We start from the raw sequence: 57,671 nt of genomic DNA, 5'->3' as shown, positions 1-57,671 counted from the left end.
ACAAAGGTCGCGCCCTGCAAACGCTCCAGCGGACTTGGAAAACTAAGGAGAGAAAAGACGCAAAATGCCAATGTATTCAGCGCAATAGACCATAAGACTGAATGTACCAGTGGATCGATGTCCTCGATCCAGAACAAGGCCTCGGGGCGCAGCATCGCAATCCCGAACGGACCGTGCAGAAAGACCGCTGCCGACAAGACCCCGCCCTCCCCGAAGCTCGGCAAAAGCGACGTCCAAAGCCACAGCGCAAGGCCGGTCGCAAGACCCGCCGCAGCCCCGATCCGTGTTGCACCCCGCCAGAAGATCCCGCCGATCAGCGCCGGCAGGATTTGGCTGAGACCGACAAAAGCCACCAGCCCGATCGACGCCAAAGCGGTGCCGCCCCCGGACAGGCGGAAATAGAGAAACCCAAGCACCAGAACACCGACAATCGACGCGCGGCGCGCCAGGATCACCACATGCCGCACATCGCCCGACACCGTCGCGCCGACCGACTGCGTGCTCAACCAGATCGGCATGACGATATGGTTCGAAACCATCGTCGCCAGCGCAATCGAGGCCACGATCACCATCGAAGTCGCCGACGAGAACCCCCCCAGAAAAGCCAGCGTTGCCAAAGCGTTCTGATCGAAAGTCAATGGCAAGGTCAGCACGAACAAATCCGGGTTCGATCCCTCCGGCATGACCGACAGGCCGACCACGGCAATCGGAATCACGAACAGGCTGATCAGGAACAAATACATCGGAAACGCCCATGCCGCGGTCGACAGATGCCGCTCGTCCTCATTTTCGATCACAATCACCTGAAACATGCGTGGCAAACAGATGAACGCGGCGGCGGACAGGAAAATCATCGTCATCCAGCGGTCGGGTTGCAGCGCCCAGACATCTATCGAAGACGCCTCGATCCGCGCCATCATGTCGCTTGGGCCCGAGCCGATCCAGAATACCGCAAAGATGCCGACCGCAAGCAAGGCGACCAGCTTCACCACAGCTTCGACCGCGATCGCCATGACGATGCCGTGGTGGCGCTCTTCCACGTCCAGATTGCGTGTGCCGAACAGGATCGTGAAAACCGCCAGCCCGATCGCCACCCACAACGCCACGACAGCCAGATCCTCGGGCGCATTTGCAGGACCGTCCATGAACACTGCAAAACTCAGCGTAACCGATTGTAATTGCAGCGCAATATATGGCGTTGTCCCGGCCACCGCCAAAAGAGTCACCAGAACGCCAAGCGTGTTCGACTTGCCATAGCGCGACGACACCATGTCCGCGATCGACGTGATCCGCTGAGTCTTTCCGATTCGCACCAGCCGTCTCAGGATCACCCACCAGCCGACCATGACCAACGTCGGGCCCAGATAAATCGTCGCGAACTCAAGCCCGGAACGCGCCGCATTTCCAACCGCGCCGTAAAACGTCCAGGCGGTGCAATAGATCGACAGCGAAAGTGTATAAACCCAGGGCGAACGCAGCCATCCGCCCCGACCCCGCTCGGCCCTTTTGTCTGCCCAGAAGGCCACCGCAAACAACAGCGCCACATAGAAAATCGAGATCAAGGCAAGAGCATTAAACGACAGCATGGACTAGCGCGCGCCTCCGTCCTTTGTCTCCGTACTTTCGGTGCTGTCGTTCGTCTCAATCAACGGATCGTAATCAGTCAGCCGCCGCGCAATGATCTTCGTGCCCGCGATCAACAGCGCCCAAACACAAAATATGTAAAGAATTCCACCCGACGTTGTCGCCTGATCCGCCCACAGCAACGGCAAAAGCAGCGCGATCAACCCGACCACGGGCATCAAACGCGCAGCATCGCTCCACCGGCGCCGCCGATAACTCTGCCGCGCAAGAAAAATCGGCTCGGGAGGCCGGCTCACTGGCCAACCAGGGCGCGGACTGTCTCCAGCACTTCACCGTTCGAAAAAGGTTTTGTCATGAAGCGGCTCGCGCCCAGCTTCTCCGCCAGTTCGCGGTCCTTCTTCTGACCCCGCGCGGTCAGCATCAGAACCGGCAGTTCCTTGAATTCGGCATCCGCACGCAGATCGTTCAGAATGTCGTATCCGGACCGGTTCGGCAGCATCACATCAAGCACAATCAAATCAGGACGACGCGCGCGCACCGCATCTACCGCCGTCAGGCCATCCGAATGCGTATCCACGCGCCATCCATCGCGCGACAGGATGAACCTGATCGCCTCGATGATGTTCGGTTCGTCCTCAATAAGCAGGACAGTCCCTCCCATGACTGACCCCTCCCTAAAGTCAGACACTATCGTCTTGAATTGACTATCCCCCATGCCGCGGGAACTGTCAAAATATTGATTGTCCCCAATTACATCGCGCCAAGGCCCGATCCGCCTGAGGAGGCGACATCCGACTGCATCAGGATCGACGGCTCGCGCCGTGCCGGACACCCCTTGATCGCGCAGACCCGGCAGGATGTGCCGACCTGATACGGTGGGCTTTCCGCCCCTACCTGCGCCAGCACCGGCATCAGCAACATGGTGCTTTCGACCACCGGAGGCTTGTCGAACCCGGCCACATACTCCGACGTCGCAAGCGACCAAGTCTTGAACCGCACATCATCCTGGCCCACCAGCGACAGCTCTGAACTGACCGGCGTCAAAGGACGGTGCAGCGCCTGAAACAACGGCCACACGGCACAGGACGCGCCAAAACGGGGCGGGTCGAAACCACGCACTGGCTTTCGGAACGTCAGCGTCCCCGAGCCGTCGCAAATTACCAGTCCCGGCGGCAACCCGCCCTTGAAGAACCGTCCCGGCAAGGTCGCCATCCGGCGCATCGCGCGCGGCAGATCGATGGAAAATCGCGCCGCAAGCCGCATCGGATCGCGCTCACCCGCCAGAACCGCCGCCTCCAGATCCGCCCCCGGCAAGGCCATGACATCCGCTCTATACCGCTCAAGAAACCGCGCCGCCAGACTGCGGGCAGCCGATGACGTCAACGCGGTCCCGACCTCGGCGATCACCACGTCGACCTCCATGTCGCGGCCTTCCTCATAAGCTTCGATCCGCCAATCGTGATCGCTCAACCACGCCTCCATTTCGTCTTGGGGCAGAGACAAGGTTCGGTCCGCGTCCCCGCCTGCGTCCAGATAGCCAACCAAGGCCTCGGTACTCTCGGCCAGACGCTGGCTGTCCTCATAAAGGTTGCGATGGAACCGTGCCTGCCACTCGGCCTCGATATCTTCGCCGGTGGCCAGAATGCCGCTGGTCGAGCGGATCGCCGTGACCGTGGACAACACGTTGTGCAGAGAGGCCGACAAGAACGGATCATGTGTCAGCCGGTCGTTCAGCGTTTCGACCAACCGCTCCAGCTCGGACACCCGCGCCTGTTGCTCGACCACCAGTTGCGCCCAGCCCGGAAACCGCCCAGCGAAATCCTCGCTGCGCTCGATCTCGCGCCCCGAGGCGGCAAAGCTGCCCGCCGCCACTTCAAGGGCCCCGGTTATCGCGGCGCCCGCACCTTCGCTCAGGGTTGCTGTGTCCACTTCCAGCGCGGCAGCCACACTGTTCAGCAACGCGCCGCCGATCTTGCGGCGGTTATGCTCGATCAGATTGAGGTAACTCGGCGAGATGTCGCATTGCCGTGCAAGCTCGGCCTGCTTGATCCCCCGATCGATCCGGTAGCGCCGGATACGTGAGCCAGTCAAAGCGGGTCGCGCCATATCAAAAAACCTCGATTCTTCAACGTCATTCTGTGGGTGCGCGATAAATTGTTTACAAATTGCTGCACCTGCATGTGGATTATTTTACAAAATAAACGTTTCTATGTCGAGACTTACTATCTTTTTTGCATGGCGTGACAGATAAGTAGGGCACCTTGTCAAAGGTTCGGCTGCGCGAGGAGGCGCAAGTGGGCAACCACGATAGCCGGAAAACATAGGGAGAGTTTTATGACAAAATCCAACTTCACACGTCGTGGTGTGCTGAAGGCCGGTGCAGCAGCCGGCGCGGCGCTCGCGACACCGACAATCTTCACAGGCGCCGTATGGGCCGGCGCACACACCGGTTTCACGAACGCACCACAGGGCGACACTGTCACGCTGGGCTTCAACGTCCCGCAGTCCGGCCCCTACGCCGACGAAGGCGCAGACCAGTTGCGTGCATACCAGCTTGCCGTCGAGCACCTGAACGGTGAAGGCGATGGCGGCATGATCAACACCTTCACATCCAAGACGCTGGACGGAACCGGCATCATGGGCAAGAAGGTGCAGTTCGTAACCGGCGACACGCAGACTAAATCGGATGCCGCACGTGCTTCGGCCCGTTCGATGATCGAAAAAGACGGCGCTATCATGATCACGGGTGGTTCTTCTTCCGGTGTGGCTGTGGCCGTTCAGGCTCTGTGCCAGGAAGCTGGCGTCATCTTCATGGCTGGCCTCACACACTCCAACGACACAACGGGTAAGGACCGCAAAGCCAACGGCTTCCGCCACTTCTTCAACTCGTACATGTCGGGTGCCGCGCTGGCACCAGTGCTGGCCAAAGCTTACGGCACCGACCGTAAGGCCTATCACCTGACAGCCGACTACAACTGGGGCTACACGACCGAACAGGCCGTGCGCGAATCCACCGAGGCCATGGGCTGGGAAACCGTTAATTCGGTCCTCACGCCACTGACCCAGACGGACTTCTCGTCCTACATCGCTCCGGTTCTGAACTCGGGCGCAGACGTGCTGGTTCTGAACCACTACGGCGGAAACATGGTCAACTCGCTGACCAACGCGGTCCAGTTCGGCCTGCGTGCGGCAGAAGCCAACGGCAAGAACTTCGAGATCGTCGTTCCGCTCTACTCCGAGCTTATGGCGCGCGGCGCCGGTGCCAACATCAAAGGCATCCTCGGCTCGCAGAACTGGGACTGGAAACTCGAGAACCAGGCCGGCGCCAAGTACTACGGCACCAACGCCTTCGTACAATCCTTCGGCACCAAGTTCGGCTTCCCGCCAAGCCAGGCGGCTCACACCGTCTACGTGCAGACGCTGCTTTATGCGGATGCCGTCAACCGCGCCGGGTCGTTCAACCCCTGCGCTGTGGCTGAAGCCCTCGCCGGCTTCGAGTTCGACGGCATGGGCAACGGCCCAACGTTGTATCGTGCCGATGACCACCAGTGCTTCAAGGACGTTGTCGTTGTGCGCGGCAAGGAGAACCCAGAGAACGAATTCGACCTCGTCGAAATCGTCGAAGTCACTCCGGTCGAGCAGGTCACTTATGCGCCCGATCACCCGCAGATGGGTGGCGCAGAAGCAAGCCTCGGCGCCTGCAACCCCGGCGCGTAACGCCGTTTCCGGGCGGGGCACATGCCTCGCCCGGACCATTCCAGGCCTTGAAAGGCCAGTCCGCAACCATTTGAGGTGGGAAAAATGGAAGCCATTATCCTTCAAATCCTGAACGGCCTCGACAAGGGCAGCGCCTATGCGCTGATCGCCCTTGGTCTGACCCTGATCTTCGGCACGCTGGGTGTCGTGAATTTCGCGCATGGTGCGCTGTTCATGATCGGTGCCTTCTGCGCCGTGACGCTTCAGCGCCTCCTGGGCCTCAGCCATCAGATCGTCGATGAGACGCGCAAGGACTTCCTCGGCAACCCGCTGAAGATCGACGTCCCCTACATGCATGAATGGTTCGGCCCCGAAATCGGCCAGTCGATCATAGAATGGTCCGTGCCGCTGGCGATCCTGTTCTCGATTCCGATCATGGCCTTCATCGGCATCGCCATGGAGCGCGGCCTTGTAAAGCACTTCTACAAGCGCCCCCACGCCGACCAGATCCTGGTGACCTTCGGCCTTGCCATCGTGCTTCAGGAAATCATCAAGTATTTCTATGGCGCCAACCCGATCCCGACACCGGCCCCACCAGCCTTTACCGGCTCGTTCGACTTCGGCGCATTGGTTGGCTTTGACGCGAATACCATCATCTACCCCTACTGGCGTCTGATATACTTCAGCTTCTCGATGATCGTCATCGCCGGCGTCTTCGCCTTCCTGCAGTTCACCACCTTCGGTATGGTCGTGCGCGCAGGCATGGCAGACCGCGAAACGGTCGGCCTTCTGGGAATCAACATCGACAAGCGCTTTACCATCATGTTCGCCATTGCGGCCTGCGTGGCGGGACTGGCAGGCGTGATGTACGCACCAATCAACAGTCCGAACTATCACATGGGAATGGACTTCCTCGTCCTCAGCTTCGTGGTGGTCGTCGTCGGAGGCATGGGCTCGCTCCCCGGAGCGGTTCTGGCAGGCTTCCTACTCGGCATCGTCGAAAGCTTTGCCTCAATGACGCAAATTCTCGATATCTTCCCGGGCATCAATCAGATCATCATCTACCTGATCGCCATTATCATTCTGCTCACACGTCCCCGTGGCCTCATGGGCCGCAAAGGCGTGATGGAGGAATAAGCCATGACTGAACAAGCAACCAATACCCCCATCGCCAAGCCAAAGGCACCGCCGTCAATTGTCGCAAGCACCGGCTTTCTCGGCCTGAACCGGAAAGATGCGACACTGCTCGCGCTGGTGGTCGTGCTGACGATGCTTGCACCGTTCATCTTGAACCCCTTCCCCGAAGGTTCTGGGATGGCTCAGTTCAACGCAGGCTACCCGGACCTGATGCAACGCTTCGTGATCTTCGGCATCTTCGCAATTGGCTTCAACATCCTCTTTGGCCTCACAGGCTACCTGTCATTCGGCCACGCGGCGTTCCTCGGAGTGGGCTCCTATGCCGCGATCTGGATGATGAAACTGGTCACGCTGAACATCATTCCGGCGATCATCCTGTCGATCATCTTCGCAGGCCTCTTTGCGCTTCTTGTCGGCTTCATCTGTTTGCGCCGCTCAGGCATCTACTTCTCGATCCTGACCCTGGCGTTCGCCCAGATGTCATACGCACTCGCCTATTCGGTGCTGACACCGATCACAGGCGGCGAGACGGGCCTCCAGATCAAGGCCACCGACCGTCCGATCCTGTCGGGCCTCGAACCCGGTGAGATCGGTCGTGCGAACTTCTTCGGCATCGATATGCGGACATCTTACGAATTGTCGCTTGGCGACTGGCTGTTCACATTCAACGCGGGCTACTACATCGCAGCTGTCGTGATGCTGCTCAGCTTCTACCTCTCGATCCGCATCTTCCGCTCGCCTTTCGGCATGATGCTGCGCGCTGTGAAATCGAACCAGCAACGGATGAGCTACACCGGCCTGAACTCTAAGCCCTACACGCTTGCCGCCTTCGTCATCTCGGGCATGTATGCCGGTCTCGCCGGTGGCCTGATGGTCGCGATGGACACCCAAGTCGGCCCCGAGCGCATGTTCTGGACCGCATCAGGCGAAGTCGTCCTAATGGCGATCCTTGGCGGCGTCGGGACCCTCATCGGACCGGTTCTGGGCGCGGGTATGATCAAATACATGGAAAACATCATTTCCAAGATCAACGAAACCATCCTGCACCAGTGGTTCGCCTTCCTGCCCGACGGGCTTGAGGACTTCGTTGTCTCGATGATCTATCCGTTCATCGGCAAAGGCTGGCACCTGACCCTCGGCATCGTGTTCATGCTGGTCGTCATCTTCCTCCCCGGCGGTCTCGTCGAAGGCGGACAGAAGATCGCCGGACTGTTCCGACGCAAGGCCAAGACTGACGACACCCCATCCAAGACACCTGCGGAATAGGAGACACCACAATGGGAATTCTTGAAGTCAAAGGTGTAAACAAGCGCTTCGGCGGCTTGCAGGCCTTGGGTGACGTGAACCTCTCGGTTCAGGAAAACACCGTCCACGCCATCATCGGCCCCAACGGGGCCGGTAAATCCACCCTTCTGAACTGCCTCGTCGGCAAACTGATCCCGGATACCGGCTCGGTCATGTTCGACGGACAGTCGGTGTTGGGGCGCAAACCGCACCAGATCAACCAAATGGGTATCTCGCGCGTATTTCAGACGCCCGAAATCTTCAGTGACCTCACCGTCCTTGAAAACATCATGATCCCGTGTTTCGCCAAACGCGACGGCGCGTTCCGGATGCATGCGCTTGAAAGCTTCGCCCACGAGAAAGAACTGCTGGAAAAAGCCGAAGCGATGCTTGCCGACGTGAACATGCTCGACAAACGCCACATGCACTCGGCGTCCATGTCGCGCGGAGACAAACGCCGCCTCGAAATGGCGATGTGTCTCGTGCAGGAGCCAAAGCTTCTGCTTCTGGACGAACCCACCGCAGGCATGGCGCGCGCCGACACCAACAATACCATCGATCTCCTGAAAGAGATCAAGGAAAAGCGCGACATCACCATGTGCATCATTGAGCACGACATGCACGTCGTGTTCAGCCTCGCCGAACGGATCACCGTTCTCGCACAAGGCAGACCGCTGGTGGAAGACGTGCCGGAAAACATCAAAGGCAACCCGAAGGTACAAGAAGCGTACCTCGGCGAAGCCGCGGCTTAAGGGGGCAAACAGATGCTCGACGAAAAACCTTTCGATAAGAACGCCAACAACGCAGCCACCTCCCCGGCCTATCTTTCGGTGTGGAACATCGAAGCCTACTATGGCGAAAGCTACATCGTGCAGGACGTCAGCTTTAACGTCCACGAAGGTGAAATCCTTGCCCTTCTGGGCCGCAACGGCGCGGGCAAGACCACGACCCTGCGCACCATCGCCCGCATGGACAGCCCCGAGTTGCGCTTCGGCGAAGTCTGGCTCGACCACCAGCCGCTCCACACGATGGCCAGCCATGCCGCGGCGCAAAACGGGATCGCACTGGTCCCCGAAGACCGCCGCATCATCCCCGGCCTCACCGTGGAAGAGAACCTGAAGCTCGCCCAGATCGCCCCGCCCATCGGCTGGTCGCTTGAACGCATCTATTCGCTGTTCCCGCGCCTTGGCGAACGCAAGAACCAGGACGGCGTCACGCTTTCGGGTGGTGAACAGCAAATGCTCGCCATCGCCCGTGCATTGGCCCGTGACATCAAGGTCCTGCTGTTGGACGAACCATACGAAGGCCTCGCCCCCGTGATCGTTCAGGAAATCGCCAAGACGCTGAACATCATCCGTGACCAGGGCATCACGACCATCATCGTCGAGCAAAACGCCGTCGCAGCCCTCAAGCTCGCGGACCGCGCCGTGATCCTCGACACCGGTCGCGTGGTCTATGACGACAGCGCCCAGAAAGTGCTGGACGACGAAAAACTCCGCGCCGAATATCTCGCGATCTGAAAATCCGGCGCCGGGCCCACGCCCGGCGCCACACATCTGAAGACCAAGACCTGGAGAGTCCCATGCTGGAAACCAAAAACGGCATGTACCTGCCGACCGACGACTTCGCATCCAAATCCCACGCCGACCAGGCCACCTATCAGGCAATGTACGACAGCTCTGTTGAAGACCCAGAAGGCTTCTGGGGCGAACATGGCCGACGCATCGACTGGATCAAGCCCTACACCAAGGTCAAGAACACCTCATTCGCACCGGGCAATATCGACATCCGCTGGTACGAGGACGGCACCCTCAACGTCGCAGCCAACTGCATCGACCGCCACCTCGAAACACGAGGCGATCAAACCGCGATCATCTGGGAACCCGATAGTCCCGAAGACGACGCCCTGCATATCACCTACAAGGAACTCCACGCGAACGTCTGCAAATTCGCCAATGTTCTGAAAGACATGGGCGTCAAAAAGGGCGACCGCGTCGTGCTTTACATGCCGATGATCCCCGAAGCCGCCTACGCCATGCTTGCCTCGGCCCGCATCGGCGCGATCCACTCGATCGTCTTCGCTGGCTTTTCCGCCGACGCCTTGGGCGCCCGCGTCGCAGGTTCGAACGCCAAGGTTGTCATCACCTCCGACGGTGCCCCGCGCGGTGGCCGCGTGACGAACCTCAAGGACAACGTCAACCAGGCCCTGAACAACGTGGCCGATGACGTGAAATGTCTCGTCGTGCGCCGCACCGGCCAGCAAGTCGCCTGGCGCCACGACCTCGACGTTTGGCTGCACGAAGCCGCACAAAACGTCTCCGACGATTGTCCCCCCGAAGAAATGAACGCCGAAGACCCGCTGTTCATCCTCTACACCTCCGGTTCGACCGGTCAGCCCAAAGGCGTCGTCCACACCACAGGCGGCTACATCGTCTACGCCTCGATGACGCACCAATACACGTTCGATTACCACGACGGCGATGTCTTCTGGTGTACCGCAGACGTCGGCTGGGTGACGGGCCACAGCTATATCGTCTACGGCCCGCTGGCGAACGGAGCCACCACGCTGATGTTCGAGGGCGTGCCCACCTACCCCGACGCCGGACGCTTCTGGGCGGTCTGCGAAAAGCACAAGGTGAACCAATTCTACACCGCCCCCACCGCCATCCGTGCGCTGATGGGCAAAGGCCCCGAGTTCGTCGAAAAATACGACCTCTCTGACCTCAAGGTGCTGGGCACCGTGGGCGAGCCGATCAACCCCGAAGCCTGGAACTGGTATCACAACGTCGTCGGCAAGGGGAACGTCCCCATCGTCGATACATGGTGGCAGACTGAAACTGGCGGCCACTTGATGACCCCGCTTCCGGGAGCGACACCCACCAAACCCGGCTCTTGCACCCTGCCCTTTTTCGGCGTTCAGCCGGTCATACTCGAACCAACAACCGGCGAAGAAATCCACACCACCGCCGCCGAAGGCGTGCTTTGCATCAAAGACAGCTGGCCCGCTCAGATGCGCACAGTCTGGGAAGACCACGAGCGCTTCGAGAAAACCTACTTCGCCGACTACAAGAACTATTACTTCACCGGCGACGGCGCACGTCGCGACGAAGACGGCTACTACTGGATCACCGGCCGCGTCGACGACGTGATCAACGTCTCGGGTCATCGCATGGGCACAGCCGAGGTCGAAAGCTCTCTCGTCGCCCACCCCAAAGTGGCCGAAAGCGCCGTTGTCGGCTATCCGCACGCCATCAAGGGTCAGGGCATCTACGCCTACGTCACCCTGATGAACGGCGTCGAGCCCTCCGAAGAGCTGAGGAAAGAACTCGAAACATGGGTCCGCAAAGACATCGGCCCCATCGCCAAACCCGACCTCATCCAATGGGCGCCGGGCCTGCCAAAGACGCGCTCGGGCAAGATCATGCGCCGCATCCTGCGCAAGATCGCAGAAGACGACTTCGGCGCTCTGGGCGACACTTCGACACTGGCCGAACCCGAGGTCGTCGAGGACCTGATCGCAAACCGCATGAACCGGCACTAGCTCCGGCGCATCAAACCACCCGGAAACCCGCCCAAGTGGCGGGTTTTCCATTTTGGCACGATCGTGGATCTGCAGTGCAAAAGGTCCCCAGGCCCGGCCCACGGATGCGACGAAAAGGACGACAGATGATTAAATACGCCCCCGGCGACGACGTTGGCCCCCTCGAGCACTGGCCTTTCGACAACCCGGCCAGCGACTACAAAATCACCAAAGGCAGCCCGCAAACCTTTGGTCGCATCGACAAGGGCGGCAATGGCCACACCAGCCGCTTCGGCATCTGGCGCTGCACGGAAGGCGCGTTTGAATGCACCGAACAGGGCCATGAACTGATGACGGTCCTGTCGGGAAAATGTCGGATCACCTGGCTGGAAAGCGGCGAGATGCGTGACCTTGCGCCCGGTGATACGCTCTTTGTGGAGGATGGCAGGCGCGTGCAATGGGACGTCAGCGAGGACCTGACCAAAGTCTTCTTCGGCCACAAACCGGACGGCTACTGAGTGCTGCTATCGGTGACGTGCCCCTAACGCCGGCGCACCTTCACGGCCCGCCGCCCGGCCCCATCGGCCAGCGTGTCCTCCAGCAAACTCATGAACCGCCCAAACGACACTTGCCCCGTTCGCGGCGGCGCAGACGAGGGCCTAGACGGCCCGTGCTTGCGCAGGCCATCAAGACGCCCCCTCAGGCGTCGCCCGAAAAAAGACGGTGAGCGACGGGCCATCTCTAAAGAGCCCGGCGCCACCAACGCTTCCAAATCGTCAGCGCATGCCGACGATGGGACGGCCCCTTAAGGGCCATTTTCAATACTTCTGTCATAATACTGCTCGTCTGCCTCGACGCAGGTTTGTCCCACGTTCTGATGACGAAACTATGAATGAACCTGTTTCCTGCCAAGAAACAATTTATTGGCCAGCAGAAAACAGCCAAACAACGCGTCCTGCCAGCAACAGGCCACCGATCAACCCTGTTTCGGCAAAAACGCCTCCACCGCCGCAGTGGCCACCACCAGAACACGCCCCGTGTCCGGGTTCACCACGTTCAAACCTCCTTCCACAGCCCGCACCTCAGCCCGCCCGCGCGGCAGTTTCTCAGCCAAGACCGCACAATCCACCGCCTCGGGCCGCGCCACACCAACCGTCACCTGCACCCGCATCGCCTCATGAGAAATCCCCGTCACTTCAAACATCGGAATCGCCGAATGCCGGATCGCATCCTCGATCGCGCGGGCTGCCGCCTTGGTGTAGTCCTCACCATACTGGTCGTTGCCCATACCCATCTCGATGATAAACCGCTGCTCGCTCATGCTGTGCCCTCCAGATCCAAAGCCACCGAAATTGCCACATTCGCAATCACTGTAGGCCTGCCTCCGTCCCCGCGCGGCACATCCAGTCCGCCTTTGCGCACCACAACCTCAACCTGCCCATACGGGAAAATCTCAGAAACCCGCGCCGCGTCGACCTGCTCCGGCGCCTGCACACCGACCTCGACAAGGATCTGCATCTCGCCCTTCTCGCGGCCAAAAAGCTCCGCCAGATTGATCGAATTGTGCCAAAGCGCATCCTTCACGGCGCGCACCGCCGCTTCCGTGTAATCCTGCCGGCGCAGCGAAGAGCCCATTCCGAATTCCGTCAACAACCGCGCCATACGACTCTCCCAAACAACCCATTCTTTGGGTCCAAAAAATCCCCGCCGGAGGCAAGAAAAAACGGCGCGAGAGTTTCCCCACGCGCCGTCCCGTCTTAACCGGACATCCGACTCAGTTCAAAGCGGCATCCGTGATCTCACTGGTCCAGGCTCCTTCCGGCACCGCTGTGATCACCGGATCAGATCCACCCGCCAGCAACGTCGCAACCGTGCGATCGAAATCCGCCGGATCAAGCGAGCCATCGGACCCCGCCGTCAGCTTGGCAATCTCGCCCATCATGCGCACCTGATGCGCTTCGGTCTGCGCGCCGGTCTCGTCATTCTCCAGAACGATCATCGCCGCTTCCATGGGGTTCTCTTCGGCCCACTTCCAACCCTTCATCGAAGCCCGCACAAAGCGCACCATCTTGTCCTTGAACGCCGGATCAGCCAGGTTTTCCTCCAGCACGTAAATGCCGTCCTCCAACGTCGCCACACCCATGTCTTCATACTTGAAGGTCACCAGTTCGTCCTCGGACACGCCTGCGTCCAACACCTGACCAAACTCATTGTAGGTCATCGTCGAAATGCAATCGGCCTGACGCTGCAACAACGGATCAACGTTGAAGCCCTGCTTCAACACCGTCACACCATCGTCGCCACCGTCCGTTGAAATGCCCTCCTGAGACATCCAGGACAGGAACGGATATTCATTGCCGAAGAACCAGACACCAATCGTCTTGCCCTTGAAATCCTGCGGGCCCGTGATCCCGGTGTCCTTCCAGCACGTCAGCATCAGACCCGACGACTTGAAAGGCTGCGCGATATTCACCACCGGCAAACCCTTTTCGCGCGCCGCCAAGGCCGACGGCATCCAGTTCAACATGGCATCGGCACCGCCGCCCGCCAGAACCTGTGGCGGCGCAATGTCCGGTCCACCCGGAAGCACCGTCACATCGAGGTCTTCCTCTTCATAATAGCCATTCTCAAGTGCCACATAATAACCCGCGAACTGGGCCTGCGTGACCCACTGCAACTGCAGACGTACTTCGTCCGCCGCTGAAGCAGCCCCCGCGCTCAATCCGAAAGCCGCCACGGCTCCCGCCAAAAACTTGTTCATTTCAGTACTCCCCATTTTGGTTAACGCTTTTTGCCGTCGTTTCGTTTCATCGCCGTTGCGACGGATGCCAGAAGGTAAGCCACCTCTCCAACACCGTCAAAACCCCATAAAGCAGCGAGCCTGCAACAGCGGCCACCACAATCACAGACCAGACCATATCAAGCGCCAATTGTCCAAGCGAGGCGTTGATCCGAAATCCCAATCCAACCGTCGGAGAGCCAAAGAATTCGGCCACGATCGCGCCGATCAGAGCAAGTGTTGCCGAAACTTTAAGCCCATTGAAAACAAACGGCAAAGCCGCCGGCAGGCGCAGCGTTCTCAAGGTCTGCCAATAGCTCGCCGAATAGGTTCGCATCAGATCGCGCTGCATGGCGCTTGTGTCCGCCAGTCCCGCCACGATGTTGACCAGCATCGGGAAAAACACCATCACCACGACGACGGCGGCCTTCGACTGCCAGTCAAACCCGAACCACATCACAAGGATCGGCGCGGTGCCCACAATCGGCAAAGCGGCCATGAAATTGCCGACCGGCAACAGCCCGCGGCGCAGGAAATCATAGCGATCCACCAGGATCGCCACCCCCAAGGCCAAAAGACATCCGATCACATAGCCAGACATCGCGCCCTTCAGGATTGTCTGCACGAAATCCGCCCATAGCGTCGGCAAATTGCCGGTGAAAGTGCCCGCAATCTGGCTCGGCGGCGGCAGGATCACCGACGGCACATCAAGAGCCCGCACGATCACTTCCCATCCAACCAGCACGACCGCCCCAAGCGCGAAAGGGGCAACCAAACGCGCCACCCCCGGTGCCTCTGCCCACCCCGCCAAAGCGTCCACAAACTGCCAGCCGATATAGGCGAACAGAACGACCCAAAGGATCGCCATGCCCCCATCCGCCTCGGCCCGTGCCAGTGCAATCAGCGCGATCAAGACAAACAATGGTAAGAAAACCATCGCCGAAATCGTTGTGCCCATTGCCTCGCGGAACCGTCTCACAGAAAGCCCCCCGAGCCAAAAAAACTCTCGTTCTTGACAGACCCAGTGCAAAACGCTTCCCGCCACCGCTTCAGGCAAATCCCAAAATCGAGCCCAATGCACCCCACATTAAAGCTAACGCGCGCGCCCTTCACCCTTTCAAAAATACCATCGTCGATTGCCTTCAATCGACGGCCGGCACGAAAACCTGCGGTAGTGTCCACAAAATCCAACAACACGCGGTGCACCAGGAAGCGCCTTATGCCCAAGCATTCCTCCTTCACGGCTGCGCCCCCATGGCCTTCAACGTCCGCCGTTCGATCCAGCCAATGAACCAGACCAGCCCCGCTGCCATAACAGCTGCCACGATCAGCGCGGCCCAGATCTGCTCCGTCTGCCCGTAATAGCTGCCCCCCAGCATCCGCGCGCCCAAGCCCCCGCGCTGCACCGGCAATTCCCCAACGATCGCGCCGACCAGCGACGCCGCAATCGCGATCTTCAGTGAGGCAAACAAATACGGCACCGACGCAGGCAGTCGCAGTTTCCAGAACGACTGCGCTTTCCCCGCACTATACGTCCGCAACAAATCAAGCTGCATCGCGTCTGGCGACCTCAACCCTTTCACCATGCCGACGGCCACCGGAAAAAACGACAGATAGGCCGATATCGCCGCCTTCGCGACCAGCCCGGATAGCCCCACCGAATACAGAACCACAATGATCATTGGCGCCAGCGCCACAATCGGGATGGTCTGACTGATGATCGCCCAAGGCATTACGCTCAGGTCCATCGCCCGATTATAGACGATGCCAACAGCCAGCAGAACGCCCAACATCGACCCGATCACAAAACCCAACACTGTCGCACCCAGCGTCACACCGCCATGATAGACCAGCGACCTGTTCGAAAACGACCCGGACCGCACGATCCCACGCCGCCCGGTGGTCTCCTCTACCCAAGTCGAAGCCCACAATTCCTGCGCCACCTGATGAGGCGCCGGAAGTCGCGCGCGATCCATCGACCAGGACGAACCCAACAAATGCGGATTGGTGAAAACCAAACTCCAACGACCCGCGTCCCGTCGCTCGGCAGCAGACGGCGGCACAACGACAGCGCCCTCGCGCTCGGCCTGGGTCAGCACCTCTTTCACGTTCATCGGCACGACCGCCACGTACCAGACCGCCAACAGCGTCGCTACAACCGCCAGCACCGGCAAGACAGCGCGCCCAAACCTGTTCCCGGACCGCGCACTCATAAAGATATTTCCCTAACACTTCGCAAACGGCCAGAACGGGCGCACCGACGTAAAACCGACGTCATACCGACGTTATACCGACGTGCTTTCAAACCGCGTCTCCGTGTCCGGCCCGAAGCCCGTCCCGGACCCTGTGTGCAATCTCGATAAACTCCGGCGTGTCGCGAATATCCAAGGGTCGCTCGCGCGGCAAAGGGCTGTCAATTACGTCGGTGATCCGCCCCGGTCGCGGGCTCATGACCACGATTTTCGTAGATAAATAAACGGCTTCCGGGATCGAGTGAGTCACAAAGGCAATCGTCTTTTCGGTCCGCGCCCAAAGCGCAAGCAACTCCTCGTTCAACCGGTCCCGCACGATTTCATCCAGCGCCCCGAACGGCTCATCCATCAACAACAAATCCGCATCAAACGCCAAAGCCCGCGCAATCGAGGCCCGCTGCTGCATCCCCCCCGATAACTGCCAGGGGTACTTCTTCTCAAACCCAGCTAATTCAACAAGTTCCAGAACGTTCTTCACGCGGTCATACATATCCGCGCGCCCATATCCCATGATCTCCAGGGGCAGCCGGATATTGCCGCCAATCGTGCGCCAGGGATAAAGCCCAGCCGCCTGAAAAACATAGCCATAAGCCCTTGCTTTTCTTGCTTCATCCGCGCTCATCCCGTTCACCGAAAGCGTCCCCGATGTCGGATGCTCCAAAGCTGCAATCGCACGCAAAAACGTCGTCTTCCCGCACCCCGACGGGCCGATAAACGAGACGAAATCTCCTTTATCCACGGTCAGATTGACGTCTTTCAGAGCATGCACCGGCCCGTCGCCCGTCTGAAACGTCAGCGACAAATCCGAAGCCTGAATTACCGGGTCTGCCATACTTTAATCCATCGCCCTGACCATGCCGCCCTCATCGATATATGTCGTCACACCGATCGGCCATTCCCCATTGAAATACTTGATGAATCTCAGCACTTCATCCTTGGACAGCGCAGGCGCCTTTTCCAGAACAAAAGTCCGAATTCCGGAATTGTCCGCCTGCGCGAAAAGCCGTCGCAGATCGTCAATTTCATCACCTGTTAACGCCGAGATGATATCAACGTATTTCCAGTCGCTTTCGATAAATCTGTCCCACTCTGCATCCGCCGCCGCCTGATGCCTCAAATGCACCGGCACCAACGTCCAACTTCGGCTCCAGCTAAGAAGAACCGTAGCGCCCGCAAAGAAGAACACGCCCCAGTCAAAACCTCCCCCAAGACGCGCCGCCCAAATCACCAAAAGACAGGCAATGCCGCCTGAAATCCCCGTTGCGGTCGTAAAGCGCTTCCAGAACGTGTCCTCGGAAACCGCGCCCATCAAACCCCCGTCGCCGGAATGCCCGTGCGCTCAACAGGACGCGGCGAGGTCAGTTCTTTCCACGAAGACAACGCCTTATTCACAGGATTGTTCGCCTCGCGACGCACAAACTTGCCATGTCCTTCTTCGGTCCGGATCTCGCCGTCATGCACTGCTACATGGCCCCGCGTCAGCGTAAACCGCGGCAACCCCTTCACGTGCTTGCCCTCAAACACATTGTAATCAATCGCAGATTGCTGGCGCGCGGCCGTGATCGTTTTTTCCTTCTCAGGATCCCACACCACGATATCAGCATCCGCTCCGACCAGGATCGCCCCTTTCTTCGGGTAACAGTTCAATATCTTCGCGATATTCGTGCTGGTCACAGCCACAAATTCATTCGGCGTTAACCGCCCCGTGTTAACTCCGTGGGTCCAAAGCATTGGCATCCGATCCTCCAAACCACCTGTGCCGTTTGGTATTTTGGTGAAATCGCCCACACCAAACCGTTTCTGATCGGTCGTAAACGCACAATGGTCCGTCGCCACCACGGACAATGACCCTGACTGCAGGCCAGCCCACAGGCTGTCCTGATGCTGCTTGTTTCTGAACGGCGGTGACATCACCCGGCGCGCCGCGTGGTCCCAGTCCTGGTTGAAATACTCGCTTTCATCCAAGGTTAGATGCTGGATCAAAGGCTCGCCCCAAACCCGCTTGCCATTCTGCTTGGCCCGGCGGATCGCCTCATGCGCCTCTTCACAGGACGTATGCACAACATACAGAGGCACACCCGCCATATCCGCAATCATGATCGCACGGTTCGTCGCCTCGCCTTCCACCTGGCTGGGCCGCGAATAGGCATGCGCCTCCGGCCCGACATTCCCCTGAGCCAGCAATTTCGCGGACAATTCCGCCACCACATCGCCGTTCTCGGCATGCACCATAGCGATGCCTCCAAGCTCCGCAAGCCTTTGAAATGACGCATACATTTCATCGTCATTCACCATCAATGCGCCCTTATAGGCCATGAAATGCTTGAACGTCGTGATGCCCTCTTTCTCGATGACGGACGCCATCTCGTTGAACACCTGCTCGCCCCACCAGGTCACCGCCATGTGATACGAATAATCGCAGTTCGCGCGCGTCGACTTGTTGTGCCACATGCCCAAGGCATCATGCAGCCCCTGACCCGGAGCCGGCAGCGCAAAGTCCACAACCATGGTCGTACCACCCGACAGGGCCGCCCGAGTCCCGCTCTCGAAATCGTCCGTCGAATATGTCCCCATGAACGGCATTTCCAGATGCGTATGCGGATCGATCCCGCCCGGCATCACATAACACCCCGTCGCATCCAGCTCGGTGTCCCCGGACAGCCCCTGACCGATCTCCACAATCACGCCGCCGTCCACCAAAACATCCGCGCGATAGCTCAAATCCGCAGTCACAACAGTGCCGTTCTTAATCACCGTGCTCATAGAGCATCTCCCTCATCTCATTATTGGCCCATAAATATCCCGGGGGTTCCGGGGGCAGAGCCCCCGTCTTCAATCCTTATAATCCGGCTCTTCGCGGTCCAGTATCCGCTTCATCTCGGCGAAATGAGCAAACTCCGCGTCCCGGTACGTCTCCCACTCCGACGCCGTCTCTTCCGCCAGATTATCGCCCATCACGCTCAACTCGCGGCCCGTCGAATACGCCAGAACCATCGTACGCGCCGCCCGTTCCAGATGATACATCGCATCCCAGGCCTCCGCGACCGTGGCGCCCAACGTCGTTACCCCGTGGTTGCCCATCATCACGGCGTTCTTGTCGCCAATGGCTTGCGAGATCCGCTCGCCCTCTTCCTCGGCGGTCGCGATCCCGCCAAAGTGCAAATCATAGGCCAACCGCTTGTAAAACCTCGCAGTTACCTGATCGACCGGCAGGATCGTCGGGTCTTTCAGCGCACAAAGCGCCGTCGCATGCGCGGGATGCAGATGCAGCGCTACCCGCGCTTGCGACAGGTTGCGATGCAACGCCGAATGGATCGACCAGGCACTTGGATCGGGCGCATCCTCGCGCTCCATCGTCGCTGGATCATCCGCATCACACAGCACCAAATCCGACGCCCTCACCCGGCTCCAATGCATCCAGCGCGGGTTCACCAGAAACTTGCGGCCATCCGCAGAAACCGCCGCCGAAAAGTGGTTCGCCACCCCCTCGTGCCAATCGCTCCGGCACGCCAGCCGAAGGGCCGCCGCCAGATCGATACGGACCTGAGCTTCATCGATATCGCTATGTGCATTCATGCTACAATCTCCGCTGTTTCCAAGACCGCATGGAACAACACATCCGTCCCCGCCGTCGCCCATTCCTTCGAGATTTCCTCGGCCTCGTTGTGCGAAAGCCCATCCACACAAGGGCACATCACCATCGCCGTGGGTGCGACATCGTTTACCCAACACGCATCATGCCCCGCGCCGGAAACAATATCCATATGAGAATACCCAAGCCGTTCCGCCGCATTCCGCACAGCCGCAACACAGCCAACATCGAAGGCCGGCGGGTCAAACTGCCCGACAATCTCGCATGAGAATTCCACCCCGATCTCCTCGCACAGATTCGGCGCACGTTCGTTGAACTCGGCCACCATGCCGTTCAGCTTGTCCAGAATATGCGTGCGCATATCGACCGTGAAGACGACCTTGCCGGGAATGATATTCCGGCTGTTCGGATAGACATCGATATGCCCGATCGCCCCCACCGCGTTCGGCTGGTTCTTCATCGCGATCTCATGCACCAACTCGGTCACAAGCGCCAAACCGCGCCCAGCGTTCTTCCTCATGTGCATCGGTGTCGAGCCCGTATGGCTTTCCTTCCCCGTCACTGTGCACTCGATCCAGCGCAATCCCTGACCATGCGTGACCACACCGATATCCACGCCCTCGGCTTCCAGAATAGGCCCCTGCTCAATGTGCAGCTCGAAGAAAGCATGCATCTCCCGCGCGCCAACCTTCTCGTCACCCTTCCAGCCGATCCGCTCCAATTCCGCCCCGAACTTCTTGCCCGACGCATCCGTGCGATCATAGGCCCAGTCCAGCTCATGCCGCCCCGCAAACACGCCCGAGGCCAGCATCGCAGGCGCAAACCGCGTGCCTTCCTCATTGGTCCAGTTCGTCACGACAATCGGGTGTTTTGTCCGGATATTCAGATCGTTAAGCGTCCGCACGATCTCCAGACCACCCAATACTCCCAACACACCGTCATATTTTCCACCTGTCGGCTGCGTGTCCAGATGCGACCCCACATAGACCGGCAAGGCGTCGGAGTCCGTTCCCTCGCGCCGCATGAACATCGTGCCCATCTCGTCGACACCCATCGTCAGGCCCGCGTCTTCGCACCACTTCTGGAACAACGCGCGCCCCTCGGCGTCCTCGTCCGTGACGGTCTGACGATTGTTGCCGCCCGCAATACCGGGGCCGATCCTGGCCATCTCCATCAGGCTGTCCCAAAGCCGATCCCCATTGACCTTCATGTTTGCAGCTGGTGCGGCCATCCCGTGTCTCCCCGTCTTTTTTGCGGCGTTTGTTGACCAAACGGTCAAGTTCATCGCACCACAGCAATCGACAACGGTCAATGAAAACATCGGCCAAAGGCAGGCTTCAGGGTCCGCTCAAAACGCTTTGCCCGAACATCGCCCGAAAAACATTTGACCGCTTGGTCAATTAGGCCCTAAACCGAACCCCTCGCTGCAAATTGGAGCCGTTCCTGTTGACCGAAGCCCGCCCGCAAACCCGGATTCAAAAGAAAAACCGGGAGACAATTCTCGACGCGGCACTGGATGTGTTTTCCTCAGAGGGCTTTCGCGGCGCGACGCTGGACCAGATCGCAAGTGCGGCCAGCCTCTCAAAGCCGAATGTGCTCTACTATTTCTCGTCCAAAGAGGCGATCTACACCGAGCTACTGTCCGAGCTACTCGACACCTGGCTCGATCCTTTGCGCGCGCTTGACCCGAAAGGTGATCCCATCGACGAACTTGTTGCTTACATGCGCCGCAAATTCGAGATGAGCCGCCAGTATCCGCGCGAAAGCCGCCTCTTTGCCAATGAAATCGTGCAAGGTGCGCCACGCATCGTGGACGAAATCAACGGGCCCTTGAAAAGCCTCGTCGACAAAACCGCCAAGCTCATTCAGTCATGGATTCACGCAGGCCGCCTTGCCCCGGTCGATCCTTACCACCTTGTTTTCTCGATCTGGGCGACCACCCAACACTACGCCGATTTCGATGTGCAGGTCCGAGGCATTCTGACTCCGGAAGGCGATTCGCATCTCGACGACGCCGAGGCTTTCCTTGTCACACTTTACACCCGAACCCTTACCCCCACGTCGAATTAACCGGACGTTCATAACTTTGGTGTATTTCTAATGCGCTCCGGGGGCGTTGCCGGGGGTCAAACAATGATTCCAACACTTTCAGCGCCAATGGTCGCGCCCACACAAATTGCGCCACAGTCGACCGGACCTGCTGCACCGGAAAAAACGCGCACCGCCTTCGAAAAGGACAAACCCACAGGCCCGCCACCCTCTTTTGACGAAAGCTTCCTCGCCCGTAAGGCACGCGAGGCCCTGAACCCACCGGAATTGCGGCGCGACACAGAAGCCAGACCCGACGCCAAATCATCGCCCGAAGGCCGCGCCAAAAGCGGCTTCGCCGAAATCCGCGCCCTCGCCGGCGGGCCGGCAAAGCCGCTTATGGACAAGCGCAGCTAATCCTATTCTGCCGCCTTGGCAGACGGATTATTCGGATGCGTCGTCCAGTTGGCATACTCCGCCTCAACCACCTTGCCGGTGCGAAGGTCAGTCATGCCCGGCTGCAATTCCTCCATCGTAATGCAGTCCTCGACGGGGCAAACATCAACGCACAGATTGCACGCCACGCATTCCTCGTCGATCACCTCGAAAACCCGATCCGGAGACATGGAAATCGCCTGATGCGAGGTGTCCTCGCAGGCCGCATAACAGCGCCCACATTTGATACAGGCGTCCTGATCGATCCGCGCTTTCGTCACATAATTCAGGTTCAAATACTGCCAGTCCGTCACATTCGGCACTGCACGTCCAGTCACCTGATCGACCGAGGTATAACCCTTCTCGTCCATCCAATCCGACAGACCAGCCTTCAATTCCTTAACAATTCCAAAACCATAGACCATCGCAGCCGTGCATACCTGCACCGATCCGGCGCCCAGGGACAAGAACTCCGCCGCGTCGCGCCAGGTCGTGATCCCGCCAATTCCGCTGATCGGCAATCCAGCCGTTTCGCGGTCACGCGCAATCTCGGCTACCATATTCAAGGCAATCGGCTTCACCGCGGCGCCGCAATACCCACCATGCGATCCCTTGCCATCAATCGACGGCTCCGGAGACATCGTATCAAGGTTTACAGAGGTGATGGACGAGATTGTATTGATCAGAGAAACCGCATCCGCCCCACCCGCATGCGCCGCCCGCGCTGGATACCGCACATCCGTGATATTCGGCGTCAGCTTCACCAGAACAGGCATCCGCGTATTGGCCTTGCACCACCGCGTCACCATCTCGATATATTCCGGCACCTGCCCAACAGCCGCGCCCATACCACGTTCGCTCATCCCGTGCGGACAGCCGAAATTCAGCTCGATTCCATCCGCACCGGTCTCCTCGACCTTCGGCAGGATCTCCTTCCACGCCCATTCTTCGCAAGGCACCATCAGGCTCACGACCATCGCGCGATCCGGGTAATCCCGCTTCACCGCCTTGATCTCGCGCAGGTTCACGTCCAAAGGACGATCCGTGATCAGTTCGATATTGTTGATCCCCAGAACACGCCGGTCCGCCCCGTAAACCACCCCGTACCGAGGTCCGTTCACGTTCACGATATGCGGATCAAGCCCAAGCGTCTTCCAGACCACTCCGCCCCATCCTGCCTCATAAGCGCGCCGAACGTTGTATTCCTTGTCCGTCGGCGGCGCCGAGGCCAGCCAGAACGGATTAGGCGACTTGATGCCGACGAAATTCGTTGAAAGATCAGCCATTTGGATCGGTCCTCTCAGTTTGCCATCAAGTCAACAATCGGCGTGAAGCCGCCAAAAATCATACGCTTTCCGTCAAAGGGAAACTCGTTTAGCGAGGGGTCTTCCGAGAATACTTTCTCGTAGGCTGCATCGCGCACTTCCCGCGATGGCCACCTGATCCAGGCAAATCCAACGACCTCGCCTTCTTTCAACGCCACTGCCTTGGGAAGCGACGTCACTTCGCCATCCGGCACGTCTTCCGCCAGACAATCGACAACTTCGAGGGCGCCGTGTTTGATAAAGGCCGCGTCAACTTTGGCGGCGAAATCTTTATATGCGTCCAGCCGTGTCGCATCGACCGGCGCCAACATGCAATCAATAAAGTCCATCGGTTCCTCCTAGCCCATCAACTGGGCATGAATATCCATCGCCGCATCGCGACCTTCGGCCACCGCCGTCACCGTCAGATCATTGCCGCCCGCCGCGCAATCGCCGCCCGCCCAGACGCCCGCTTCGCTGGTTCGCCCCGGTCCGGTCACCGCTATCTTGTTGCCGTCCAAAGCCAGGCCCTCGGGCGCGCCCTCCAACGTCTGGCCGATCGCCTTGAACACCTGATCCGCCGCCAGCCGGAATGTTTCGCCGGTCCCGGTCAGCGTCCCGCCGGCGCTTTCGGTGTATTCGAACTCCACCTCGCGTACTGTTCCGTTGCCATGCACCGCCAAGGGTTGTGCATTGAACACCAGCCGAACCCCCTTGGATGTCGCCAAGTCCTGCTCATACCGCGACGCCGACATCCCGTCCTGTCCACGCCGGTAGACGATCGTCACTTGATCCGCACCAAGCAATTTCGATTGCACAGCGGCGTCGACGGCAGTCATCCCACCGCCGATCACCACCACATTGCGCCCGACCGGAAGGGAGGAAAGGTTCCCAGTCTGTCGCAAATCCGCAATAAAATCAACAGCATCCAAGACGTTCTCACAATCCTCGCCCTCGGCGCGCAGAGCATTGACACCGGCCAGGCCGATTGCCAGAAACACTGCGTCATATTCAGCCCTCAAAGCCTCAAGCGTAAGCGAACCGCCCAGTCTCTCGCCAGTGCGCAGGCTGATCCCGCCAATCTTCATCAGCCACTCCACCTCGGACTGAGCGAAATTATCGACCGATTTGTAACTCGCGATACCAAATTCGTTCAGTCCGCCGGGCTTCGAACGTCCGTCGAATATCACCACTTCATGACCCTTCATCGCCAAACGATGCGCACAAGCCAGCCCCGCTGGACCCGCTCCAACGACCGCGATACGCTTGCCCGTCGCCTCGGATCGCGTGAACGGATGCACCCCTGACGACATCAACCCATCCGTCGCAAAGCGTTGCAAACGCCCGATCTGGACGGGCTTGCCTTCCGCCGCTTCGCGCACGCAAGCTTCTTCACACAAGGTCTCGGTCGGACAAACCCGCGCGCACATGCCGCCCAGAATGTTCTGCTCGAAAATCGTCTTGGCCGCTCCATTGGGATGCCCGGCCTGAATCTGTCTTATAAACAAAGGGATATCGATCGCCGTCGGACAGGCCGCGATACACGGCGCGTCGTAACAAAAATAGCACCGATCCGCAGCCACCATCGCTTCGTGGTCATCAAAAGGCGCGTGCAGGTCCTGAAAATTCTCGGCCAAAGCCTTTGCCGAAAGCCGTCCCGCCTGAACGCCCGACGTGCGCGGTGTGGTCTTCATCGCAATCTCCCTCGCGTCTTATCTACAATCAGACTGCCACAGTTCGATTTTTTATCAACTGGTAAATTTTCAGCAGTTTGAAAACTCTGCGCGACTACCGCTTTCCCTTGGGAAAACCCTTGCCTATAAAGAAACAATCAGAACGCCGGATCAAATCCGGGAAGCGCAGAGGACGAGAATGACTAATAAATCACATGACGACGACGTCGCTTTCATCAAATCTTTGGCCGAACTCCTGCGCAAGAATGATCTTAGCGAATTGCAGGTCAAACGCGATTACGAAAATGATGGCAGTCTGAACGTGCGTGTCAGCCGCATCTCCTCGGTGTCACCAACCACTGTCCAGGTTGCAGCGCCTGCAGCTGCCACAGCACCAGCGGCCCCTGTACCGTCAGCCGCCCCGGCGGCCACGCCGGAAGATCCGGCCGCCCACCCCGGTGCGGTCGCATCGCCCATGGTTGGCACGGCTTACCTGTCGCCAGAACCCGGCGTCGATGCCTTCGTGAAAGTCGGCGACAAGGTCTCGCAGGGTCAGACACTCTGCATCGTCGAAGCGATGAAAACGATGAACCAAATCCCCGCTCCCAAAGGCGGGACCGTGAAACGCATTCTGGTTGAAGATGGCGCGCCTGTTGAGTTTGGCGCACCCTTGATGATCGTCGAATAAAGGGACCGCCAATGTTCGACAAAATCCTGATCGCCAACCGCGGCGAAATTGCGCTTCGTGTGATCCGCGCCTGTCGTGAAATGGGTATCAAGTCCGTTGCCGTGCATTCCACAGCCGACGCCGACGCGATGCACGTTCGCATGGCCGACGAAAGCGTTTGCATCGGCCCGCCCCCGGGCAACCTCAGCTATCTTTCAATGCCCGCGATTATCTCGGCGTGCGAGATCACTGGCGCGCAGGCGATCCATCCGGGCTATGGCTTTCTCAGTGAGAATGCCGCCTTCGTGCAGATCGTCGAAGACCACGAGATCACCTTCATCGGCCCGTCCGCGGAACACATCCGCATCATGGGTGACAAGATCACCGCCAAGGAAACCGCCGCAGCCCTTGGTATCCCGGTCGTTCCCGGCTCGGCCGGCGGCGTCGCCACAGTCGAAGAGGCACGCCAGGTCGGACAGGAGATCGGTTATCCGGTCATCGTCAAGGCGACGGCAGGCGGTGGTGGTCGCGGCATGAAACTGGCGAAATCGGCCGCCGACATCGACACCGCTTTCAGCACAGCACGATCCGAGGCAAAATCGGCCTTCGGCAACGAAGAAGTCTATATCGAGAAATATCTGGCCAAGCCGCGCCACATCGAAATTCAGGTGTTCGGCGATGGCAAAGGCAACGCGGTCCACCTTGGTGAACGCGATTGCTCGTTGCAACGGCGCCACCAGAAGGTCTTCGAGGAGGCCCCCGGGCCTTCGATCACCGCCGAAGAACGCGCCCGAATCGGCGAGATTTGCGCCAAGGCCGTCGCGGGCATCAATTACATCGGCGCGGGTACAGTCGAATTCCTCTATGAGGACGGTGAGTTCTACTTCATCGAAATGAACACCCGCCTTCAGGTCGAACACCCGGTGACCGAAGCTGTCTTCGGCGTCGACTTGGTGCGCGAGCAAATCCGCGTCGCGGCGGGCCTGCCGATGGAATTCAAACAAGAAGACCTGCAAGTCAAAGGCCATTCGATCGAAATCCGCCTGAACGCTGAAAAACTTCCGAATTTCTCTCCATCACCGGGAAAAATCTCGCAATATCATGCCCCTGGCGGCCTCGGTGTTCGTATGGATTCCGCCCTGTATGATGGCTATTCGATCCCACCCTACTATGACAGCCTGATCGGCAAGCTGATTGTTTACGGCCGCGACCGGCCAGAAGCTCTGGCGCGTCTGTCGCGCGCCCTGTCGGAACTGATCATCGACGGCATCGACACGACGATCCCGCTTTTCGATGCACTGTTGCAGGAAGAGGCCGTCCAAACCGGGAACTACAATATCCACTGGCTCGAAAAATGGCTTGAAAAGGCGCTCGATTGACCCCCGTGGTCTGATCGGCTCATTTGCCCTATATCCAATGCCATGCACCACAAGGCATTGGATCCATGAGCGACCGTCAACTGACGCCAGAGCTGCTTTTATCGGCCTATGCTTCGGGCATCTTCCCGATGGCCGAAGGACGCGACTCGCGTGAAGTGTTTTGGGTCGATCCGCGTAATCGCGGCATCCTTCCACTGAATGGCTTTCATATCTCGCGATCGCTAGCCAAACGTTTGCGACGTGGGGATTATCGGATTGCCCTCAGCACCGATCTCGATGCGGTTCTGGATGGATGCGCCGACCGGGATGAGACCTGGATCAATGGCACGATCCGGGATTTGACGCGCGCGCTTTTCGATGCCGGCCACGCGCATACACTGGAAGTCTGGCGCGACGGGCGCGTTATCGGAGGCGTCTACGGCATCACTCTTGGTGGCGCGTTTTTTGGCGAAAGCATGTTTTCCCGCGAAACCGATGCGTCGAAAATCGCGCTGGCCTGGTTGGTCGATCACCTCAACCGGACGGGCTTTACCCTGTTCGACACCCAATTCATCACGCCCCATCTCGTCAGCTTGGGCGCCGTCGAAATCCCGCGCGCAACCTATCGCGCGCGACTTGCGCACGCGCTTTCACACCCCGGCTCGATCAAGAAATTCGCCCTGGAAACCGACCCTCAGGCCGTGGTGCAGCGGATCACCCAAACGTCATAGCGCGCGTGGTCCAGCGCGTTCAGTGCAGGCGATGATGCCACCATCCAGCCCTCGAAAACCCGCGACGTGCGCAAGGGGTCTTCGATTTCAAGCCATGCATAAGCCTCGCCGGTAGGGTTGTCTTCTGGATAGCGGCACTCGCCCAGCGTGACCTCGATCCGGCCCAAAGTCGCCGTTTCGCCAATGGACAAATTCAGATCGATAACCTCGCCTGACACCTTGTCCAACCCGCGCAGAGACGCGCCCGGGGCCTGTATCGCCCTCACCGAGTTGGCAGCCACATCGGGCTGTGTCAGGATCGTGGTTGAGCCATCAATCGGCGAGGTGATCACCGTGTCCTGCGCAAATGCTATCGGTGCAAAGCCGAAAAACGCCAGCAGGACCAAAGGCTTCATTCTTCGCCGCCCGACACAAACCGCAGCAAGAGCTGCACAATGCTGACCGAACTCTGCGTGTCCTCAATCTCCGAACCCGGTTCCAGATTGAACGCCGATCCCCCCGGCAGCAACTCGACAAAGCTGCCGCCCAAAAGACCTTCGGACGAAATGATCACCGCTGTATCTTCGGGTAGAACGACCACTTCATCGACCGACAACGAGGCATCCGCCCGGAACGTCGCCGGATCCAGCTCAAGCCCTGTGACCGTACCGACCTTCACGCCAGCCAATCGCACATCCGTTCCGACCTGCACACCTTCAGCCGAACGGAACGATGCGGTGTAGGTCGCCCCGTTCGAACCAGCCCCAAAGCCGCCGAACTGCGATGCGTAAAACAAAAACCCTGCGGCCACGGCCAAAACCGCGCCCCCTGCGACGACTTCTCCAACACTTTCCGACATCGCGCTTACTCCGGCGTCCAGGCCTCGTAGTCCTTACGCGACACCGGGTCAGGCCGTCGGATCGACCCCGCTGGCGCATAGGCTGCAGGCGTGCCTGTCAGGTTTTCAAGGTGCGGCTTTTCCCACGCTTTGCGCGGCAATGGTGCCGTGGTCGGCGGCTCGGCCCAAGTATGGTGCAGCCAGCCGTGCCAACTCGGGTCAATGCGGCTTGCTTCGGATTCGCCGTTGTAGATCACCCAGCGCTTCACACCATCTTTGGTCTGATAAAAGATGTTGCCCTGATTGTCCTCGCCCACCTTTTCACCCTTGCGCCAGGTAAAAAGCTGCGTACCCAACGACTGGCCATTCCACCAGGTAACCGCGCGAAGAAGGTTGTTCACAATTCCCATTTTGGACCTTTCATGACCCTTTCCCAAGGTATGCCGCAAGGCCGCGCCAAGGTCTAGAGCCGACCGCGCGGCAAAGCGCGCAATGACCTACCCTGTCTGGCCAGCAAAAAAGGCCGCCCCGAAAGACGACCCTGCATTGTTTCGTGACCTCGACCTAGCCCGCGCTTGCAGGTTCTTTCTCAGCCTCGCTGTGGATCATCAATGGCGACGCGTCCGAGGTCACGGCCTCTTCGTTCACCACGACCTCTTCCACGCTGTCCAGTCCGGGCAGATCGAACATCGTATCCAGAAGGATATCTTCCATGATCGAGCGCAGACCCCGCGCACCCGTCTTGCGTTCGATTGCGCGTTTCGCGATTGCCGTCAAAGCGTCCTCGGTGAAGGTCAGCTTGGCATCTTCCAACTCGAAAAGGCGCTGGTACTGCTTGACCAAAGCGTTCTTCGGCTGGGTCAGGATCGTCACAAGCGCGTCTTCATCCAGATCTTCCAGAGTCGCGATCACCGGCAAACGACCGACAAATTCCGGGATCAGACCGAATTTCAGCAAATCCTCAGGCTCGAGATCCTTGAAGTATTCGCCAACGGTCTTGGAAGCCGGGTCGCGTACGTCCGCGCCGAACCCCATCGCCGACCCTTTGCCGCGTTGCGCGATGATCTTGTCCAGTCCGGCAAAGGCACCGCCGCAAATGAACAGGATGTTCGTTGTGTCGACTTGCAGAAATTCCTGCTGCGGATGCTTGCGCCCGCCCTGCGGAGGAACAGAGGCAACCGTGCCTTCCATGATCTTCAAGAGTGCCTGCTGCACACCTTCGCCCGACACGTCTCGGGTGATCGAAGGGTTGTCTGACTTGCGTGTGATCTTGTCGACCTCGTCGATGTAAACGATCCCCCGCTGCGCGCGCTCGACGTTATATTCGCTGGCCTGCAAAAGCTTCAGGATGATGTTCTCGACATCCTCGCCCACATAGCCCGCCTCGGTCAAAGTCGTCGCGTCCGCCATGGTGAACGGAACATCAAGAATCCGCGCCAAGGTCTGGGCCAGCAACGTTTTCCCGCAACCTGTCGGGCCGATCAGCATGATGTTGGACTTCGCCAGCTCGATGTCAGATTTATCCGCATGGTTCAGCCGTTTGTAGTGGTTGTGAACCGCCACCGACAGCACGCGTTTCGCATGCGATTGCCCGATCACATAGTCATCAAGCACACCGCAAATTTCCAGCGGGCTTGGCACGCCGTCTGACGATTTCAGCCCTGCCGTTTTCGTTTCTTCGCGGATGATGTCCATGCAAAGCTCGACACATTCATCACAGATGAACACGGTCGGACCGGCGATAAGCTTTCTGACTTCATGCTGGCTCTTACCGCAAAATGAGCAGTAAAGAGTGTTTTTGCTATCGCCCGAATTATTCGCCATCACATACCTTCTCGACCGTCTGCCTGTTGACTGCACGCCCGAGGTCGGACGAGCGGTGTCTTTCGCTGCACTTCTGCCCCGTTTGCCGAAAGCCTATGGCACCGCCAAAGAAGGCACAACGCCAAATTCGCACATTACCTTCGTCTTGATCTAGGTGTGATCGTAACGTCTGGTTAACCGTTTTTCTCAGCCGCAGCGCGATTTACGACGATCTCGTCGATCAAACCCCAGTCTTTTGCCTCTTCGGGTGTCATGAAATTATCCCGCTCAAGCGCGTCCTCGACCTTCTTCAGCGTCTGGCCTGTGTGCTTGACGTATATCTCGTTCAACCGGCGCTTCAGACGTTCCGTGTGGCGCGCGTGGATCAGGATATCACTGGCCTGTCCCTGAAAACCACCGGAAGGCTGGTGCACCATGATTGACGCATTCGGCAGCGAAAGGCGCATGCCCTTTTCGCCCGCCGCCAGCAAAAGCGAGCCCATCGACGCCGCCTGACCAATGCAAAGCGTCGCGATTTTCGGGCGTACATATTGCATTGTGTCATAGATCGACAAACCGGCCGTCACCACACCACCGGGCGAATTGATGTACATCGAAATCTCTTTCGACGGGTTTTCGGCCTCAAGGTGCAGCAACTGCGCGACGACAAGCTGGCTCATTCCGTCATGAACAGGACCGTTCACAAAAATGATGCGTTCCTTCAGAAGTCGCGAGAAAATGTCGTAGGCCCGCTCACCACGGCTGGTTTGCTCAACCACCATGGGAACAAGGTTCATGTATGTCTCTACCGGATCGTGCATTGTGCCTGCCTTCGTGTCGTCGCTGCTCTCATAGCGCATGAATGTTGCCAGAGTCTTAGTAGCGCCCCGGATGACCTGCAAGGGAGGCAGGGCGTTTTAACATCACGAAAACTTTTCAAAGCATGGTTCTTACGCCGAAGCACGCCAAAACGGCAGAGTTTGCCGCCGGCGCGTCCGCAGAAAACGGGGTTTGCAATAAAGCCCGGTCAGCTCCGCCGCGCAGGCTCAATCAGACCGACTTTCTCGGCGTTTTCGCGCCAGACACCAAACAAGCCATCCGCCAGGCCATCTGCCTGATCAGCGGCTGAACGACTTTCGGGCGACAGGTTTTCTTTCAAAGGGTCAACGATCACCGGCCAAAGCAGCCACACACCAACGACACCAAGCAATACGACCGGGACGAGGGGCAACATGTCCATAAGAGGACCTCCCGTCAGGAATTGAGAATCGGGCGGCAGATCGCCCGTTCGTTACAATTTGAAAGTGAATAAAGGCAAAATCTTGGCAAAGGCTTCAGAAATCTTAACTTTTTTGCTGGCAGCTAACCGAATCTCACCCGAGGTCGCCAAATCAGGCACCTAAACCATACCCGCAGGTGCGTACTTCAGCAGGACCGGCACAATCAGATCTTCCTCGTCCCCCAAATGTCGGTCCAGATCGCGCTCGAACCGGATCAAGCCTTTGCGAAACGCTTCCGCCGGCGCGCGCCATTCCCCAAGCGTACTCACCGCGTTCAGCATCTTATTGGCATCGGTTGTGAACGCTTCGATCATCCCGTCCAAAGCATGATGATCTGCGTCGAGCAAATCAAACCCCGCTTCGATGCGCTTGTCCAACAAGCGCAACTTTGGAAAATAGTGAACGTCTTCAATGTTGTGATGCCCGTGAAGCTCGCCCACCAGCATACTGCCATAGCGCGACACCCGGCCTCCAAGGATCTGTGCTTCAACGCTACCGTCCAGCGCGCGCTCGGTGTCGTGCTGCAATGAGGCCATCAGTTTGCGGAACATCATGTGACGGTCTAGCCAGAACCGGATCAGGGCCCCGAAATTGTCCGATGAGTCCCACGCCTCGCGGGGGTATTCATCCAAAAGCACGCGCAACGCTTCCGGCAATGTTTGCCTGTCTGACAGATTTTCCATGAATTCCGGCTTCCGTTCTATACTTCGGCTTTTCAGATAGCGGGTCTGGGCCAGATTCCAACCGCCACACTCGATAACCGAACTGGCCTCTGGCCATATGGTGCGCTAAACCACGCTCAAATTCATCCTGCCGAGGCCCGCCCCCCATGACGTTCGACCGTTCCATTAAGATCGCCCCCTCCATCCTCGCCGCCGATTTCGCGAATTTCGGAGCCGAGTGCGCGGCCGCCGAAGCCGAAGGTGCAGACTGGATCCACGTCGATGTGATGGACGGCCACTTCGTGCCCAACATCTCTTTCGGCCCCTCCACCTGCGCTGCGATCCGTCCGCACATTAAAGGCGTCATGGATGTCCATCTGATGATCGCGCCCGTCGACCCCTATATCGACGCCTTCGCCGACGCGGGAGCCGATATCCTGACCGCGCACATCGAAGCCGGCCCCCACATCCACCGCACCGTTCAGGCCATCCGTGGCGCCGATGTGAAAGCGGGCGTCGCACTGAACCCGGGCACCCCGGCCAGCGCGGTCGAAGACCTGCTCGACAGCATCGACCTTATCTGCGTGATGACCGTGAACCCGGGCTTCGGAGGGCAGAAGTTCATCGACTTGACCGCCAAAATCCGCGCCTTGCGCAAAATGATCGGCGACCGTCCCGTGCACATCGAAATCGACGGCGGTGTCGACGCAACCACAGCCCCCCTCGTGGCGAAAGCGGGCGCTGATGTGCTGGTCGCAGGCTCGGCCGTTTTCCGAGGCGGAAGCGTGACCAATCCGGCGCCCTACGGTGAAAATATCCGCGCCATCCGCGCCGCCGCGATGGGCACCTACGCCTGAGCGCCTGACAAATCCGCAACGATTCCAGATCGGACCGGGCTTCACAAAGCATCACTGCTTGACCAGCTGAAGCCATCGGGGCGATGAAGAACAGGCTGGGGGGCATCAAAAGACGAGCGATTTTGCGTGACCTTTCTCGAAGCCCTGTACCTCTCCGCCATCTTTGTCCTTGTTCTGGTCTCGCCGATGACCGGCTCGTTCCTGAAATGCTGGGCCGACCGCTCCGCCACCGGCAAAAGCGTTACCGATGGCCGCTCATTTTGTGATAACTGCGGCAAGACACTGGCCGCGCGCGATCTTATCCCGATCCTCAGTTGGATCATCGCCGGCGGCAAAAGCCGCTGCTGCACCACACCGCTGCGCTGGACCCTGCTGACGCCCGAAATCACCAGTCTGCTGCTGGCGGTCTGGGCGGTGCTGACAATGCCGCTGCCGCTGCTATTGCCCACGCTCGTCATCGCCTGGCTCTTGCAAGCCATAGCGCTCCTCGCCGTGCCGGCACCGCGCATCGCCACGATCCTGGCAATGATCCTGGCGCTCCTTGGCTTCACACTGTCGCTTCTCGACATGACCGGAGCCGTAGAGAACAGACTCCTCGGCTTCGCCCTCGGCCTGCTCTGCGCAACCGTCGCCTGGACCGGCGCTAGTGACCCCCGCGCGCGCTATCTGCAAGCCGCAACCTTTTTGCCCGCAATGGGCGCTCTCCTCGGCGTCGGTTTCATGGGACTCGCGATCCTTGTCGGCGCCGCACTGGCACTGTTGCACAGCGTCGTCTCCCGCATCATCAAACGCGCAGACGAAGCCCCGGTCCCGCCTGCGACCTCACTGGCAATTGGTTTGGCAGGCGGAACATGGCTGACGTGGCTCTATACGGACGCAATTTCCCACGCGTTCCGCTTCGGATTCTAGGACCAGCCACCACTGGGCGCAGAGAAACAGCCAACCGGAATTGTCGTCGCAAATGAAACAAAGCTGGCCTTTTGGTTGCATGGTTGCCAAAATTTAGCCGAATTTCGATGCCAACACTGGCCCATTGGCGCGCATCAGGAAACAGGAAGTTATGTCCGGGGAATTCGACGAATACGTTGACGACTATGTCGATCAGCACAGCAAAAGCATTCGCTTGTCCGGCGAAGACCCTGATTTCTTTGCGGAATACAAAATCAAGGAGCTGCGGAAAATGGCCGATAACTGGGGCTTCATTGACCCGGCCATCCTTGATTTCGGCAGCGGCATAGGCAATTCCGTTCCTGCCTTTCGCACCCATTTCAAGGGGCTGGACATCACCCAGGCCGACCTTTCGCCCGACAGCCTGACCCGCGCACGCGATCTGCACGGCGGAACCGAGCGTCAGATACAAATTTCCGAAACCGGCATCCCCGTTGACGCCGACACCTTCGATATCGTCTTCACGGCTTGCGTGTTCCACCACATCCCGCACGAGGAACACGACTTCTGGCTGAAAGAACTCTTGCGCGTCACCGCCCCAGGTGGCCGCCTTGTGATCTTTGAACACAATCCATGGAACCCGCTCACGCTGCACGCGGTCCGCAATTGTCCGTTTGACGTGAACGCCCACCTGATCAACGCTCCTGAAATGGCTAGACGCCTCCGGACCGCTGGCTGGAGTAACGTCAAGAACACATTCCACGTCTTCTTTCCCGCCGCCCTCGCGCCCCTGCGCGTCGCTGACCCGGCCCTTGGATGGTGCCCGCTTGGCGCACAATATTCCTGTGCCGGACGCGCACCGTGAGCCTCAGCGTGCCCGACACCCCAAACCCCCTAAAGCGCCAAATCGGGCGCTTTGCCAGCGTCGGCGTGCTGAACACGGTCCTTGGGGTCAGCCTGGTTTTCCTGTGCTTTGAGGTCTTCGGCCTCGGCCTCACCTTGTCCAACGCCATCGGCTACGGCGCGGGCCTTGCGCTGTCTTTCGCGCTGAACGGCACATGGACATTCGGCGCCAAAAGCTTCGACGCAGGCGCATTGGCGAAATTCCTCGCCCTCGTCGCGGTCGCTTTCGTTGCGAACCTTTCCGTCATCCAAGCCCTCATGCCCCTCGGCGTGCCTTACCCGCTGGCGCAAATCGCAGGCGTGGTCACCTATTCCGCCCTCGTCTTTCTCGGAATGAAATATGCCATATTCAAAAGCTGAACGCAGCAAAGCCACCCCCGAGACGCGCCAACCGCCAAGCCTCACCATCGTCGTGCCTTGCTACAACGAGGAAGAAAGTCTGCCGTTCCTGCTGGCTGGGATCGACACCCTGAACGCACACCTCCTTCAGAGCAACCGGATCGCCGAACCCCTGACGCTGATGCTTGTCGATGATGGGTCCGCTGACCGCACCTGGGAACTGATCCAGAACACCAGTGCGCGCTTCAAGATCGCGGGAGTCAGACTTTCGCGCAATCACGGGCACCAACGCGCCCTCATGGCAGGTCTTATGCAAGCGGACAGCGACGTGATCGTCAGCATGGACGCCGATCTGCAAGACGACCCGAACGCCACCGCCGAAATGATCGACAACTATATGCAGGGCGACGATATCGTCTTTGGCGTGCGCGCCTCGCGCGCCACGGATTCGCGCCTCAAACGTAGCAGCGCGCGCGGCTATTACCGCCTTTTGTCCATGCTTGGCGTCGACCTGATCCCCGATCACGCCGATTATCGCCTTCTCAGCCGCAAGGCCCGAGACACGCTAGCTTCGTTCGGCGAAAGCAACCTCTACCTGCGCGGCCTCGTTCATCAACTGGGCTTCGGCAACTCGATCGTCACCTACGACCGTGCCGAGCGGTCCGCCGGCAACAGCAAATACAACCTGCGCCGGATGATCAGCCTCGCCATCGACGGCATCACCTCGTTTTCAGTGCGCCCCTTGCGCCTGATCACGATCAGCGGCTTCGTGATTGCCGCAGCGTCCTTTCTATTCATCGCCTACGCACTTGTCGCGTGGTTCGCAGGGCGCACGCTGCCCGGCTGGACCTCAACCACGCTGCCGATCTATTTCCTCGGCGGCGCGCATCTGATCGCCCTTGGCGTGATCGGGGAGTACATCGGAAAAATCTACACCGAAACCAAAGCCCGCCCGCGCTATATCATCGACCAGACCGTGCACACCGATGCCAAGGTCTCCACGGCAGTCGAAACCGCCCCCGACAAGGCGGCGCAATGAGCGACACCCCCCGGTCGACCCCAATCGAAGCCCGGTCCAGACAATCGCTCTACGCCTTTCTGGCGTTCCTGAGCGCCGCATTCCTCACGGCCGGCCCAGTGCTGATGCATCTGCACCTGCCGCTTGTGGACCTCCCGAACCACATCGCACGCCATTCGATCGCAACCGCGTCCCCCGGCCCGATGGACGTCTATTATACCTACCAGTTGAAACTGGTCCCCAATGCCTCCGCCGACCTTGCATGGATCGCCACCGGCGGGGCCATGGACCCGTCGCGCTTTTCGCAACTCACGATGGCGTTCTACTGCCTCGCATTCATCGGCTCGATCATGGGGCTGTCACGCTTTCTCCACGGCCACTGGAGCCCATGGCCCGCCGCCGCCTCCCTTGTCGTGTTCAACGCCTGCTTCTTCTGGGGGTTCCAGAATTTCCTCGTCTCGGTGCCATTTGCGATCCTTGGCCTGATCCTGTGGCTCTGGTCCGAGCGCCTGCCCCTGACTCAGCGTCTGCTGATCCTTTCGCCCTTCGTGCTGCTGCTCTATGTCATGCACTTCTTTGCCTTCGCGACCCTTGCCGTGACCACCTTCGGCCGCGAAATCCAACGCATCGCCGAAGCTGGGAAGGACTGGAAATCAGCCCTGCTGCAAGCCAGCCTGCTGGCCATCCCATATCTCATCCCGATCCTCTGGCTTCTCTCGGATGTTCTCTTCGGCCCCGAAAGCCCCGCAGGCAGCAAAACCTCATTCGGTGGGCTAGATTCCAGGCTGTTCGTGCTGACCTCGATCTCCGACGGCATCTTCCAGGCTCTGCCGGTGGCCCTCAAACTCACTGGATGGGCCATCGCCTTGGCAATCGTGCTCTTCGCTCTGACGCTGCTTCGCAAAACCGGAACGGCACTTTCGCTTTCACCAAAAATGCGCGGCCCCCTAACTGCCCTCGCGATTGCGGCGATCCTGTCACCCACCTGGCTGAACGGCGTCGCATTTGTCCATGTCAGATTCGCCTTCATCGCCGCAGCCCTGCTCTTTGCATCGACTGAGTGGCGCAATCTGCCCCTGCGCAAGGCGCAAATCCTCGCGGCCGCAATCCTCGCGATCCTGATCCTCCGCGGCGTCGCCTTCGAACGCTACGCTACCAATCACACGGCCGAGACCCTAGACTTCATCGCCGCCACCGAAAGCATCCCCGCCGGCGAGCGTCTCCTTCCCGTGTACAATCACCGAGCGGACGGCCGGGATTTCCGGCTCTGGCATATTGCCGCCAATGCCGTGACCTATCATCAGGCGTTCATTCCGACCTTGTTTCAGGGCGTCCACGCGCTTCAAGTGAAACCTCAATGGGCTAAACACGCCATCGCTGCAGGCGCACCCGCCCCGGTTCAGTTCCTCGACACGGACGCCGCCCGTGGCTTACCCTCGATGGAATTCGTCTGGGACTGGCAGGACAAGTTCACTTACCTTGTGATGCTCGACTCCGACCGATCAACGCTGGCCCCCTACGACCAGCTAGAGTTCATCACGTTAAAGGGTCGGTTTTCACTCTACCGGATTAATGGAGCCACCTGAACCCGCGCGCCTAAACCTGCTTGTCGCGCGTCGCCACTGACCACGCAACCAGAACCGCGCCGTAAAAGGCCCATCCCAATGCCGCCGCATATAGAGCACCCGACGGGCCTTGGCTCCTGACAAGACTGGGCAAGGTCAGTACAAGAATCAAAGCACCAACCCACGAAGCGACCGCCGGGGACCACACCCTTTGCTTTGCAATCAAAAGCTGCACCACGCCGGTTGGCAGTGTCATAATACCTGCGCTCACAAGCGCAGGTGTCAGCCATTCGCCCGCCAATGCGAACTCTTCGCCCAGCAATTGCGAAAAAACCAGCGGTCCAAAAGCCTGGGCAGCAACGACCGCAAATCCAAAAAGAACTGCCACGCCCAAACCCGTCAGCGCTGAGTAATACCGAACCCTCGGATCGCCCACGCTGATGGCGCGACTGACAATCGGCAACGAAGCAGCAAATCCGCTATGAACAGCCATAACGACCAAACTGGCCACCTGCATCGACATGGCCATCTGACCCACAGCGGTAATGTCCCCAGACACATATCGCGTCAGAATGATCGGCAAAGACAACAGGGCGCCCATTCCTATCGAACCAAGCCCGAGAATTGCTCCGCGCGCTCCAATATCCCGAAACTCGTCCTCCGTGAAACTAAGAGCAAGCGCTCTGCGCCGTGACAACGCGAATAGCATAGCAAACGCCTCGATGACCCACGTTGCAGCATGAAGTGCCAGCAGGGCAAACAGCCCATACCCAACCAAGATGCACGATAGCCCGAAGAGAAGCTCAAGGAGTCGCATGCTGATCGTTACTTGCAACGCGACGCGGTTATCCTCGAGACCCACAAACACGGACCGTGCCCAAAGGACAACTCCACGCCCGATAAGCGCCGGCAATACAATCAGCAACGCAGTACGCGAGAACCAATCCCCCACAAACACCATGACATGCAATGCCAGAAACACTGCAGCTGTGGCGAGCAAAACCAATCGCACGAATAACGTCGTACCGATGAACGACTGGGCGTCTTTCTGTCTACTCAGTCTTAAAGGAATAATGCTTTCAAGACCGTAATGTGTGAAGCCAATGGCAAAGGTGTACAATGCAAGAGTGATACTCCATGCTCCGTAAAGTTCAGGTCCCAAGAGTCGCCCAATAAGAACAGCGTAGACAGCGCGAATACCTGTTTCCGCCCATCTGGCACCTGTCAAGAGCGCACCGTTTTCGATGATTGAACTCGCTCCGGGGAAGCGTTCTCGGAATGTCGCTCTACTGGTCATGACCTTGTTTCGGTACTTCAACGACCAAGGTCAAGCTTGTAGGTTCTTGCCACGAAACTAAAAATACTCAGAAGCATGAAAGTACTTACCCGGACGCGCGTTCGGTCGTGCAACCACTAGGTTGATCAACCCGGAGACCGGTGAAGATCAATTAGTCCGGGTTTCCTTCCCAAGCCATAGGCCCAGCCTGAACTTGCTACGCTACCCAAGCTCTGGGAACTTACGCGTTCTCTTGATGCTCACCATAGAGCCAAAAAGCTTATCTACTTTCGTTTACTGTATGAGCCTAGAAAGGGTGACGAAAAAAATAAATGGAACGTTTCAAATTCCTCAATACCTTGTCCAATCTATTTACGTTTGGATGCGAAATATGACTGCGCAACAACCGGAGCTTGCTCCCAACCCCCGGTTTGTATGAAACCTCCCTTTGAAATTTGTCTTCTTTTTCTAGTTGGACGTATATTTCGGCACGCTTCAGCGGAACACCCAGACCCGCACAAAGATCACCTATCAGGCTAGTCAAATCTGACGAATGCTTTGATTTTCTTGCAGATTCAACACTTGCAAGTGAATCTGCGAGACCGCGAACCAAAACGTATCCAAGTTCTAATTTGGACTCAGCTTTCCACTCGAGATCGAAGAAGTGACCCACACCCGAATCATCAACGATTAGATTTTTTGGAATTGCGTCCATCAGTACGCCATCAATCTCAGTGTCAGCCCTAAGTCTTGTACTTGAAGGGATATCTGCTTTTGCCTTGAAAGCTTCAAACCAAACGCGTGCCCACACCTCGACATCTTCAAGGCTCCAGTTTCTTTTTAGCATTACATCCTGCAGTTTACTGCCCCAATTTGTCCCCTCGACGAAAAGCTCGTCCTCTAGGACCTGGGTGACGCTGGCATTCGACGGCGGCGGTATGTCAGTCAACGCACGGCGGGTGACGTATAGCCCGTTCTTTTGCTCGTTAAATTCGACGACTTTCAAATAGGGCTTCTTGCGGTCTCCGTTCCCAAAATAAATCGCGCCGCTTTCAAGCGTGCCCTTGAGAGCCCCTTCCGTCTTCGAACACATTACTAAAAACGAGTTAGCCATGTCGGGCCCTAATCCATTTCGGACAACGGGTCGGATAGCCTTAGAGATCCGGAAGCTTGGGCGGCTGGGGCGCTGGCGATCATTTACAACACAACCAGCGACGAGATCCGCGTATTTCTCTGCATGAGGGCCAGTTAAAGCTTGCTCAGACAATATTGCTTCTGGGAACTTGTAGTCAGGAAATGGGTAGGCGAACCGTTGTTCAGACAGGCCTGCGTCCGCCAGCCTCCTGCCAAGTTCTTTACGGCCGAACGTGACAACACTATTGTCATCGTAGTGTTCCTCAATCCCACTCATCGGAGTACCCAAATGGTCTTCTGGGAATCCTGCGAAATACTTCAATCCTAACTGATTTTCGATGGCAACAATAAGCACCCCATCGGGGGCCATCATGCTAGAAACCCGGCGTAGCAACTGATCGATTGGGTCCTCGGCACTTCCATCTTGAAAATAGAGGCGGGCATACTCGAGAACGCCAATAAGCGTGATGGTTTTGAACTTTGCGTCTGTGTGGAAGTCTTGAAAATTGGCGTTAAGGACTGATACCCGCGGCAAGTCCCGGCAACGTTCACCGATGATCGATGCACGCCTTGGGCTGCCTTCCAAGGCAACGACTGTTTCGCCCTTTTCGCCCAAGAACCTTGTCAAAGCTCCACACCCCGCCCCAATCTCTAGTATTGGGCCAATAGTCAGACTATCAATTGGCCGGAAAAGGTTACATCGCTGATGATGCAAGTGGTAAGTTGACGGCCAGTCTTTCATTGCGCGCGTCAAATCATTTGACATGACTTCGCAACTGGCAGCGTTGCGCATGACCGAAAGCAAATAATTTTCGTTATTGTCGCCATCCGAATAGGTGAAAACATCTGTCCTTGCTTTTAAAGACCAAACATTGCGTTCATTGTCGTAGCGAAAGTCTTTTTCAAAACGGTCCAAACAACTATTCCTTGTCGTATGTGGTCAGCGGTAAAAATGGAGCGAAACGGCAGAGCAAGCAAAGCCGCTTTGGTTATTGGACGGGAACTATCCGAATTTCAACCGCCATCCAACCTGGTGCTTTTGGGCAAGACGAGAGCGAGCTACGCGCTCTTTTTCAAACCAACTCGGCTCGGATACATCACCCACTTCATCAAGTCCGTTTGTCGAGCCCGCGGCGTGTCTTAGCTCAACAGCCAGTAAGATGTTTTTTGAACAAAGAGTTGATATACCTTAACAAGTCGAACAAAGTCCTAACAGGTTTGAAGACGTGAACACAGGACCAACTAAAAAACCTAAGCAAAGGGCGTTGCGCGGACGTCTTTGGTACCCAAGAGGTTATGCTCCATGGCCAAAAACCGCTTGATGATATGGCAAATAGTTTCGACACAATGGTTTTAATATTAGAATTTTGCGGAGATGTCAGCCGTATGAACGATAAGACCGCTCCATCCCGTAAGGTCGATCCTCTTCTGACAAAGCGTGCAAACTGATGCCTCGAGTCGACATTCTTCTGGCAACGTACAATGGTGCCAAATACTTGCCCGAGCAACTTGCCTCATTACAAGCTCAAACCCACAGGGATTGGCGTTTGCTCATGCGCGATGACGGCTCTGAGGATGGCAGTGTCGAATTGATACGACAATGGGCAAGTGATGTCGGTCGCGAATTGGTCGTTCTAGAAGATGGTGAATCCCGCTTGGGGCCTGCCGCAAGTTTTGGGCGTTTGATCGAACGCTCTGACGCGCCCTATTTTGCGTGCTGCGATCAAGACGACTATTGGATTGAGAACAAGATCGAGCGGCTTTTGAGCGAAATCCAAGACATGGAAGCCAAAATAGGAGAGAACAAACCGCTCCTAGTGCACTGCGATCTTGAGATTGTTGATGCGAATTTAAACGCGACTGGTAAGCGATTTTGGGAAGAGTCGCATATTACGTTCATTAACTTAGAACCGGTGCCATCATTTGATCGCGCTCGGGCAAGCTTGTTGCTGCAAAATGTCGTTACAGGCTGTGCCATGCTTGGAAACGCAGATTTGAGAAAGCGCTCAACGCCAGTTCCAAATGATGTGCATGTTCACGATTGGTGGCTGGCATTGATAGCCGGGCATTTCGGCGCCGTGCGGGCCGTACGCGAGCCTCTCATCAAATACCGCCAACATGATGCCAATGCGATTGGAGCGGTTTCTTGGGACCCATGGTCTATGTTCAAACGCTTTTTAGCTGATCCAAGGGGGACGATTGGCAAGACAATTGTTGTACTAGGCAAATTGCAGCGGCAAGCTGGTGCCTTTCACCATACTTTTAGTGATGCGCTTTCAGACAAAGACCGCGAAATCGTACTCGAGTTCTCGCAACTAGCCGAGCAGAGTTTTCTCAAACGAAAGAGTTTTATGATGCGACGCGCCGTCTATCCGAGTGCTTGGGCCAGACGGTTTGTTTTGTTTTGCCTCGTTTGACACGACCCGAGTCAGGTTTACTTTCCTAATGCCTCGCGCGTTGCTCTGTCCCAAAGCACCGCCGTCCCTCCAAAGTTGACGAAATGGAAATCTGGGAGAACAAACCTGAAAAGTCCTTCTTCGCAGTCAAAGGGTTTGACAGTTGAGCAAGCGGACTTGGACCTCCAAGGAAAACGTTTGATTGTGTTGTCCGTTCTTAATCGACCAAGAGCCGCAAAGGACTTAGGAATTAAGCATAGTGCCTACGATCGGTGTATTTCCTGCAGCAATGAATGGAGCGGCTTTTCTCTTCGAGCCACTACGCTCCTTAGAATCGCAAAATTCAAAGATTGACAATTGCTCGTAAGTGATGACGGAGCTAATAATACATCCGTGAGCGGACGGCGTCGCATGCAAAGCGAGTGAAGGTGTGAATAGAGCTCGAAGAAAGCTTGCTCAATTGCAGAGGCAGTGACTTCACTTTGTAGTTCATCTCAGCAATCACTTAACCGAGGACGAAGTAAGAAAACTTCGCGAAATCTGTGCGTTGGTTATTCATTTCTAGTCTGACTTTCTAGAGAACAACCTCCATCAATATATCTTTCCACCGTTCCGCCAAAGCCTCTATCGAAAAGCGCGATCTGAGATCGCCGTGCAAATCCCTCGCCCCCGAACCTTCTGCGATCAAATCTTCAACCGCGGCCAGAAGGGCAGCAGGATCAGCCGGCGGAACCAGCCTGATACCTTCTGCGCCCTCGCCCACCAGTTCGCGCATCCCTGGCCCGTCGCGTGTCACCAATGGCCGGCCTGCCGACACCACCTGAAATACCTTGTTCGGGATCACACGCCCAGCCTTTTCGCTAGCGCCGAAGACACCAAGACAGACATCTGCAGAAGCGATATGTTTCACCAGTTCGCCATAGGGCACCCAAGGCGTCCAGCTCAGCGATGCAGGCGCATCCGCCTCCAGCATCTCGCGGATAACATCGGCCTGCTGGCCCATGCCGATGATCAGCCAGTCCAGCGGACGTGACCCCGAAAGACGCGCTGCCTCGACAATCGTCGCGATCCCATGCAGCGGAATGAATTGACCATAGAACACAACGCGCCGACGATCGTTCTCATTGCGCGTCGTTGCCGGGGGAAAGACCGACGCCTCAGCCCCTACGAACACCGACGCCACCTTGTTTTGCCCTAATGCATAAAAGTCGCGAAAGAACGCGCCCTGTGCCTCGGTATCTACCACAACCTTTGTCGCAGCCCTGCAAGCCAGCCATTCCCAGGCTTTCAGCGCGAAGGCCAAGGGATGGCTCGAGGAAACCATCCGCCGATCCATCACAACCGTGTCGTAGAGCGACAGGAACGCGTCCCAGACCACTGGCACGCGGCGCAGTCTTGCAAAAAACCATAAGATCAAGACATCCAGATGCCCCAGATACCCGACCACAACCACATCCGGCCTTGGCGCACGTGCAAACCGCCAAACCAGCCAAGGATAAGCCAAAGCCCATCTCAATCCCCGCCTCAAAGCATCGGATCTGTGCATCACCGACTTGTCCTCGGCCCCTTCCCAAACAGGGGCATGGATCTCGTTAATCTCGGCCCCGCTGTGACGAAGCGCCTGCACCATCAATCGCGTCCGCGGCTTGCCAAGATCGTAGGTCCCCCAGACCATGACCCGCAACGGCGTGCCATCAGATGAAGCCGCGCCGCTCACCTTTGCACAATCTCAAGAAATCGCTCGGGCACGTCCTGCGGTGTAGGCGACAAAGCCTCAAACCACGGAGAAAACTGAAAATACTCAACCTCGGGTACAAACGAGCGACGACCGTCTGCAAGCGCGCTTGCCACAAAATCGCGATCCGCAAAGTCATGGTCGAACGGCACGATTGACGAAATCAAATCGGTCTTTCTGTTCGCAAGAACCGCGCTCTCTGGCGCGCTGTAAACCAATATTGGTCCTGCCATCTGCGCAAAGACCTCAGCCCTTTCATAGGTAGCTCCGCGCCGGGCCTGCGCCGCTCTTTGATCCAACAAGCTGTTGGCGAGCGACATCGCCAGCCCAAGTCCGACCGCAACGCCGGCCAAAAAGCGCAGTCGCACAAACAAGACCCCGATCCCGGTCAGGATCACAACCGCGTATAGAACATAAGTAGATAGAACCTGCTGCACACCAGCCGTCCCTGACTCTCTGAACAGCGTCCAGGTCTGCGTCCCCGCCAACGTGATCGCCGCTCCAACCAAAAGCGGTCGCGCAGGCGTTTCCAGCCGTTCAAAAATCTCAAGGATAATCCAAGCACAAAGCGCCGACAAAAGCGGCACAGTAGGCAGAAAGTATCGCATGTTCGACCCAAGCCCACCGTGCCAGACGCGCAGAATGAAAGGCAAAGACCACAAGACCACAAAAAGCACAACGATCACAATGCTCTTGCGACGCTTTGCAGTTGGCAGAATGAACAGCGCCACTAACACACCAAGCCAGGGCAGGCTTTGCCCCAAAGCTTTCTTGGTCATACCCCAAAGAAACATCGTGTTGTCCGCGCCAGTCCACGCACCTGGGCGCGGATCGTTGATCCAGCGCGCGTCGATCACCAAAACATATACACCATGCACTATGATCCGCGCCACCCGCTCCAGTTGCGGCACCAGCATCACCAATGCCGCAACCGCAAGTACCATCACAAACGCCACGCTTTTCGGGGCGCGCATTACAGCCTCCGGAACAGTGCCGCGCACCCGTATCGCCCAGATCCCAAGCGTCGCAAGACCGGCAATCACAGCAAATGAGATATACTTCACCGGATCGACCGCGCTTCCGGCGGTATGCCCATAGGAAATCGGATTGAGGGTCCCGAACTTGAGCGAATTGATCCACGCCATGACGGCAAAAACCGGCGCCAATCCGACCAACCCTCCGGCAAACACCACCAGAGGCTTCTGTGCATAAAGCACCGTCACCAAGGCAATCGTGCTCAACAGCAGGATCCCATCGACGCGGAACAACAACCCCGCCCCCAGCACCAGCCCTGACGCCGCTGCCCACAAAAACGGGCGTTCCTCATCAATCGCACGCAGGAACAGATAGAACGCTGACAGCACCGAAAAGATGCTGACCATATGCGGCCAGAAGCCGACCGCGTACTCGGGCATGAAACTGAAAACTGCCCAAAGCGCGACCGCCAGATTGGCCACCGCAACGCTCTGAAAAAACCGCAGCGCCAGCATGTGAGTAACAAACAATGTTCCCACCGCCGCCAGCGCATTGATCAGCAAAAGCCCCCGCGCGCCCAGAACCTCGAAAAATACCGACCCCAGTACCGCAAGCCCTGCCGGATACTGCGGTGCCAACCCGTTCTCTGTCGGCACCAGCAAACCCAGCATCGCCGCATCCTCGGAAGGATGGCCGAGATAACCGTTATCGACGAAAAGATCCTGACCTGCATGAAACGCCTGCACCGACAGAACATAAACCACTTCATCGATGATGAAAAAACCGGTCGAAGCAAAGAACGGCATCGCCAGAAGCACGAGGCTCAGTCCATACAACAGAATTGTTCGGGTTTGTGTGGGGGTCACGTCAGAGTCCAATCGTAACGGCGTGCTGTTATCACTTTTCCAAAGCCGCGTTCTTCAACTCGGCGCGCAATAGACGGCCGCGAATATCGGCCGACAGCATCCGGTTCGCCGCCACGAGATCCGCCAAAAGTCCCGCCACGAAGAACAGCGTCCCGGCCCCGATCAGCGTCGAACCGATAATCAGCGACTGCACGTTACCGTCGCCCTCTCCGATGGCGTAAAAATACAGAAACCGCAGAAAGGCGATAAGGCCCGGCAACATCACAAGCGCTGACAGATAGGAAAAGAAGCGTAGCGGCTTATAAAGAACTGCGATCCGCAAAATCGTCTTGGCTGAGCGGAAAACATATTGCGGGATCGAGCGAAAAAGCCGCGACTCCCGCGTCGGATCGTTGATCTCGATCGGCACCGACACAATCGGGATGCCCATCCGCCCCGCCTGAATGATCGTCTCCAGCGTATAGGTATAGCGATCAAAGACATAAAGCTTGCTGGCGGTATCGCGGTGGATGGCGCGAAACCCGCTTGGCGCGTCATCGATATCGGTCCCGCTGGCCTTGCGCACCACCCAACTGCCAAGATGCTGCAGCGCACGTTTCACCGGTGAGAAATGCTCGATACTGGCAATCGGGCGCGCGCCGACAACGATTTGCGCGCGTTTCTCGAGAATCGGCGCACACAGTGCGGGAATTCCCGCCGCGTTATACTGATTATCGCCGTCCGTGTTCACGATCACATCCGCGCCTGCGTGCAACGCCGCTTCCATTCCGGTCAAAAACGCGGTCGCAAGCCCCTGATTGTGGGGCTGTTGGATGATGTGATCGACCCCCGCCTCTCGCGCGACCTCGACCGTACGGTCGGTCGAGCCATCGTCGATGATCAGCCATTCGACCGTATCGAACCCCGGCACCTCTCGCGGCAAATCCGCAAGCGTCTCCGGCAAGGTTTTTTCTTCGTTGAAACAGGGAATTTGTATAATGAGTTTCATGCCACGGGCCGTTTTTTCATCTTAAGCATGGAACTATTAAGTGAATGTGGCAACAAAAGGGCTTGGCGCGGGTAATTACTGACAATCCGTGAACAATTACTCGGACTGTTTCGCAACCTTCATCAAACGCCAAAACCAATGCACGGCGGCTACCGCATCGACCGCAAAATAGCTCCGATCTGCAAAAGCTGGTCAAACAGTGGATTCGTCGTCCGCCAGACCATCCCGATCCGGCGCGACGGACGCGGAGCCGGGAACCGGTCAGTCGACACTTTCGCCGACTGCACTTCAAGCGCCATTGCCATCTCGGGAATAAGGGTGACGCCCATACCCGCGCCCACCATCTGCACCAGCGTCGACAGCGAACTTCCCTCCATCAACCGACCCGGCTGACTGCGTTCGAATTCGCAAAACGACAAGGCCTGATCACGAAAACAATGCCCTTCTTCCAAAAGCAACAACCGCATCGTCTGCAACGCCTTGCCAGATGGAACCGCCTTGCCCGCATCCTCTGCGGGACGCACCAGAACGAATTCCTCCTCGAACAGCGAAAACTCGGTCAGTGACGGCTCGGACACAGGCAAGGCCACGACGGCCACATCCAAACGACCATCCTTCAGATCCCCGATCAAGGACCGCGTGACCGCCTCGCGCAATTCGAGATCCAGGTCGGGAAAGCGGTCAGTCAGCGTCGAAATAATCGACGGCAGCAAATACGGCGCGACCGTCGGAATGATCCCGATGCGCAACCGCCCTGCCAGCAAATCCTGCGAGGCCCGCACCAGATCGTCCAGTTCCTCGACCGACAGCAAGATCTTGCGCGCCTTTTCTGCCAGGCGTTCACCGATCGCTGTCAGCCGCAACTGCCGCGCTCCTCGCTCGACCAAAGGCGTGTGGAACATCGCCTCCAACTCTTTGATCTGCAATGACAAAGCGGGCTGCGAAATCGAACAGGACTCTGCCGCGCGCCCAAAATGAAGGTGCCGTGCAAGCGCTTCAAAGTATCTCAGCTGTCTGAGGGTCAAGCCAATCATAAGTTCAACTTATCATAAATCAAAATATATCCAATTGGAGTTAATATAATAGCTTTGTTAGAATGGTTCCAAATAGGGCATCCTGCCCTAAACACCTGAATTCAAGGGAGAATATCATGGACGGCAACAACGTTGATTCGACGGGCGGCTGCCCCGTAATGCACGGCGGCAATACCGAGCTTGGCAACCCGGTCACAAAATGGTGGCCCCGTGCGCTCAATCTGGACATCCTCCACCAGCACGGCGCCCGCACAAACCCAATGGACCCCGACTATAACCACCGCGAAGCCGTCAAAGGTCTCGACTATGAGGCCGTAAAAAACGACGTCAAAGCCGCGATGATCGACAGCCAGGATTGGTGGCCTGCAGACTGGGGTCATTACGGTGGTCTGATGATCCGCCTTGCGTGGCATTCTGCCGGTTCGTATCGCATGGGCGACGGACGCGGCGGCGCGGGCTCGGGCAACATCCGCTTTGCGCCCCTGAATTCTTGGCCCGACAACGCCAGTCTCGACAAGGCACGTCGCCTCCTCTGGCCGGTCAAAAAGAAATACGGCAACGCCCTTAGCTGGGCCGACCTCATCATCCTCGCCGGCAACATGGCCTACGAATCCATGGGCCTTAAAACTTTCGGCTTCGGCTTTGGCCGCGAAGACATCTGGGGTTCGGAAACCGACGTGAACTGGGGGGCTGAAAACGAGTGGCTCGCACCGTCCGAGAACCGATACGCCGACCTCGACGAACCAAACACCATGTATAACCCGCTGGCGGCGGTCCACATGGGCCTCATCTACGTCAACCCCGAAGGCGTCAACGGCAACCCCGATCCGGCCCGCACAGCTCTCCACGTACGTGAAACTTTCGCCCGCATGGCGATGAACGACGAAGAAACCGCCGCCCTGACCTGCGGCGGCCACACCGTTGGCAAAGCCCACGGCGGCGGCGACCATGCCCACATCGGAGCCGAACCAGAAGGCTGTCCGGTCCATACCCAGGGCTTCGGCTGGGCAAACCCCGGCCACAAAGGCAAGGCCACCAACGCCTTCACCTCCGGCATCGAAGGGGCTTGGACCAAACACCCGACCCAGTGGGACATGGGCTATTTTGACTATCTCTTCGGCTACGAATGGGAACTGACCAAATCCCCTGCCGGTGCAAACCAGTGGAAGCCGATCAACATGCCCGATGACGAAATGCCGGTCGATGCGACCGACCCGTCCGCGCGCCGCATGCCAATGATGACCGACGCCGATATGGCCATGAAAGTCGACCCGATCTACAACGAGATCTGCCAGAAATTCCGTGCAGACCCCGAGTATTTCGCCGACACCTTCGGACGCGCCTGGTTCAAACTGACCCACCGCGACATGGGACCAAAGGCCAACTACTACGGCCCCGACGTGCCCGCCGAAGACCTGATCTGGCAAGACCCGATCCCGGCAGGCGCAACCGATTACGATATGGACGCCGTCAAGGCCAAGATCGCCTCAAGCGGCCTGTCCGCCGCCGAAATGATCGCAACGGCTTGGGACAGCGCGCGCACTTTCCGCGGTTCGGACAAGCGTGGCGGTGCCAACGGAGCCCGCATTCGCCTTGCCCCGCAAAAGGACTGGGTCGCAAACGAGCCTGAGCGTCTGGCCAAAGTCCTCGGCATCCTCGAGCCCATCGCTTCCGAAACAGGTGCCTCTCTCGCGGACGTGATCGTACTGGCCGGTGTCGTCGGACTTGAGCAGAGCATCAAAGCCGCTGGACATTCGGTTACGGTGCCCTTCGCACCCGGTCGCGGAGACGCAACCGAAGCCCACACCGACGCCGAAAGCTTCGACGTCCTCGAACCCCTCGCCTGCGGTTTCCGCAACTGGCAAAAGGAACGCTATGCTGTCGCGCCGGAAGAACTGATGCTCGACAAGGCTCAGCTCCTGGGCCTGACAGCGGCGGAAATGACGGTCCTCATCGGCGGTATGCGCGTTCTCGGCGTAAACCACGGCAACACCAAGCACGGTGTGTTCACCGATCGCGAAAGCCAGCTGACGAACGACTTCTTCGTCAACCTGACCGACATGGCCTACAAATGGGAGCCCCTCGACGACGGCACCTACGAGATCCGCGACCGGGCCACTGACACAACCAAATGGACTGCCACAAGCGCGGACCTCGTGTTCGGCTCAAACTCGATCCTGCGCGCCTACGCCGAGGTCTACGCTCAGGACGACAACGGCGAAAAGTTTGTGCGCGACTTCGTAGCGGCATGGACAAAAGTCATGAATGCCGACCGCTTCGATCTGGTCGCTTAAGCCAAAAACTGTGGGCAGCGCCAAAGCTGCCCACAGACCTCCCTCAGACTGACACGTCCGCAAGAACCGCCTCGCGCGACGCGGTCTTGCGCTCTTCATCACGCAACACCGTACCACGCCTCAAGACAACGATCCGATCCGCCAAATCCCATGCGAAATCAAAGCGTTGCTCGACCAGAACAATCGCCATCGTCCCTTTGTCGCGCAATCCCGCGATCACCCGGCCGATTTGCGCAATGATGTTCGGCTGAATACCCTCCGTCGGCTCATCCAAAAGCAAAACCTTTGGCTTGGTCACCAAGGCCCGCGCAATCGCCAGCTGCTGCTGTTGCCCGCCGGACAAATCCCCGCCCCGACGCCCCGCCATCTCGGCCAGCACCGGAAACAACTCGAAAATCTCCGGCAAAACCCGCCGCTCATCGCTTGGCAGGCAGGCAAACGCCGTCTCAAGGTTCTCAGCCACCGTTAGCTGAGCGAAAATCTCACGCCCCTGCGGCACATAGGCAATCCCCGCCCGCGCGCGATCCCGCGCCCCTTTCGGCATTGAGGCACCTTCCAGCGAGATCTCGCCATCCGCCGGATGCCGCCCCGCAATCGCCTTCAAAAGCGAGGTCTTCCCGGTTCCGTTCAACCCCATGACGCAAGTCACGCGTCCCGGCTCGGCCACCAGATTGACACTGTGCAAAATCTGACTGCCGCCGTAGTGCAGATCGACGTTCTTCGCCTCAAGCATCTACCGCCTCCTGCCGCCCCAGATAGACGTCAATCACACGCGGATCGGCGCAAACATGATCCAGCGACCCTTCCGCCAGAACCCGCCCTTCATGTAGCACGCTCACACGACATTTTAGCCGCCGCACGAACTCCATGTCATGTTCGATCACCACCACAGCCCGCGACTTCGCCGCCTCGACCAGCATCGCCGTCGTGCGCTCCCGCTCGGCAGCCGTCATGCCAGCCGCCGGTTCGTCAACCAGCAACAATCGCGGCTCCTGCGCCAGCAACATGCCAATCTCCAGCCACTGCTTTTGCCCATGCGACAGCGTTCCGGCGCGCCTTCCCATGTCGCCGCGCAAACCAACCTGATCCGCCACCTCTGCCGCACGCTCTACCAAAGACGGACGCCGCATCAACACCGTAAACGGCGAGCGCGGAGACTTCAGCGCCATCGTCAGGTTCTCGGTCACCGTCTGGTCATCGAACACAGTGGGTTTCTGAAATTTCCGCCCGATTCCGGCCCGCGCAATCCTGGCTTCGGACATCTTCGTCAAATCCTGGGAAGCACTGCCGTAGCGGATCGTCCCACTATCGGGCCGCGTCTTTCCAGTCACAAGGTCCATGAACGTGGTCTTTCCCGCCCCGTTCGGCCCAATAATCGCCCGCAACTCCGGCTCGCCGATCGAAAACGACAGATTGTCGATCGCCTTGAACCCGTCAAAGCTCTTGGACACGCCCGAAACTTCCAGAAGCGCGCTCATGGTGTCTCCTCCTCAGCCCGCAGACTGCCCTGATCCGGCCCCAGATCATCCCGCCGGGTCGAGCGCCGGTTCGTCCACAAATCGACGAACCCTCCCAGACCCTTCGGCGCAAACAACGTCACCAGAACGAAACTCGACCCCAAAAGCACAAGCCACCAGTCGGTCCATTTGATCACATAGAACCCCAGATCAATATCCGGCGCCCCACCGCCCGTGAACCAGCTTGACAACAGGCTGACCACAGCTGCCCCGATCACCGCCCCGTAAAGCCGACCCCGCCCGCCAATCGCGACCCAAACGGCCAGATAAATCGAAGCAATCGGCGCAATCTCAGTCGGATTCACGATCCCGGCCTGCGGATAATACAGTGCGCCGCCAATGCCACAGGCCATCGCCGTGCCGGTGAAGATCGCCAGCTTGTAATGCTCGACCTCATACCCCAAAAACCGCACCCGCGCTTCGTCATCGCGAATACCGCGCAGCACAGACCCAAACCGCCCCGACACCGTCCAGACCGCCAGAATATACCCAAGCCCCAGCGCAAAAGCCGAGGCCCACAAGAACCAAAGCGACACCACCGACTGCGGCACATCATCCAGCCCCGGCAGGTTCTGCAAACCCGAAAGCCCGTTGTTCCCCCGCAAACCGCTGTCATTCTGAAACAGCCAAAGCGACAACGCCAATGTCCCGGCCTGCGTCAGGATCGACAGGTAAACCCCCGCCACCCGGCTGCGAAACGCAAGCCATCCAAAGACTAGCGCAATCAACCCCGGCACCAGTACTGCAAATGCCAGTTGCAACGGCAAAGACCCCGCAAACGTCCAGAGCCAAGGAATATCTGACGAGCCCACAACGCCGAAAATCTGCGTGCCAATCGCCTCTTCGATCTCCAGCGCCGTCGGCGGCAATTCAGCCCGCAACAGCGTGTCCATCACGATCAACTCGGTGCGGTCCCACATCAACCACATGCCAATCGCATATCCGCCGATTCCGAAGAATGCGAAATGCCCCAGCGACAAAATCCCGGTGTATCCCCAGACCAAATCCATCGCCAAAGCCGCCAAACACAAACAAAGCGTCTTGCCCAGAAGCTTCACAAACGACACCGACACAAGTCCCGCCTGCGCCAGAACCGTCGCCCCGACTGTGACCAGCGCCAAGAACGCCAGAAACACCAGCACATCGGTGCGCATGATCAAGGCCCGAGGCTTGGCCGCCGCCTTGTTGGCGCCTACACGCATGTTCGTCGCCGTCGCGGTCATTGCACAAACCTGCCTTTTTGCGCCACGATCCCGCGGGGTCGGAACTGGATAAAGAGGATAATAAACAAGATCATATAGGTTTGTGCGGCCAGCGTATTTGAAGGGTTCAACCACTCAATTCCCTTCTGCAACCCGCCAATCAGCCCAGCCCCCGCCAGCGTGCCGAAGACCGACCCGACACCGCCCACGACAACCGTCATAAAGCTCTGCACGATATAGCCCGTGCCCATTTCAGACGTCACTTGCGCGAACAATCCAATCGCCACGCCCGCAACACCCGCAATGCCCGATCCAAGCGCGAAGGTCGCCATGCCGACCCGATCCGGGTCAATCCCAAGGCTTGCGGCCATACCGGGATTCTGCGTCACGGCCCGCACTTCCAGCCCAAGCCGCGTGCGGCGCAGGATATAAACCAACAGTCCCAAGAACAGCAGCGCCATCACAAAGATCGCGATCCGGATATAGCTGATCCCGACCACATCGTTCAGCACCCAGGCTCCCGCCAGCCAATCCGGCGAGGTCAACGGCACGGCTTGCGTGCCAAAGATGTTCTTGAACAATTGTTGCAACGCGACGGAAATCCCGAACGTCGCAAGAAGCGTTTCCAGCGGGCGATGCGCCAGATGCCGGATCACCAACCGCTCCAAAGCCACACCCGCTGCCGCCGCGACCACAAACGCCAGCGGCAGAGCAATGATCAAGGACACCGTGTAATCCGGTACGAACTGCTGCACGACATAGCCTGTGTAAGCGCCAATCATGATGAACTCGCCATGCGCCATGTTGATCACGCCCATCACCCCAAAAGTGATCGCCAGACCGATGGCGGCCAGAAAATAGATCGACGCCAGCGACATCGCATCCAGCCCCAGATCAACCGCTTCCGCCCGCGCCACGCGCGCCTCGACGAAGTCCAGCGCCGCCAAGGCGGCCTCGACGACCGCAGGGTCAGCTTCTTCGTAAATCTCGACAATTGGGTTGGCCGCGATCAAGTCCGCAACTGCCCCGACATCGGGGCGCGCAGGCGCAACGCCTGCCACTACCAGCCGTTCGTAAGTCGCCCAGCGCGCCTCTTCCGTGTTCAGATCGGCCACCGGAACCCCGGCCACAGACCCGTCGGAAATCGCCGCAATCAAAGCGGCATCGCGCTCGGTGCGCTCCACCAGATCAGGGACAATCCCCTCTTGCGCCAAACGCTCCAAGGCGCGTTCTTCCGTCAAATCGCGCCCGACGGCCAAAGTCCTCGCGATGTTTGCGCCTTCCGGCGGAACACCGACAACCGTACGCGTCACCAGAACCGAATTTAGTGCCGCCCGCGCCTCAAGCGAAACCTGCGTGGACATCCAGTTGATTGCATCAACCCGCGTCTCGGTGTTCGTCCCGAACCGGATCGAAATCAGACGATCCAGCGCCTCCTTGCGGTTGCGGATACTCGCGACCTCTTCACCCTCGATCGAGGCGCGCAATGGCGCAAGAAGCTCGGGCGTCGGATTGCGTGTCAACGCATCAAGCGCTGCCAGACGCCGCTCGGGATCGGGATCATTCAATTGAAACTGCACCAGTGTCGTCGCGATCAGTTTTCGCACGCCCGAGTTTGGCTTCAACTCGCTCGCTTCTCGCCGACCGACCTCGCCTGCGTCCGATCCGTCTTCCAACGACCTCAGCCGATATATGTCACCCTCGCGCACGCCATAGAAAAACTGCCCGTCTTCATCGCGCTGCACCACGCCCTTGTCGGACCAGGCTTCCAGAAAGCCCGTCATTGCAGGCAGGCCTGAGGCGGCCAGTTCATCCAGCACCGGCTGGATCGTTTGGCGTGATGGCTTCGCAATGTCTTCCGCATAGGTCTGAAGAAGGGTCTGCATCGGCCCTTCTTGTGCATGTGCCTGAAAAGAAAAGCTCAAAAGGATCGCAAGCAAACTGAGAATGCGCATTTTAGGTGGCCCACCAGAGTGAAAAACGCCGGCCCGAGAGGGAGGTCTCGGGCCGGCCGGTCGTTACGTCAGATCAGTAGTTGGACTGGATCTGAACGCAGCTTTCCGTCTCGGTGTCCCACATGCCGCAGCCTTTGCCCGGCCAGTCAGACATCAGCTTTGCGCTGGCTGGCAGGTGGTCTGTCCATGCATCGCCCGGCACTTCCGAAGTCTGGCTCACGATATCGAACTGGCCGTCCGCCGTGATCTCACCGATCAACACAGGCTTCGCCAGATGGTGGTTTGGCAACATCACAGCCATGCCGCCGGTCAGGTTCGGAAACTCCTGCCCGTACATCGCTTCACGCACAGCATCGACATCCGCCGTGCCGGCTTGCGTGACCGCATTCGCCCACATGTTGAAGCCGATATAATGGGCTTCCATAGGGTCGTTCGTCACACGATCTTCGCCCATCCGCTCTTTCCAGGCGGCGACGAATTCGGCGTTCACGTCCGTGTCAGCCGACTGGAAGTAGTTCCAAGCGGCCAGATGCCCGACAAGGTTTGTCGTATCCAAACCCGACAGTTCTTCCTCGCCAACCGAGAAAGCCACCACAGGAATGTCGTCCGCCGAAATCTCGGCCGCCGCCAACTCCTTGTAGAAACCGATGTTCGCGTCACCGTTGATCGTCGAAATCACGCCAACCTGACGGCCATCTTCGCTCATCTCGACAACATCACCTACAATCGTCGCCCAGTCGGAATGACCAAACGGCGTGTAGTTCACAAAAATATCTTCTTCCTCGATACCTTTGGACTTCAGATACGCCTCAAGAATGTTGTTCGTGGTGCGCGGATAAACATAGTCTGTCCCAAGCAGCGCGAACCGCTCAACGCCCAGTTCTTCAAGGAAATAATCGACCGCAGGGATGGCCTGCTGGTTCGGAGCCGCGCCGGTGTAGAACACGTTCTTGGACGACTCCTCGCCCTCATACTGCACCGGATAGAACATCAAACCGTTCAGTTCTTCCAGAACCGGAAGCGCGGACTTGCGGCTCACGCTGGTCCATGACCCGAAAATCACGTCGACATCTTCGACCGTCAGCAATTCGCGCGCCTTTTCGGCAAACAAAGGCCAGTCCGAAGCCGGATCGACGACAACTGCCTCAAGTTCGCAGCCAAGCAGACCGCCCTTTGCGTTTTGCTGGTCGACCAGCATTTCAACCGTGTCTTTCAGTGTCGTTTCCGAGATTGCCATCGTGCCGGACAACGAGTGCAAAACACCCACCTTGATCGGGCAATCCTGCGCAAAGGCAGGTGCGGCTGTGATGGCGCAAGCACCCGCCAGTAGTAGTGATCGTTTCATTGTGTGACCCCCTTGTTAGTGTCTCGCCAAATGCTGAAACGGTCAGAGGGGAGTCACCATCAATGATAGTCTAATTCGTGCTGCATCGCAGCAGTATGCCGGTTTTTGTGGCAGAACGAACGCGGATTGCGGATTAATTGAGCATGGGGTGGCCGTCAATCGCGACCGGGATTGTCATCAATCAGACATCCGCATGCTACACCCAATGGTCAACAAGCTCGCCAACTGAACTGACCTCGTTTTCCAAAGAGGAGGCAAGATCTTGCAAAATTAAATGAGACTATTGATTGCCTTCGGACTAAATCACCGCTGGGCCTCGAAAATGCCTTACTGAGAAGAGTAGCGAGGTCCGCCAATGTGCTTGATAAAGAGTTAGCTCAGATCACGAATTCAACGGACAACCAAGATCATTGGAAAGCCGCGCTCTCGGAGATTCAATTGATGAATCCCCAACTGGAACAACTGGAACGATCTATGAGGGATACTCAGATTTCTACTTAAGGAGCAAAAGCGCCAAGTGAAACATACCAAATGAGGCGGCGTCAAAAACGCAGGAACAGCACAATTAGCTCAGTAGATTAATCGTCTACTTGCCTACGGAGGAACCAGATGAGACCTGCTAGCGGTTTGTGAGTGGGCGTTGGTGCAGGATGAGTGTCTAGCCCCCAAGTTCTGTGCCATTTCTGATTAGAGTTTCTGGCACTGGTGGTCGCATGTTCAGAGCCTGGTGCGGACGTGTGTGGTTGTACTGCTTAAGCCAATGATTGATGACGATCTGTGCC

General features: G+C 58.2%; 56 protein-coding genes (1 of these 56 running past the window's edge). 20 read left to right on the top strand and 36 right to left on the bottom strand.

Annotated elements, in window-relative coordinates; translation table 11 throughout:
* The 4 genes from BOA8489_RS16570 to BOA8489_RS16555 form a co-directional block, all read right to left on the bottom strand.
* Positions 1–1,586, bottom strand: the 5' portion of a protein-coding gene (locus tag BOA8489_RS16570; RefSeq protein WP_093975426.1) for an ATP-binding protein. The gene continues 1,099 nt to the left of window position 1, outside the view; the window shows 1,586 of its 2,685 coding nt (coding positions 1–1,586); its start codon is at positions 1,584–1,586; the stop codon falls past the left edge of the window.
* 3 nt (positions 1,587–1,589) lie between these two features.
* Positions 1,590–1,880, bottom strand: a complete 291-nt coding sequence (locus BOA8489_RS16565) for a hypothetical protein (RefSeq protein WP_176440343.1) — start codon at positions 1,878–1,880, stop codon at positions 1,590–1,592.
* Positions 1,877–2,245: a response regulator transcription factor gene (locus BOA8489_RS16560; RefSeq protein ID WP_093975425.1), complete on the bottom strand. Its 369-nt coding sequence runs from the start codon at positions 2,243–2,245 to the stop codon at positions 1,877–1,879. Before BOA8489_RS16560 ends, BOA8489_RS16565 begins: the two co-directional genes overlap by 4 nt.
* 89 nt (positions 2,246–2,334) lie before the next feature.
* Positions 2,335–3,690 (bottom strand): helix-turn-helix domain-containing protein, encoded by a 1,356-nt coding sequence (locus BOA8489_RS16555; RefSeq protein ID WP_093975424.1) that lies wholly within the window; start codon positions 3,688–3,690, stop codon positions 2,335–2,337.
* A 228-nt stretch (positions 3,691–3,918) separates the two neighbouring features.
* Between BOA8489_RS16555 and BOA8489_RS16550 the strand changes: the two genes are divergently transcribed.
* From BOA8489_RS16550 to BOA8489_RS16520, 7 genes are all read left to right on the top strand, one after another.
* A complete protein-coding gene (locus tag BOA8489_RS16550) occupies positions 3,919–5,301 on the top strand; it encodes a substrate-binding protein (protein ID WP_093975423.1) in 1,383 nt (460 codons plus the stop codon).
* 84 nt (positions 5,302–5,385) lie between these two features.
* Positions 5,386–6,417 carry a branched-chain amino acid ABC transporter permease gene (locus BOA8489_RS16545; RefSeq protein ID WP_093975422.1) on the top strand — a complete coding sequence of 344 codons (1,032 nt, stop codon included), beginning with the start codon at positions 5,386–5,388 and terminating at the stop codon, positions 6,415–6,417.
* 132 nt (positions 6,418–6,549) lie between these two features.
* Positions 6,550–7,683 (top strand): branched-chain amino acid ABC transporter permease, encoded by a 1,134-nt coding sequence (locus tag BOA8489_RS16540; RefSeq protein WP_245813925.1) that lies wholly within the window; start codon positions 6,550–6,552, stop codon positions 7,681–7,683.
* Positions 7,684–7,694: 11 nt separating this feature from the next.
* Positions 7,695–8,453: an ABC transporter ATP-binding protein gene (locus BOA8489_RS16535; protein WP_093975420.1), complete on the top strand. Its 759-nt coding sequence runs from the start codon at positions 7,695–7,697 to the stop codon at positions 8,451–8,453.
* A 12-nt stretch (positions 8,454–8,465) separates the two neighbouring features.
* Positions 8,466–9,221 (top strand): ABC transporter ATP-binding protein, encoded by a 756-nt coding sequence (locus BOA8489_RS16530; RefSeq protein ID WP_093975419.1) that lies wholly within the window; start codon positions 8,466–8,468, stop codon positions 9,219–9,221.
* 62 nt (positions 9,222–9,283) lie between these two features.
* The gene (gene acs, locus BOA8489_RS16525; RefSeq protein WP_093975418.1) at positions 9,284–11,242 is read left to right on the top strand and encodes an acetate--CoA ligase; all 1,959 of its coding nucleotides are present in this window, start codon (positions 9,284–9,286) and stop codon (positions 11,240–11,242) included.
* A 125-nt stretch (positions 11,243–11,367) separates the two neighbouring features.
* Entirely contained in the window at positions 11,368–11,739 is a 372-nt protein-coding gene (locus BOA8489_RS16520; protein WP_176440342.1) for a cupin domain-containing protein, read from the top strand.
* Positions 11,740–12,197: 458 nt separating this feature from the next.
* On the opposite strand, the gene BOA8489_RS16515 is transcribed toward BOA8489_RS16520, so the two are convergent.
* The 10 genes from BOA8489_RS16515 to BOA8489_RS16465 form a co-directional block, all read right to left on the bottom strand.
* Positions 12,198–12,542, bottom strand: a complete 345-nt coding sequence (locus BOA8489_RS16515; protein ID WP_093975416.1) for a Lin0512 family protein — start codon at positions 12,540–12,542, stop codon at positions 12,198–12,200.
* Positions 12,539–12,883: a Lin0512 family protein gene (locus tag BOA8489_RS16510; RefSeq protein ID WP_093975415.1), complete on the bottom strand. Its 345-nt coding sequence runs from the start codon at positions 12,881–12,883 to the stop codon at positions 12,539–12,541. The genes BOA8489_RS16515 and BOA8489_RS16510 overlap by 4 nt, the downstream gene beginning before the upstream one ends.
* Before the next feature lie 112 nt (positions 12,884–12,995).
* On the bottom strand, positions 12,996–13,982 hold the full coding sequence (locus tag BOA8489_RS16505; protein WP_093975414.1) for an ABC transporter substrate-binding protein: 987 nt from the start codon (positions 13,980–13,982) through the stop codon (positions 12,996–12,998).
* Between the two features lie 46 nt (positions 13,983–14,028).
* Complete coding sequence (locus tag BOA8489_RS16500; protein WP_093975444.1) at positions 14,029–14,868, bottom strand: ABC transporter permease; 840 nt, start codon at positions 14,866–14,868, stop codon at positions 14,029–14,031.
* Positions 14,869–15,238: 370 nt separating this feature from the next.
* Positions 15,239–16,213, bottom strand: coding sequence for an ABC transporter permease (locus tag BOA8489_RS16490; RefSeq protein ID WP_093975412.1), 975 nt, complete (start codon positions 16,211–16,213; stop codon positions 15,239–15,241).
* Positions 16,214–16,301: 88 nt separating this feature from the next.
* Positions 16,302–17,084: an ABC transporter ATP-binding protein gene (locus tag BOA8489_RS16485; RefSeq protein WP_093975411.1), complete on the bottom strand. Its 783-nt coding sequence runs from the start codon at positions 17,082–17,084 to the stop codon at positions 16,302–16,304.
* A gap of 3 nt (positions 17,085–17,087) precedes the next feature.
* Positions 17,088–17,561, bottom strand: coding sequence for a hypothetical protein (locus BOA8489_RS16480; protein WP_093975410.1), 474 nt, complete (start codon positions 17,559–17,561; stop codon positions 17,088–17,090).
* A complete protein-coding gene (gene hydA, locus BOA8489_RS16475; protein ID WP_093975409.1) occupies positions 17,561–19,015 on the bottom strand; it encodes a dihydropyrimidinase in 1,455 nt (484 codons plus the stop codon). Before hydA ends, BOA8489_RS16480 begins: the two co-directional genes overlap by 1 nt.
* A 69-nt stretch (positions 19,016–19,084) precedes the next feature.
* Positions 19,085–19,828 carry a class II aldolase/adducin family protein gene (locus tag BOA8489_RS16470; protein ID WP_093975408.1) on the bottom strand — a complete coding sequence of 248 codons (744 nt, stop codon included), beginning with the start codon at positions 19,826–19,828 and terminating at the stop codon, positions 19,085–19,087.
* Positions 19,825–21,075: a Zn-dependent hydrolase gene (locus BOA8489_RS16465; RefSeq protein WP_093975443.1), complete on the bottom strand. Its 1,251-nt coding sequence runs from the start codon at positions 21,073–21,075 to the stop codon at positions 19,825–19,827. The genes BOA8489_RS16470 and BOA8489_RS16465 overlap by 4 nt, the downstream gene beginning before the upstream one ends.
* Before the next feature lie 215 nt (positions 21,076–21,290).
* Here BOA8489_RS16465 and BOA8489_RS16460 point away from each other — a divergent pair, with 215 nt between their 5' ends.
* Positions 21,291–21,914 (top strand): TetR family transcriptional regulator C-terminal domain-containing protein, encoded by a 624-nt coding sequence (locus BOA8489_RS16460; protein WP_093975442.1) that lies wholly within the window; start codon positions 21,291–21,293, stop codon positions 21,912–21,914.
* Positions 21,915–21,977: 63 nt separating this feature from the next.
* Entirely contained in the window at positions 21,978–22,289 is a 312-nt protein-coding gene (locus tag BOA8489_RS16455) for a hypothetical protein (RefSeq protein WP_141138317.1), read from the top strand.
* Between the two features lie 2 nt (positions 22,290–22,291).
* Here the strand turns inward: BOA8489_RS16455 and preA are convergent, their stop codons facing one another.
* The 3 genes from preA to BOA8489_RS16440 are packed head-to-tail and all read right to left on the bottom strand — an operon-like array spanning position 22,292 to position 25,305.
* Entirely contained in the window at positions 22,292–23,593 is a 1,302-nt protein-coding gene (gene preA, locus BOA8489_RS16450; RefSeq protein WP_093975406.1) for an NAD-dependent dihydropyrimidine dehydrogenase subunit PreA, read from the bottom strand.
* Positions 23,594–23,607: 14 nt separating this feature from the next.
* Positions 23,608–23,961 carry a DUF1428 domain-containing protein gene (locus BOA8489_RS16445; RefSeq protein WP_093975405.1) on the bottom strand — a complete coding sequence of 118 codons (354 nt, stop codon included), beginning with the start codon at positions 23,959–23,961 and terminating at the stop codon, positions 23,608–23,610.
* A gap of 9 nt (positions 23,962–23,970) precedes the next feature.
* A complete protein-coding gene (locus BOA8489_RS16440; protein ID WP_093975404.1) occupies positions 23,971–25,305 on the bottom strand; it encodes an NAD(P)-dependent oxidoreductase in 1,335 nt (444 codons plus the stop codon).
* 178 nt (positions 25,306–25,483) lie between these two features.
* Here BOA8489_RS16440 and accB point away from each other — a divergent pair, with 178 nt between their 5' ends.
* From accB to aat, 3 genes are all read left to right on the top strand, one after another.
* Positions 25,484–25,972 carry an acetyl-CoA carboxylase biotin carboxyl carrier protein gene (accB, locus tag BOA8489_RS16435; protein WP_093975441.1) on the top strand — a complete coding sequence of 163 codons (489 nt, stop codon included), beginning with the start codon at positions 25,484–25,486 and terminating at the stop codon, positions 25,970–25,972.
* An 11-nt stretch (positions 25,973–25,983) separates the two neighbouring features.
* Entirely contained in the window at positions 25,984–27,330 is a 1,347-nt protein-coding gene (gene accC / locus BOA8489_RS16430; protein WP_093975403.1) for an acetyl-CoA carboxylase biotin carboxylase subunit, read from the top strand.
* 65 nt (positions 27,331–27,395) lie between these two features.
* Positions 27,396–28,040 carry a leucyl/phenylalanyl-tRNA--protein transferase gene (aat, locus tag BOA8489_RS16425; protein ID WP_093975402.1) on the top strand — a complete coding sequence of 215 codons (645 nt, stop codon included), beginning with the start codon at positions 27,396–27,398 and terminating at the stop codon, positions 28,038–28,040.
* Here aat and BOA8489_RS16420 read toward each other — a convergent pair.
* From BOA8489_RS16420 to BOA8489_RS16390, 7 genes are all read right to left on the bottom strand, one after another.
* Positions 28,004–28,435, bottom strand: a complete 432-nt coding sequence (locus tag BOA8489_RS16420; RefSeq protein ID WP_093975401.1) for a DUF2155 domain-containing protein — start codon at positions 28,433–28,435, stop codon at positions 28,004–28,006. The two genes, aat and BOA8489_RS16420, sit on opposite strands and share 37 nt — an antisense overlap.
* Positions 28,432–28,878 (bottom strand): outer membrane lipid asymmetry maintenance protein MlaD, encoded by a 447-nt coding sequence (gene mlaD, locus BOA8489_RS16415; RefSeq protein ID WP_093975400.1) that lies wholly within the window; start codon positions 28,876–28,878, stop codon positions 28,432–28,434. Before mlaD ends, BOA8489_RS16420 begins: the two co-directional genes overlap by 4 nt.
* Before the next feature lie 5 nt (positions 28,879–28,883).
* On the bottom strand, positions 28,884–29,267 hold the full coding sequence (locus BOA8489_RS16410) for an NADH:ubiquinone oxidoreductase subunit NDUFA12 (protein ID WP_093975399.1): 384 nt from the start codon (positions 29,265–29,267) through the stop codon (positions 28,884–28,886).
* Positions 29,268–29,421: 154 nt separating this feature from the next.
* Positions 29,422–30,681, bottom strand: coding sequence for an ATP-dependent Clp protease ATP-binding subunit ClpX (gene clpX, locus BOA8489_RS16405; RefSeq protein ID WP_093975398.1), 1,260 nt, complete (start codon positions 30,679–30,681; stop codon positions 29,422–29,424).
* A 173-nt stretch (positions 30,682–30,854) separates the two neighbouring features.
* The gene (locus tag BOA8489_RS16400; RefSeq protein WP_093975440.1) at positions 30,855–31,481 is read right to left on the bottom strand and encodes an ATP-dependent Clp protease proteolytic subunit; all 627 of its coding nucleotides are present in this window, start codon (positions 31,479–31,481) and stop codon (positions 30,855–30,857) included.
* Positions 31,482–31,687: 206 nt separating this feature from the next.
* On the bottom strand, positions 31,688–31,900 hold the full coding sequence (locus BOA8489_RS16395; RefSeq protein WP_093975397.1) for a hypothetical protein: 213 nt from the start codon (positions 31,898–31,900) through the stop codon (positions 31,688–31,690).
* A gap of 159 nt (positions 31,901–32,059) precedes the next feature.
* The gene (locus tag BOA8489_RS16390; protein ID WP_093975396.1) at positions 32,060–32,623 is read right to left on the bottom strand and encodes a hemerythrin domain-containing protein; all 564 of its coding nucleotides are present in this window, start codon (positions 32,621–32,623) and stop codon (positions 32,060–32,062) included.
* Positions 32,624–32,769: 146 nt separating this feature from the next.
* Here BOA8489_RS16390 and rpe point away from each other — a divergent pair, with 146 nt between their 5' ends.
* The 6 genes from rpe to BOA8489_RS16360 all read left to right on the top strand — a co-directional run bounded on the left by rpe (position 32,770) and on the right by BOA8489_RS16360 (position 38,193).
* On the top strand, positions 32,770–33,459 hold the full coding sequence (rpe, locus tag BOA8489_RS16385) for a ribulose-phosphate 3-epimerase (protein ID WP_093975395.1): 690 nt from the start codon (positions 32,770–32,772) through the stop codon (positions 33,457–33,459).
* A gap of 126 nt (positions 33,460–33,585) precedes the next feature.
* Positions 33,586–34,368, top strand: coding sequence for a prepilin peptidase (locus tag BOA8489_RS16380; RefSeq protein ID WP_093975394.1), 783 nt, complete (start codon positions 33,586–33,588; stop codon positions 34,366–34,368).
* 151 nt (positions 34,369–34,519) lie between these two features.
* Positions 34,520–35,212, top strand: a complete 693-nt coding sequence (locus BOA8489_RS16375) for a class I SAM-dependent methyltransferase (protein WP_093975393.1) — start codon at positions 34,520–34,522, stop codon at positions 35,210–35,212.
* Positions 35,213–35,220: 8 nt separating this feature from the next.
* Complete coding sequence (locus tag BOA8489_RS16370; protein ID WP_176440341.1) at positions 35,221–35,610, top strand: GtrA family protein; 390 nt, start codon at positions 35,221–35,223, stop codon at positions 35,608–35,610.
* The gene (locus BOA8489_RS16365) at positions 35,591–36,628 is read left to right on the top strand and encodes a glycosyltransferase family 2 protein (protein WP_093975391.1); all 1,038 of its coding nucleotides are present in this window, start codon (positions 35,591–35,593) and stop codon (positions 36,626–36,628) included. The genes BOA8489_RS16370 and BOA8489_RS16365 overlap by 20 nt, the downstream gene beginning before the upstream one ends.
* A complete protein-coding gene (locus BOA8489_RS16360) occupies positions 36,625–38,193 on the top strand; it encodes a hypothetical protein (RefSeq protein WP_093975390.1) in 1,569 nt (522 codons plus the stop codon). The genes BOA8489_RS16365 and BOA8489_RS16360 overlap by 4 nt, the downstream gene beginning before the upstream one ends.
* 10 nt (positions 38,194–38,203) lie before the next feature.
* On the opposite strand, the gene BOA8489_RS16355 is transcribed toward BOA8489_RS16360, so the two are convergent.
* Positions 38,204–39,469, bottom strand: a complete 1,266-nt coding sequence (locus BOA8489_RS16355; RefSeq protein ID WP_093975389.1) for a lipopolysaccharide biosynthesis protein — start codon at positions 39,467–39,469, stop codon at positions 38,204–38,206.
* Positions 39,470–39,755: 286 nt separating this feature from the next.
* On the bottom strand, positions 39,756–41,498 hold the full coding sequence (locus BOA8489_RS16350; protein ID WP_141138316.1) for a class I SAM-dependent methyltransferase: 1,743 nt from the start codon (positions 41,496–41,498) through the stop codon (positions 39,756–39,758).
* Positions 41,499–42,030: 532 nt separating this feature from the next.
* Here BOA8489_RS16350 and BOA8489_RS16345 point away from each other — a divergent pair.
* Positions 42,031–42,999 carry a glycosyltransferase family 2 protein gene (locus tag BOA8489_RS16345; protein WP_093975387.1) on the top strand — a complete coding sequence of 323 codons (969 nt, stop codon included), beginning with the start codon at positions 42,031–42,033 and terminating at the stop codon, positions 42,997–42,999.
* A gap of 553 nt (positions 43,000–43,552) precedes the next feature.
* Here the strand turns inward: BOA8489_RS16345 and BOA8489_RS16340 are convergent.
* The 4 genes from BOA8489_RS16340 to BOA8489_RS16325 form a co-directional block, all read right to left on the bottom strand.
* Complete coding sequence (locus BOA8489_RS16340; RefSeq protein WP_093975386.1) at positions 43,553–44,695, bottom strand: glycosyltransferase; 1,143 nt, start codon at positions 44,693–44,695, stop codon at positions 43,553–43,555.
* Entirely contained in the window at positions 44,692–46,554 is a 1,863-nt protein-coding gene (locus tag BOA8489_RS16335) for a glycosyltransferase family protein (protein ID WP_141138315.1), read from the bottom strand. The genes BOA8489_RS16340 and BOA8489_RS16335 overlap by 4 nt, the downstream gene beginning before the upstream one ends.
* 31 nt (positions 46,555–46,585) lie before the next feature.
* Entirely contained in the window at positions 46,586–47,542 is a 957-nt protein-coding gene (locus BOA8489_RS16330; protein WP_093975384.1) for a glycosyltransferase family 2 protein, read from the bottom strand.
* 149 nt (positions 47,543–47,691) lie between these two features.
* Positions 47,692–48,576 (bottom strand): hydrogen peroxide-inducible genes activator, encoded by an 885-nt coding sequence (locus BOA8489_RS16325; RefSeq protein WP_093975383.1) that lies wholly within the window; start codon positions 48,574–48,576, stop codon positions 47,692–47,694.
* A 116-nt stretch (positions 48,577–48,692) separates the two neighbouring features.
* Here BOA8489_RS16325 and katG point away from each other — a divergent pair, with 116 nt between their 5' ends.
* Positions 48,693–50,870 carry a catalase/peroxidase HPI gene (katG, locus tag BOA8489_RS16320; protein WP_093975382.1) on the top strand — a complete coding sequence of 726 codons (2,178 nt, stop codon included), beginning with the start codon at positions 48,693–48,695 and terminating at the stop codon, positions 50,868–50,870.
* Positions 50,871–50,913: 43 nt separating this feature from the next.
* Here katG and urtE read toward each other — a convergent pair whose 3' ends face one another.
* From urtE to BOA8489_RS21115, 6 genes are all read right to left on the bottom strand, one after another.
* Positions 50,914–51,603, bottom strand: a complete 690-nt coding sequence (gene urtE, locus BOA8489_RS16315) for an urea ABC transporter ATP-binding subunit UrtE (protein ID WP_093975381.1) — start codon at positions 51,601–51,603, stop codon at positions 50,914–50,916.
* Complete coding sequence (urtD, locus tag BOA8489_RS16310) at positions 51,596–52,348, bottom strand: urea ABC transporter ATP-binding protein UrtD (protein ID WP_093975380.1); 753 nt, start codon at positions 52,346–52,348, stop codon at positions 51,596–51,598. Before urtD ends, urtE begins: the two co-directional genes overlap by 8 nt.
* Positions 52,345–53,589: an ABC transporter permease subunit gene (locus BOA8489_RS16305; RefSeq protein WP_245813923.1), complete on the bottom strand. Its 1,245-nt coding sequence runs from the start codon at positions 53,587–53,589 to the stop codon at positions 52,345–52,347. Before BOA8489_RS16305 ends, urtD begins: the two co-directional genes overlap by 4 nt.
* A gap of 17 nt (positions 53,590–53,606) precedes the next feature.
* Positions 53,607–55,544, bottom strand: a complete 1,938-nt coding sequence (gene urtB, locus BOA8489_RS16300) for an urea ABC transporter permease subunit UrtB (protein WP_093975379.1) — start codon at positions 55,542–55,544, stop codon at positions 53,607–53,609.
* A 73-nt stretch (positions 55,545–55,617) separates the two neighbouring features.
* Complete coding sequence (gene urtA, locus BOA8489_RS16295) at positions 55,618–56,889, bottom strand: urea ABC transporter substrate-binding protein (RefSeq protein ID WP_093975378.1); 1,272 nt, start codon at positions 56,887–56,889, stop codon at positions 55,618–55,620.
* Positions 56,890–57,547: 658 nt separating this feature from the next.
* The gene (locus tag BOA8489_RS21115) at positions 57,548–57,658 is read right to left on the bottom strand and encodes an integrase core domain-containing protein (protein ID WP_370807277.1); all 111 of its coding nucleotides are present in this window, start codon (positions 57,656–57,658) and stop codon (positions 57,548–57,550) included.
* Positions 57,659–57,671 lie beyond the last annotated feature (13 nt).

Source organism: Boseongicola aestuarii, assembly GCF_900184815.1.
Taxonomy (GTDB): Bacteria; Pseudomonadota; Alphaproteobacteria; order Rhodobacterales; family Rhodobacteraceae; genus Boseongicola; species Boseongicola aestuarii.
This window is presented reverse-complemented; position numbering and strand designations above follow the sequence as displayed.

Coding starts and splice junctions, on each gene's coding strand:
- BOA8489_RS16500 (WP_093975444.1), bottom strand. CDS start 14,868: ATGGCGATCCTTTGGGTCGTTCTGTTCGCCTATATCGGCTGGCAGTTT.
- accB (WP_093975441.1), top strand. CDS start 25,484: ATGACTAATAAATCACATGACGACGACGTCGCTTTCATCAAATCTTTG.
- BOA8489_RS16505 (WP_093975414.1), bottom strand. CDS start 13,982: ATGAACAAGTTTTTGGCGGGAGCCGTGGCGGCTTTCGGATTGAGCGCG.
- BOA8489_RS16355 (WP_093975389.1), bottom strand. CDS start 39,469: ATGACCAGTAGAGCGACATTCCGAGAACGCTTCCCCGGAGCGAGTTCA.
- aat (WP_093975402.1), top strand. CDS start 27,396: ATGAGCGACCGTCAACTGACGCCAGAGCTGCTTTTATCGGCCTATGCT.
- BOA8489_RS16490 (WP_093975412.1), bottom strand. CDS start 16,213: ATGAGTGCGCGGTCCGGGAACAGGTTTGGGCGCGCTGTCTTGCCGGTG.
- BOA8489_RS16410 (WP_093975399.1), bottom strand. CDS start 29,267: ATGGGAATTGTGAACAACCTTCTTCGCGCGGTTACCTGGTGGAATGGC.
- accC (WP_093975403.1), top strand. CDS start 25,984: ATGTTCGACAAAATCCTGATCGCCAACCGCGGCGAAATTGCGCTTCGT.
- urtE (WP_093975381.1), bottom strand. CDS start 51,603: ATGCTTGAGGCGAAGAACGTCGATCTGCACTACGGCGGCAGTCAGATT.
- BOA8489_RS16555 (WP_093975424.1), bottom strand. CDS start 3,690: ATGGCGCGACCCGCTTTGACTGGCTCACGTATCCGGCGCTACCGGATC.
- BOA8489_RS16510 (WP_093975415.1), bottom strand. CDS start 12,883: ATGGCGCGGTTGTTGACGGAATTCGGAATGGGCTCTTCGCTGCGCCGG.
- BOA8489_RS16470 (WP_093975408.1), bottom strand. CDS start 19,828: ATGAATGCACATAGCGATATCGATGAAGCTCAGGTCCGTATCGATCTG.
- BOA8489_RS16445 (WP_093975405.1), bottom strand. CDS start 23,961: ATGGACTTTATTGATTGCATGTTGGCGCCGGTCGATGCGACACGGCTG.
- BOA8489_RS16530 (WP_093975419.1), top strand. CDS start 8,466: ATGCTCGACGAAAAACCTTTCGATAAGAACGCCAACAACGCAGCCACC.
- mlaD (WP_093975400.1), bottom strand. CDS start 28,878: ATGTCGGAAAGTGTTGGAGAAGTCGTCGCAGGGGGCGCGGTTTTGGCC.
- BOA8489_RS16400 (WP_093975440.1), bottom strand. CDS start 31,481: ATGCACGATCCGGTAGAGACATACATGAACCTTGTTCCCATGGTGGTT.
- BOA8489_RS16545 (WP_093975422.1), top strand. CDS start 5,386: ATGGAAGCCATTATCCTTCAAATCCTGAACGGCCTCGACAAGGGCAGC.
- BOA8489_RS16325 (WP_093975383.1), bottom strand. CDS start 48,576: ATGATTGGCTTGACCCTCAGACAGCTGAGATACTTTGAAGCGCTTGCA.
- BOA8489_RS16480 (WP_093975410.1), bottom strand. CDS start 17,561: ATGGGCGCGGTTTCCGAGGACACGTTCTGGAAGCGCTTTACGACCGCA.
- BOA8489_RS16465 (WP_093975443.1), bottom strand. CDS start 21,075: ATGGCCGCACCAGCTGCAAACATGAAGGTCAATGGGGATCGGCTTTGG.
- clpX (WP_093975398.1), bottom strand. CDS start 30,681: ATGGCGAATAATTCGGGCGATAGCAAAAACACTCTTTACTGCTCATTT.
- urtA (WP_093975378.1), bottom strand. CDS start 56,889: ATGAAACGATCACTACTACTGGCGGGTGCTTGCGCCATCACAGCCGCA.
- BOA8489_RS16540 (WP_245813925.1), top strand. CDS start 6,550: ATGCTTGCACCGTTCATCTTGAACCCCTTCCCCGAAGGTTCTGGGATG.
- BOA8489_RS16515 (WP_093975416.1), bottom strand. CDS start 12,542: ATGAGCGAGCAGCGGTTTATCATCGAGATGGGTATGGGCAACGACCAG.
- BOA8489_RS16485 (WP_093975411.1), bottom strand. CDS start 17,084: ATGGCAGACCCGGTAATTCAGGCTTCGGATTTGTCGCTGACGTTTCAG.
- hydA (WP_093975409.1), bottom strand. CDS start 19,015: ATGAGCACGGTGATTAAGAACGGCACTGTTGTGACTGCGGATTTGAGC.
- BOA8489_RS16330 (WP_093975384.1), bottom strand. CDS start 47,542: ATGAAACTCATTATACAAATTCCCTGTTTCAACGAAGAAAAAACCTTG.
- urtB (WP_093975379.1), bottom strand. CDS start 55,544: ATGCGCATTCTCAGTTTGCTTGCGATCCTTTTGAGCTTTTCTTTTCAG.
- katG (WP_093975382.1), top strand. CDS start 48,693: ATGGACGGCAACAACGTTGATTCGACGGGCGGCTGCCCCGTAATGCAC.
- BOA8489_RS16360 (WP_093975390.1), top strand. CDS start 36,625: ATGAGCGACACCCCCCGGTCGACCCCAATCGAAGCCCGGTCCAGACAA.
- acs (WP_093975418.1), top strand. CDS start 9,284: ATGCTGGAAACCAAAAACGGCATGTACCTGCCGACCGACGACTTCGCA.
- BOA8489_RS16395 (WP_093975397.1), bottom strand. CDS start 31,900: ATGGACATGTTGCCCCTCGTCCCGGTCGTATTGCTTGGTGTCGTTGGT.
- rpe (WP_093975395.1), top strand. CDS start 32,770: ATGACGTTCGACCGTTCCATTAAGATCGCCCCCTCCATCCTCGCCGCC.
- BOA8489_RS16345 (WP_093975387.1), top strand. CDS start 42,031: ATGCCTCGAGTCGACATTCTTCTGGCAACGTACAATGGTGCCAAATAC.
- BOA8489_RS16420 (WP_093975401.1), bottom strand. CDS start 28,435: ATGAAGCCTTTGGTCCTGCTGGCGTTTTTCGGCTTTGCACCGATAGCA.
- BOA8489_RS16520 (WP_176440342.1), top strand. CDS start 11,368: ATGATTAAATACGCCCCCGGCGACGACGTTGGCCCCCTCGAGCACTGG.
- BOA8489_RS16535 (WP_093975420.1), top strand. CDS start 7,695: ATGGGAATTCTTGAAGTCAAAGGTGTAAACAAGCGCTTCGGCGGCTTG.
- BOA8489_RS16560 (WP_093975425.1), bottom strand. CDS start 2,245: ATGGGAGGGACTGTCCTGCTTATTGAGGACGAACCGAACATCATCGAG.
- BOA8489_RS16550 (WP_093975423.1), top strand. CDS start 3,919: ATGACAAAATCCAACTTCACACGTCGTGGTGTGCTGAAGGCCGGTGCA.
- BOA8489_RS16390 (WP_093975396.1), bottom strand. CDS start 32,623: ATGGAAAATCTGTCAGACAGGCAAACATTGCCGGAAGCGTTGCGCGTG.
- BOA8489_RS16365 (WP_093975391.1), top strand. CDS start 35,591: ATGCCATATTCAAAAGCTGAACGCAGCAAAGCCACCCCCGAGACGCGC.
- urtD (WP_093975380.1), bottom strand. CDS start 52,348: ATGAGCGCGCTTCTGGAAGTTTCGGGCGTGTCCAAGAGCTTTGACGGG.
- BOA8489_RS16305 (WP_245813923.1), bottom strand. CDS start 53,589: ATGCGTGTAGGCGCCAACAAGGCGGCGGCCAAGCCTCGGGCCTTGATC.
- BOA8489_RS16440 (WP_093975404.1), bottom strand. CDS start 25,305: ATGAAGACCACACCGCGCACGTCGGGCGTTCAGGCGGGACGGCTTTCG.
- BOA8489_RS16455 (WP_141138317.1), top strand. CDS start 21,978: ATGATTCCAACACTTTCAGCGCCAATGGTCGCGCCCACACAAATTGCG.
- preA (WP_093975406.1), bottom strand. CDS start 23,593: ATGGCTGATCTTTCAACGAATTTCGTCGGCATCAAGTCGCCTAATCCG.
- BOA8489_RS16375 (WP_093975393.1), top strand. CDS start 34,520: ATGTCCGGGGAATTCGACGAATACGTTGACGACTATGTCGATCAGCAC.